At 44.8% G+C, this 48,911-nt stretch carries 44 protein-coding genes and 1 riboswitch; of the genes, 25 read left to right on the forward strand and 19 right to left on the reverse strand.

Annotated features, from left to right (window positions below):
• On the forward strand, positions 1 to 588 hold a 588-nt coding region (locus tag VF412_RS06700), incomplete at its 5' end, for an RDD family protein (RefSeq protein WP_331338448.1).
• On the opposite strand, the gene VF412_RS06705 is transcribed toward VF412_RS06700, so the two are convergent.
• From VF412_RS06705 to VF412_RS06715, 3 genes are read right to left on the reverse strand one after another with little or no spacing between them, the layout of a single operon-like run.
• Positions 585 to 1,967 carry an HD-GYP domain-containing protein gene (locus VF412_RS06705; RefSeq protein WP_331338449.1) on the reverse strand — a complete coding sequence of 461 codons (1,383 nt, stop codon included), beginning with the start codon at positions 1,965 to 1,967 and terminating at the stop codon, positions 585 to 587. The genes VF412_RS06700 and VF412_RS06705 overlap by 4 nt on opposite strands.
• Positions 1,967 to 2,467 (reverse strand): chemotaxis protein CheX, encoded by a 501-nt coding sequence (locus tag VF412_RS06710; RefSeq protein ID WP_331338450.1) that lies wholly within the window; start codon positions 2,465 to 2,467, stop codon positions 1,967 to 1,969. Before VF412_RS06710 ends, VF412_RS06705 begins: the two co-directional genes overlap by 1 nt.
• Positions 2,468 to 2,486: 19 nt before the next feature.
• Positions 2,487 to 2,912, reverse strand: coding sequence for a response regulator (locus tag VF412_RS06715; protein ID WP_331338451.1), 426 nt, complete (start codon positions 2,910 to 2,912; stop codon positions 2,487 to 2,489).
• A 205-nt stretch (positions 2,913 to 3,117) separates the two neighbouring features.
• On the opposite strand from VF412_RS06715, the gene VF412_RS06720 reads away from it, so the two are divergent.
• Both VF412_RS06720 and VF412_RS06725 read left to right on the forward strand, forming a co-directional pair.
• Positions 3,118 to 3,510 (forward strand): response regulator transcription factor, encoded by a 393-nt coding sequence (locus VF412_RS06720; RefSeq protein WP_331338452.1) that lies wholly within the window; start codon positions 3,118 to 3,120, stop codon positions 3,508 to 3,510.
• Between the two features lie 176 nt (positions 3,511 to 3,686).
• Complete coding sequence (locus VF412_RS06725) at positions 3,687 to 4,172, forward strand: acyl-CoA thioesterase (protein ID WP_331338453.1); 486 nt, start codon at positions 3,687 to 3,689, stop codon at positions 4,170 to 4,172.
• Between the two features lie 2 nt (positions 4,173 to 4,174).
• Here VF412_RS06725 and VF412_RS06730 read toward each other — a convergent pair whose 3' ends face one another.
• The 4 genes from VF412_RS06730 to VF412_RS06745 form a co-directional block, all read right to left on the reverse strand.
• Entirely contained in the window at positions 4,175 to 4,591 is a 417-nt protein-coding gene (locus tag VF412_RS06730) for a hypothetical protein (RefSeq protein ID WP_331338454.1), read from the reverse strand.
• Positions 4,576 to 5,724, reverse strand: a complete 1,149-nt coding sequence (locus tag VF412_RS06735) for a hypothetical protein (RefSeq protein WP_331338455.1) — start codon at positions 5,722 to 5,724, stop codon at positions 4,576 to 4,578. Before VF412_RS06735 ends, VF412_RS06730 begins: the two co-directional genes overlap by 16 nt.
• A gap of 139 nt (positions 5,725 to 5,863) precedes the next feature.
• Positions 5,864 to 7,129: a GTPase HflX gene (gene hflX / locus VF412_RS06740; RefSeq protein ID WP_331338456.1), complete on the reverse strand. Its 1,266-nt coding sequence runs from the start codon at positions 7,127 to 7,129 to the stop codon at positions 5,864 to 5,866.
• A 177-nt stretch (positions 7,130 to 7,306) separates the two neighbouring features.
• Positions 7,307 to 9,634 (reverse strand): NADP-dependent malic enzyme, encoded by a 2,328-nt coding sequence (locus VF412_RS06745; RefSeq protein ID WP_331338457.1) that lies wholly within the window; start codon positions 9,632 to 9,634, stop codon positions 7,307 to 7,309.
• A gap of 328 nt (positions 9,635 to 9,962) precedes the next feature.
• Between VF412_RS06745 and VF412_RS06750 the strand changes: the two genes are divergently transcribed.
• The 3 genes from VF412_RS06750 (at position 9,963) to VF412_RS06760 (ending at position 15,104) form a co-directional block, all read left to right on the forward strand.
• Positions 9,963 to 11,144, forward strand: coding sequence for a trypsin-like serine peptidase (locus VF412_RS06750; protein WP_331338458.1), 1,182 nt, complete (start codon positions 9,963 to 9,965; stop codon positions 11,142 to 11,144).
• A 262-nt stretch (positions 11,145 to 11,406) separates the two neighbouring features.
• Positions 11,407 to 12,750, forward strand: a complete 1,344-nt coding sequence (locus tag VF412_RS06755; protein ID WP_331338459.1) for a thiolase family protein — start codon at positions 11,407 to 11,409, stop codon at positions 12,748 to 12,750.
• Positions 12,751 to 12,953: 203 nt separating this feature from the next.
• Positions 12,954 to 15,104 (forward strand): 3-hydroxyacyl-CoA dehydrogenase NAD-binding domain-containing protein, encoded by a 2,151-nt coding sequence (locus tag VF412_RS06760; protein WP_331338460.1) that lies wholly within the window; start codon positions 12,954 to 12,956, stop codon positions 15,102 to 15,104.
• Between the two features lie 105 nt (positions 15,105 to 15,209).
• Here the strand turns inward: VF412_RS06760 and VF412_RS06765 are convergent, their stop codons facing one another.
• The 4 genes from VF412_RS06765 to VF412_RS06780 form a co-directional block, all read right to left on the reverse strand.
• Positions 15,210 to 15,650 carry a hypothetical protein gene (locus VF412_RS06765; protein WP_331338461.1) on the reverse strand — a complete coding sequence of 147 codons (441 nt, stop codon included), beginning with the start codon at positions 15,648 to 15,650 and terminating at the stop codon, positions 15,210 to 15,212.
• A 118-nt stretch (positions 15,651 to 15,768) separates the two neighbouring features.
• Positions 15,769 to 16,938, reverse strand: a complete 1,170-nt coding sequence (locus VF412_RS06770; RefSeq protein ID WP_331338462.1) for an FAD-binding oxidoreductase — start codon at positions 16,936 to 16,938, stop codon at positions 15,769 to 15,771.
• 8 nt (positions 16,939 to 16,946) lie between these two features.
• A complete protein-coding gene (locus tag VF412_RS06775; RefSeq protein WP_331338463.1) occupies positions 16,947 to 17,498 on the reverse strand; it encodes a GNAT family N-acetyltransferase in 552 nt (183 codons plus the stop codon).
• Positions 17,499 to 17,503: 5 nt separating this feature from the next.
• Entirely contained in the window at positions 17,504 to 18,883 is a 1,380-nt protein-coding gene (locus VF412_RS06780) for a peptide MFS transporter (RefSeq protein WP_331338464.1), read from the reverse strand.
• Positions 18,884 to 18,994: 111 nt separating this feature from the next.
• Between VF412_RS06780 and VF412_RS06785 the strand changes: the two genes are divergently transcribed.
• The 5 genes from VF412_RS06785 (at position 18,995) to VF412_RS06805 (ending at position 24,777) form a co-directional block, all read left to right on the forward strand.
• Positions 18,995 to 21,652, forward strand: coding sequence for a zinc-dependent metalloprotease (locus tag VF412_RS06785; protein ID WP_331338465.1), 2,658 nt, complete (start codon positions 18,995 to 18,997; stop codon positions 21,650 to 21,652).
• A 292-nt stretch (positions 21,653 to 21,944) separates the two neighbouring features.
• Positions 21,945 to 22,574: a hypothetical protein gene (locus VF412_RS06790; RefSeq protein ID WP_331338466.1), complete on the forward strand. Its 630-nt coding sequence runs from the start codon at positions 21,945 to 21,947 to the stop codon at positions 22,572 to 22,574.
• A gap of 46 nt (positions 22,575 to 22,620) precedes the next feature.
• Positions 22,621 to 23,712, forward strand: coding sequence for a TIGR04552 family protein (locus VF412_RS06795; protein WP_331338467.1), 1,092 nt, complete (start codon positions 22,621 to 22,623; stop codon positions 23,710 to 23,712).
• Positions 23,713 to 23,721: 9 nt separating this feature from the next.
• Positions 23,722 to 24,456: a lysophospholipid acyltransferase family protein gene (locus VF412_RS06800; protein WP_331338468.1), complete on the forward strand. Its 735-nt coding sequence runs from the start codon at positions 23,722 to 23,724 to the stop codon at positions 24,454 to 24,456.
• A 27-nt stretch (positions 24,457 to 24,483) separates the two neighbouring features.
• On the forward strand, positions 24,484 to 24,777 hold the full coding sequence (locus VF412_RS06805; protein ID WP_331338469.1) for a DUF962 domain-containing protein: 294 nt from the start codon (positions 24,484 to 24,486) through the stop codon (positions 24,775 to 24,777).
• A gap of 15 nt (positions 24,778 to 24,792) precedes the next feature.
• Here VF412_RS06805 and VF412_RS06810 read toward each other — a convergent pair whose 3' ends face one another.
• On the reverse strand, positions 24,793 to 26,160 hold the full coding sequence (locus VF412_RS06810; protein ID WP_331338470.1) for a hypothetical protein: 1,368 nt from the start codon (positions 26,158 to 26,160) through the stop codon (positions 24,793 to 24,795).
• Positions 26,161 to 26,279: 119 nt separating this feature from the next.
• Between VF412_RS06810 and VF412_RS06815 the strand changes: the two genes are divergently transcribed.
• From VF412_RS06815 to VF412_RS06835, 5 genes are all read left to right on the forward strand, one after another.
• Positions 26,280 to 27,140: a 3-hydroxybutyryl-CoA dehydrogenase gene (locus VF412_RS06815; RefSeq protein ID WP_331338471.1), complete on the forward strand. Its 861-nt coding sequence runs from the start codon at positions 26,280 to 26,282 to the stop codon at positions 27,138 to 27,140.
• Between the two features lie 15 nt (positions 27,141 to 27,155).
• A complete protein-coding gene (locus tag VF412_RS06820) occupies positions 27,156 to 27,731 on the forward strand; it encodes an outer membrane beta-barrel protein (RefSeq protein ID WP_331338472.1) in 576 nt (191 codons plus the stop codon).
• A 64-nt stretch (positions 27,732 to 27,795) separates the two neighbouring features.
• A complete protein-coding gene (locus tag VF412_RS06825; RefSeq protein ID WP_331338473.1) occupies positions 27,796 to 28,593 on the forward strand; it encodes an enoyl-CoA hydratase/isomerase family protein in 798 nt (265 codons plus the stop codon).
• 14 nt (positions 28,594 to 28,607) lie between these two features.
• Positions 28,608 to 31,847, forward strand: a complete 3,240-nt coding sequence (gene icmF / locus VF412_RS06830; protein WP_331338474.1) for a fused isobutyryl-CoA mutase/GTPase IcmF — start codon at positions 28,608 to 28,610, stop codon at positions 31,845 to 31,847.
• 104 nt (positions 31,848 to 31,951) lie between these two features.
• Positions 31,952 to 32,194, forward strand: a complete 243-nt coding sequence (locus VF412_RS06835) for a GlsB/YeaQ/YmgE family stress response membrane protein (RefSeq protein WP_331338475.1) — start codon at positions 31,952 to 31,954, stop codon at positions 32,192 to 32,194.
• Position 32,195: 1 nt separating this feature from the next.
• On the opposite strand, the gene VF412_RS06840 is transcribed toward VF412_RS06835, so the two are convergent.
• Positions 32,196 to 33,323, reverse strand: coding sequence for a hypothetical protein (locus tag VF412_RS06840; protein WP_331338476.1), 1,128 nt, complete (start codon positions 33,321 to 33,323; stop codon positions 32,196 to 32,198).
• Positions 33,324 to 33,369: 46 nt separating this feature from the next.
• Positions 33,370 to 33,963: a fused DSP-PTPase phosphatase/NAD kinase-like protein gene (locus VF412_RS06845; RefSeq protein WP_331338477.1), complete on the reverse strand. Its 594-nt coding sequence runs from the start codon at positions 33,961 to 33,963 to the stop codon at positions 33,370 to 33,372.
• A gap of 163 nt (positions 33,964 to 34,126) precedes the next feature.
• On the opposite strand from VF412_RS06845, the gene VF412_RS06850 reads away from it, so the two are divergent.
• The 4 genes from VF412_RS06850 to VF412_RS06865 all read left to right on the forward strand — a co-directional run bounded on the left by VF412_RS06850 (position 34,127) and on the right by VF412_RS06865 (position 37,682).
• Positions 34,127 to 34,801, forward strand: coding sequence for a response regulator transcription factor (locus VF412_RS06850; RefSeq protein ID WP_331338478.1), 675 nt, complete (start codon positions 34,127 to 34,129; stop codon positions 34,799 to 34,801).
• 85 nt (positions 34,802 to 34,886) lie between these two features.
• Positions 34,887 to 36,200 carry a HAMP domain-containing sensor histidine kinase gene (locus tag VF412_RS06855; RefSeq protein ID WP_331338479.1) on the forward strand — a complete coding sequence of 438 codons (1,314 nt, stop codon included), beginning with the start codon at positions 34,887 to 34,889 and terminating at the stop codon, positions 36,198 to 36,200.
• 57 nt (positions 36,201 to 36,257) lie between these two features.
• Positions 36,258 to 36,353: riboswitch (purine riboswitch) on the forward strand.
• Positions 36,349 to 36,795 (forward strand): DUF3465 domain-containing protein, encoded by a 447-nt coding sequence (locus VF412_RS06860; protein WP_331338480.1) that lies wholly within the window; start codon positions 36,349 to 36,351, stop codon positions 36,793 to 36,795. It overlaps the preceding riboswitch by 5 nt.
• A gap of 35 nt (positions 36,796 to 36,830) precedes the next feature.
• The gene (locus VF412_RS06865) at positions 36,831 to 37,682 is read left to right on the forward strand and encodes a DNA/RNA non-specific endonuclease (protein ID WP_331338481.1); all 852 of its coding nucleotides are present in this window, start codon (positions 36,831 to 36,833) and stop codon (positions 37,680 to 37,682) included.
• 17 nt (positions 37,683 to 37,699) lie between these two features.
• On the opposite strand, the gene VF412_RS06870 is transcribed toward VF412_RS06865, so the two are convergent.
• From VF412_RS06870 to VF412_RS06880, 3 genes are all read right to left on the reverse strand, one after another.
• Positions 37,700 to 40,738 (reverse strand): efflux RND transporter permease subunit, encoded by a 3,039-nt coding sequence (locus VF412_RS06870; RefSeq protein WP_331338482.1) that lies wholly within the window; start codon positions 40,736 to 40,738, stop codon positions 37,700 to 37,702.
• Positions 40,731 to 42,017, reverse strand: a complete 1,287-nt coding sequence (locus VF412_RS06875) for a TolC family protein (protein ID WP_331338483.1) — start codon at positions 42,015 to 42,017, stop codon at positions 40,731 to 40,733. The genes VF412_RS06870 and VF412_RS06875 overlap by 8 nt, the downstream gene beginning before the upstream one ends.
• Before the next feature lie 105 nt (positions 42,018 to 42,122).
• Complete coding sequence (locus tag VF412_RS06880; protein WP_331338484.1) at positions 42,123 to 42,917, reverse strand: M15 family metallopeptidase; 795 nt, start codon at positions 42,915 to 42,917, stop codon at positions 42,123 to 42,125.
• A 179-nt stretch (positions 42,918 to 43,096) separates the two neighbouring features.
• On the opposite strand from VF412_RS06880, the gene VF412_RS06885 reads away from it, so the two are divergent.
• Together VF412_RS06885 and VF412_RS06890 are read left to right on the forward strand one after the other, a co-directional pair.
• Positions 43,097 to 44,089 (forward strand): metallophosphoesterase, encoded by a 993-nt coding sequence (locus tag VF412_RS06885; RefSeq protein WP_331338485.1) that lies wholly within the window; start codon positions 43,097 to 43,099, stop codon positions 44,087 to 44,089.
• 18 nt (positions 44,090 to 44,107) lie between these two features.
• Complete coding sequence (locus tag VF412_RS06890; RefSeq protein WP_331338486.1) at positions 44,108 to 45,112, forward strand: hypothetical protein; 1,005 nt, start codon at positions 44,108 to 44,110, stop codon at positions 45,110 to 45,112.
• A 35-nt stretch (positions 45,113 to 45,147) separates the two neighbouring features.
• Here VF412_RS06890 and VF412_RS06895 read toward each other — a convergent pair whose 3' ends face one another.
• A complete protein-coding gene (locus VF412_RS06895) occupies positions 45,148 to 46,692 on the reverse strand; it encodes an NAD(P)/FAD-dependent oxidoreductase (protein ID WP_331338487.1) in 1,545 nt (514 codons plus the stop codon).
• Between the two features lie 152 nt (positions 46,693 to 46,844).
• On the opposite strand from VF412_RS06895, the gene asd reads away from it, so the two are divergent.
• Together asd and VF412_RS06905 are read left to right on the forward strand one after the other, a co-directional pair.
• On the forward strand, positions 46,845 to 47,672 hold the full coding sequence (asd, locus tag VF412_RS06900; protein ID WP_331338488.1) for an archaetidylserine decarboxylase: 828 nt from the start codon (positions 46,845 to 46,847) through the stop codon (positions 47,670 to 47,672).
• Between the two features lie 107 nt (positions 47,673 to 47,779).
• Positions 47,780 to 48,259, forward strand: a complete 480-nt coding sequence (locus VF412_RS06905; RefSeq protein ID WP_331338489.1) for a hypothetical protein — start codon at positions 47,780 to 47,782, stop codon at positions 48,257 to 48,259.
• Between the two features lie 51 nt (positions 48,260 to 48,310).
• On the opposite strand, the gene queD is transcribed toward VF412_RS06905, so the two are convergent.
• Positions 48,311 to 48,670, reverse strand: coding sequence for a 6-carboxytetrahydropterin synthase QueD (gene queD / locus VF412_RS06910; protein ID WP_331338490.1), 360 nt, complete (start codon positions 48,668 to 48,670; stop codon positions 48,311 to 48,313).
• A 28-nt stretch (positions 48,671 to 48,698) separates the two neighbouring features.
• Between queD and VF412_RS06915 the strand changes: the two genes are divergently transcribed.
• Positions 48,699 to 48,911, forward strand: a 213-nt coding sequence (locus VF412_RS06915; protein ID WP_331338491.1) for a 6-pyruvoyl trahydropterin synthase family protein, incomplete at its 3' end; no start/stop codon positions are given.

The following is a 48,911-nucleotide window of genomic DNA, read 5'->3' on the forward strand; positions in this document are numbered from 1 at the left end:
TGGAGAAGAATTTTTGCATTTCTGATTGATCAAGTCTTCATCCTATTTTTCTATTTGCCATTCGCGAAGACATTTTTAGATGTGTTTTTTTCAGATGAAGAAGTGATGATCTCTTTGCCAAAATTACTTGTATTGTTCTTAGTTCCAGCGTTGTACGAGTTTGTGTTCTTGATGATCCTGCAAGCAACACCGGGGAAATGGCTTTTAAACATGAAAGTGGTTCCCTCAAACAACCCTTATCAAGAGTTGCCAGTTTCATCTTGTATTCTTCGTCCGTTAGTGGGGCGTCTGACGTTCTTTTTTAGTTGGGCAATTTATGCGTTGGCATTCTTCCGATATGATCGCACGCACTTGGCTGACTGGGTTGCTGAAACGCGCTTGATTCAGTTTATTCCAAGGGATTCACGGCCTAAAATTCGTTGGATCTTGGGAAGTTTTCTTATCGTCTGCTATGTTTATGAAGGGCTGGATTATTCGACGGTGATTTTGCAAAGCATTGATTGGTCGAAAAAACAGGTTGAGCTTCGTTCTTTGATGGAAGTTTCCAATATGGCGGATATTCAGTTCGAAGGGGATGAGGATCTTTAAGCTTTAAAGCGCTTAAACAGGGTTGTCATCATCACAAGATCCACATCGGCTTCGCCAGCCAAGGCGTTGTCGCGAAGATGTTCAATAGCAACCTTGGGCATGACGGCCGCACGACTGTCTTGTAAGGCAGTTGCCTCGTGGAATTGATAGGCGATAGCCAAAAGTTTTCCTGCTGGAGTCAAATCGGCCGCGACCAAGCCCTTTGGAAACCCTTTGCCGCGTAAATTTTCACGATGTTGACCAATGGCATCCGAGATCTCTTGCGAGATGGGAACTTTCTTGGCTTTTACCATCACGATCGAACGATCGGGATAGCGTTTGTATTCAATCAGCTCTTCGGGGTTTAAATCTTTGAAATGTTTTGCCCCGGCAGAAACGGGAAGTTGAGCCAAGCCAATGTTGTGAAGCAGTCCTGCGACGGCCATGGCTTCGCGCTTTTCTGCGGGCCAATCAAGCAATTGCGCAAAGTAAGCCGCATAAGCCGCGACACAAATGCAATCATGATAATAGCTGCGGGTGTTGCCGGCATAACGGCAGACCTCATCATAGATTGCGGTCGGTTCTAATGTCTTATTTAGTTCGAGGTCTGTGATAATGGATTTACACTTTTCGTAAATCACTTTGCCTTCAGAATAATCTGTCGAGGCTCCATTTAGGAACTGTCCCATGAATTCATAGATCGTTTTCATCGAACGATGAAACTTTTCAGTCATGGAAATTGGAAATGGAACATTGCGCATACTCATCACCGTGCGTGCGTACTCGAAGAATTCCTTCATTTGGGTTTTCTTCACGTACATTTGCTGGCGCAGGTTTTTGAACTTTTCAACTTGGCGTTGATCGATCACATCACCGGCGCGACGTAAAACCACCGAACGATGGTTGGCGGGCAGGTGTACATAGACATCAAAATTAATATTGATATCAGCTTCAATGTCGCGCAGATCTACCGGCATTAAAGCCGTGATAGGGATGTTGTCACCTTCCATCTCGATGGGTGCTAATTGTAGAACCATGTCCGAGATGAACTCGCGGTCGAAGTTGATGTGCATGACTTCATCAGCACCATTTTTTTTGACGACACTAAAATCCAAGGGCGTTTCGGAAGAATGCAGTACGATCACAGGGCAATCAGGATAGTTCATCTTGGTAGACTGAACCCACTCATTGGTTTTCTGTGTGCCATCAAGACCGTCAATAAGAGCCAGGATAGGTTTAAAATCGCCGTTGGAAGTGTTTTCGATGATCGCGTCGGCAGAAGAAAAAAACTGAAGTTTATATGGGTAATAGCCCTTCAGGATCAACTTGATGGTTTCAAGGAAGCTCTCTCGAGAGCTTCCGATGATCACATCAACAGTCTTTCCTGAAGTCGATGACATTATTGCACCGTGATCTCCACATAAAAGGTGGAGCTATTCGGCAAATTAAAAGGAATCACCAGAGTGGCGCCTTTATCTGCCTGAGTGATCTTGAAATCCCCGGCGATGACAGTCGGGATAGCCATTTCAAAGTTATAACCAAGCTGATTTAACGTCGTCTTTGCAGAGCCGTAAATCATATTAGTCATTTCTCCGACGGCATCAGACACTTCACCGTTAATCTCGGTGTATTTTTCGCCCAGCATATTTTCCAGAATATGGAAGATGCTGTCTTTACCATAAGAGATCAAAAGAGTGCCTTTAAGAGGTGGCGCAACCATACCAACCATACCCGCGATTTCACCTTTTAATACGAACTGAGGTTCGATGAAGGGTTTGCCCGGAGTGGCGTCAGTTTGAGCCATTGTTTTTAAGGTCTTAATAACCCCATCTACGAAGGCGTTAATCAAACGCTTGTCGAATAGGGGATTGAGTGCTTCCACTTTGGGTGCAGCTGACATTGTCTTCTCCTAAGAATTATTAAGACGCTTTAGATTGTGCCGATGGATTGTGCTTAGCCCATACGCGTTCCATCTTGCCTTTCAATGTTGGGGAGTTGAATGGCTTTACCACGTAGTCAGAAACGCCAGCTTTTGCCGCTTCTAAAATGTGTTTTTGCTCAGATTCAGCTGTCACCAACATGAATGGAGTGGATTTAAAGCGAGGGTCTGCCTTGCAGGCCTTTAGAAGGTCGATACCTTGCATGCCCGGCATATTCCAGTCAGAGATGATAAATTCGTAAGGCTTACCTGCGTCATGAGCGGCTTGGATCATTGGTAAAGCTGTTTTACCGTCATCCGCCTCTTCTACGTTAGTATAGCCTAGCTCATTTAGGACTTTTTTAATGATCTTTCGCATAGTTGCGAAGTCATCCACTACTAAAAACTTCGTTGTATTTGGAAACATAATATCTCCTGAAAAGTTATCGATATGTAAAATCCTCATGCTTATCGGTCTAGTTTTTTAAAACTAGAGTCCAAAGCTATTGCGAAATGCGGAAATTATGTCAGACTTTATTACAGGTGGTCGTGCTACTTTTGGACATGAGTCCTGGGTAGCAGTGAAGGTTTAGGATAAAAAACTAAAAACATTTTAGCGGGAGGGAGCAAGGATGCTCAGAGATGTCCTCATTCAAAAAGGTCTTTCAAATAGAGAGGCAGAAGTTGCTGAACTTGTGTCTAAAGGCTTGTCCAACAAGGAAGTTGCGAACCAGCTTTTTGTAACTGAGAAAACAGTTAAATTTCACCTCACTAATATCTACAAAAAAATGAATGTGAAGTCGCGTGCACAATTGATCGTATGGTGCTTGCCTCACCTTGGTTTCGTTGAAAGCGAAATTCGCGCTGAAAACAACAACCAAAGTGCAGCTGCTACGACTGCATTCAATAACAATGCAACTCAGACAATCCCAGCGGGATCTGCGACAGTTGCAGGCGCAACAACTCTTCCAGGTGGCGGTATGAACCGTAATGGTAACTCCGACATCGGTATGGGTGGTATCTAAGTCCGCCTCTGCTCTGACGAAGTCAGAGTGTAGACAGGTTGACTGGATCTCCTCATAAGGGGTTTAATGAAGGCACAGTTGAAAGACTGTGCCTTTACTTTTTGCACTTCGACTTCGTCGGAGTATTGAAGTCTATCTGGTGTTTTTAGTTATAGACAAATGAATGGGACCGCTGAATGGCAACTAAGATTTCAAAACCTGTTTCTGCATCTCAAGTTGTTATGACTGAATTGGTGCTTCCCTCCCACACGAACGCCTTGGGGTCTGTCTTCGGCGGAACGATCATGTCATGGATCGATATCGCTGCTGCCATCGCTGCTCAACGCCACTCGAACAAAGAGGTGGTCACGGCCAGTATTGATCGCCTGGATTTCGTGGCTCCGGTCTACAAGGGCTGGGTTGTGAATCTTCATGCCAGTGTTAATTTCGTCTCTAAAACATCGATGGAAGTCGGTGTTCGCGTCGATGCGGAAAATCCAAAAACAGGGGAGACATTCCACACTGCTTCCGCCTACACAACTTTCGTTGCGTTGGGTTCTAATGGCAAGCCGACTGAAATTCCTGGTTTACTCTTAGAAACTGAGGATGAGAAGCGTCGTTATGAAGAAGCGCAAGTGCGCCGCGCGGGTCGTTTGAAGAATCGCAATAAGCCAACAACTTAATTTTATTCTTTAAGTGTAGGGCAGATGTTTTCGAGCCACTTCATGGCAACATCAGCTTGTTTTGTCAGGGAGCTGCCTTCGGGGCGCCCCATGCTATCACTCGTTTTTATTTCTTGTCGTACTTTTGCGCAATTTTCAGTGGTGATTTTTTTATCATGGGAAAGTTTGAAAACCGGTTCTAACGTATAGTACAGAACCGTCACTTCGTGCTCGGCTTTTCCGCCTTGAAGAGGATCCTGTTTTTCGTATTGATCCATAGTGGACTTCAAGGATTTCTCGAGGTCTTGAATTGCTGAAGTTTTTTTTGAGTTTAAAAGCGTTTCTGATTCGGTATAAAAATCATCCACTGTCTTTAACTTCGCCGCGTAGATCATTGGTGAAATTGAGAGAATAAGGGTAAGAATTAATGACTTACGCATAAATCACCTCGTAAGTCATTGGCTGTGGCAGGCTTAGGACGATTTAGCTTTTGTAGCAGTTCGCTCATTTTCGTGTTCGTTTGACCCACATAGTTGCTGCTGTTGGAAATCTGTTGAATGGCTTTGGCCGGATTTGTATTGTTGTTCAGACGAAGAATTTTAATCAAAGTCTTTGCTTGAACCGGTCCGCCGGGGCCGTAAGCCACCAATGTCAGAGTATTGACCAACTCTTTATTTTTCATAAGTTGTTCTGCGTTGCGATCTTTTAAAGTGTCTTTGATAAAATGATCGCGGGCATAGATATAATAGCCTAAACCATAAACTAAACTTCGCGCGACGCCGTCACCAACAGACACCCAAGAGCAATAGTTTTTGCGAGAGCCTGGTGCTGGTGGGGGTTCTTTCAACTCTTTCTCGATCACTTTTTTGAAGGGTGCACAGGCAGGATTTGTGCTTGTCATAAGGTTGTCCAAAATATAGTGGGCATTGCCTTGATTGTAGGTATATCTAACTCGGCCATTTTTAAACTTTGTGGTCTCAGTCCAACCTGCAATTTCATTCACTGGGTCCGACGTAAGCTGGCCAATGCCCACGCCGCCGATATAGCCCAGGTAAAAGTTAAAGCCTGTTTCATTATTGATTTTTTTTAGAATGAAACGCGGATCAATAGGATCTTCCGGAGGCGACATGCAGCTCATGGCTTGGTTCACTGCAAACTGAATAAAACCAAAAGTTTTTTCGTTGATACAAGCAGCGCCATCTTTAGAATTATCAAACGGCACAGGTTTGCCTTTGGGGCATGTATAGCCCGTGCTTCCGACCTCACGTTGAAGTGATGCTTTGATGCACTCCGGTTTGATTTTGGAAATAGCTAAGACGTTGTTGGTGACCTTTGAAAGATCTGCGGCTGTCTTCTTAGAGTTATCAACAGGTGGGCAGCCATTCTTTCCCAGGGACGCAAGGTAAGCCTTGGTTAATGGATCGTGAGCCATGAGCAGGGCATTATTGATCCCTTGGTTTTGAGCAATGCCTCGAGATCCATCCGGATCATTCACGCAAGCCACCTGAGCAAAGCTAGGATTTGCAAAAAGGATGGCTAAAACAATATAAGACAAAAACGCGAAGATCTGCATCAAGAGGCCTATCGGTCTCTTGGTCGAGCTTCTTAAAAAGTTAGGATGGATTTTAGATAAAGGTCCAGCTGCTTTGTGTTCCATAAAGCAGCTTCGTTTCTTTGTGAGTCAAATCGACTTCGCAAAAGTGAAAACCGATCTATTTAACAAGATAATCTTTCCACCGAGTCAACAGCGATGGAGTCATCTGCGTGTAACAAACGGTTCCCTCGGTGGCTGTTTCTTTACGAATGATTTGCGCTTCACGACCCAAATCAAAGATTTTGTATTCTTCAGCACGTGGAAAGTACAGTTGTACATCGGTTTGCATTTCGCTCACGATCTGCGCCATCAAACGTTTGAGTTGTTCGATGCCTTGACCAGTCAATGCGCTGACAAATACACGAGGATACTGTTTCACTCTAAATTGTCTTTCTAAAGGTGCGATATCGCTCTTGTTAAAGACATGGATGATTTTCTTATCTTGCCAGTTGAATTCGCGAATCAGCTCTTCAACGACTTCAATTTGTCGTTCCATATTTGGTGAAGACAAATCAACTACGTGAAGAAGGACATCGGCTTCCGCTGACTCTTCAAGTGTTGCTTTAAAGGCTTCAATCAATTGAGTCGGCAATTTTCTGATGAATCCAACCGTATCTGTTACAACGGCAGGTGGTCCGTCGGGCAAAAAGATTTTACGAGTAGTAGGATCCAAGGTTGCAAAGACTTGGTTCTTCGCCATGACTTGGGCGCCAGTGAGTTTATTTAAAAGCGAACTTTTTCCAGAGTTCGTATAACCAATCAGAGCAAACGATGGGATTTCGTGACGGCGACGGGATTGTCTATGTTGCGCGCGGTTTTTGCGAACACCTTCAAGTTTTTCTTTAATCAAGGCCACGCGTTCACGGATTCGACGACGGTCATTCTCGAGGGCTGTTTCGCCAGGACCTCTGGTGCCGATACCACCACCTTGACGGGATAAGGATTCAAGCCAAGCGCCAACCATGCGGGGCATTTGATCTAGAAGTTGTGCAAGTTCCACTTGAAGTTTTCCCTCAAATGTTTGCGCACGTTGAGCGAAGATATCTAAAATCAGCTGATTGCGATCGATCACACGAGCTTTCACAATTTGCTGTAAGTTTCTTTGTTGAACGCCGGAAAGTTGGTGATCCATGATGACTAAGTTTGCACCGCTATCACGAACCATCTCGGCCACTTCCTCCACTTTTCCAGAACCGATCAAGGTCGCCGGATTCCAGGTGGGAAGAACTTGAATAATAGAACCGACAACTTCTCCGCCAGCGGCAGACACAAGTTCTTCAAGTTCCAACAAGTTTTCTTTGATTTCAGTAAGAGGCTCGGTCTTCAGACCAACACCGATGACAATGGTTCTATCGTGGGCTTTAACTTGGGCTTGATTAGTCAAATCTAGCAACCCTCCATTAGTCTTATTGTAGCACCGTCGTAGGGGCGGTCAAAGGCTTTTCTGCACCCTGTTCCGTCAGAGTAGGCTATCTCTGTTATTTTTCTGCAAAGATATAGGGACGCATGCAGATTGCTTTAGAAGCAGGCCCCTGTGAAGGACCTGCTGCTTGCATACCGATTATTTCTTTTGTCGTGCTTTTAAAACACTGGAAATGAATTGTGCTTCCAAAGCCGTAAATACGACTGAATTCACAATGCCATCGACGGTGGTTGTGCGTTGTAAAACATTCGACGATCTGCGAACCCCTGTTAGGAAGGGTCCGATAACTTCGACTTTGCCCACTTGTTGGATCAACTTATAGCAGATGTTGGCCGCTTCCAAATTCGGGAAGATCAAAACGTTTGCACCGCCTTTAAGATCAGAGAACGGGAACAAGCGCTCCATGATTTCCGGATTTACAGCCGTGTCTGCCTGCATGTCACCATCAACCATCAAACCAGGACGAAGTTTGCGCACAAGCTCGGCCGCTTTCTTCATTTTGCATGGAGTACCTTCAGAGCCGCTGAAGTTTGAGTAACTTAACATTGCAACTTTTGGTTCGATACCGAAGTACTCGACAATCTTTGATGCTTGCAAAGCGATTTGCGCGCATTGTTCAGCTGTCGGGTTGAAGTTCACTGTGGTATCAGCAAGAACCAAGAACTTATCTTCAAGCAAGATGAAGTTTAAACCCGCAGGAACTCCGCCTTGATAAACACCCACAGTTTGTAAAATAGGACGAACGGCATCGGCGTAATTGATAGAGGCGCCATTTACAACCCCATCGGCATCACCCATCATCACCATCATGGCAGCAAAATAGCTTGGATCTGCCATCAGGCGCTCGGCCTCGCGCATGTTCACGCCCTTGCGTTGACGAAGGGAATAAAGCTTCTCAACATAAGAGAAATATTTTGGATACGCGGATGGATGAATCACTGGCACATCTTTCAGTGATGGAATATCCAAGGCCGCGATTTTTTCTTTTACGCGCTCAGGGTAACCAAGCAAGATCGGTTGGCAGATTTTCTCGTCCACCAAAGTCGCCAAGGCTTTTAAAACCTTTGTGCTTGTTCCTTCCGGGAACACGATGCGCGGAAGAATTCCGCCGGGAGCTTGTGCATTTGAATGAACGCGGTTGATTGCAGAACGAATGAAAACTTTTGAAGGTCCTTGTAGAGCTTCCAAGCTTTCGCGATACAAGTGCCAATCTTCGATAGGGCGAGTGGCAACGCCGGTTTCCATCGCAGCTTTGGCAACTGCTGGAGCCACCCATAAAAGAACGCGCGTATCGAATGGTTTAGGAATCAAATATTCGCGACCGAATTTAAAGCTTTTGCCACCATAGGTGTCAGAAACTTTATCCGGAACATCTTCACGAGCAAGTTTTGCCAGCGCGTGAACTGCCGCCAATTTCATTTCTTCATTGATCTGAGTAGAACGTGTATCTAAAGCTCCGCGGAAAATAGAAGGGAAACCTAGAACGTTATTCACTTGGTTTGGATAGTCAGAGCGGCCTGTCGCGATAATCGCATCGGGACGTGCCGCGCGCGCTTTATCTGGAAGGATTTCTGGCTCTGGATTAGCCATGGCAAAAATAATAGGATCTTTTGCCATATCTTTTAGCATTTCCGGAGTCAGTGCACCCGCAACAGAAAGACCCACGAACACATCAGCACCACGCAAAGCTTCAGACAATGTCCGAGCTTCTGTATCAGCTGCGAAGTGTTCTTTGTATTTGTTCATGCCCGCAGTGCGACCTTTATAGATCACACCTTGAGAGTCACACATAATGATGTTTTCACGACGAGCACCTAAAGAGATGAAAATCTTCGCACACGAATTTGCAGAAGCACCAGCACCATTCACAACGATGCGGATGTCCTGCATTTTGCGATTGGTGATAGAAACAGCATTCATCAAAGCCGCTCCAGATACGATCGCTGTTCCGTGTTGGTCATCGTGGAAAACAGGGATCTTCATTTCCTTTTTTAGGCGCTCTTCAATTTCAAAACACTCTGGCGCTTTGATGTCTTCTAAATTGATACCACCGAATGTTGGTTCCAAGGTGCGAACAGCATTGCAGAAAGTGTCTACGTCGTTCGCAGCCACTTCGATGTCGAAAACATCGATGCCGGCGAATTGCTTGAACAGAATTCCCTTACCTTCCATCACAGGTTTTGAAGCGTGAGGACCGATATTTCCCAGCCCTAAAACGGCCGTGCCGTTAGAGATAACGGCAACTAAATTTCCCTTCGCAGTGTAGTCGTATATTTTCGAAGCGTCTTTAGCGATCTCTTTACATGGAGCTGCCACCCCTGGTGAGTACGCAAGGGAGAGATCTTTTTCAGAGTTACAAGGCTTTGAAGAGATGACTTCAATCTTACCGGGCTTGCCGCGTTGGTGATAGGCCAAGGCCTCTTGATCTAGATTGTTGCCGGCTTTAGTTTCGGTTTTTGATTCCAAAAAAACTCCTTTTAAATTCTTGCATTCCGGTTCCTGTGGATGTGGGGACGAGACCCCGATCCTATGGAATGCCCTGGTTTTTACTGCGGCGTCTTTTTCGAAATTTATTCAAACCTTTTACGGGGTTAAGACCTCAGAAAAAACCAGTGCTCTAACTCTACCGGAGGCCCTTTTTAGGGGTCAATAAAAGGTCCATTGGCGCGCAGAGCAATGCTGATTGGCGTCTAAATTGTGTACATGCGGGAAACTTTTGGAACCCCTTGTGCCCAACCTTTAAAGAGCTTTCAAGACCCCTTATAACTACTCTGTGATTTTCCGCGGAGTACCTATGAAACCTCTTAAAATTCTGAGTCTTCTGGTCCTAGCCATCTCCTTTCAATCGAGTGCTTTTGCGGCTTCACTTGAGACAAAGTCTTTCCATGGAACCATGGGAAGTTTTTCTGTGGTACCGACGGACTCGCAGGCGCTTCCTGGAAAATATTTACGCAAACAAATCACTGATTCTTCAGCTTTTGCAAATCGGGTGGTGGGGCGGTTGGTCTCTACCCAGAGTGATTCCTTGGGAACATGTACTGCGACTTTGATTGGGAATCGATATCTTCTGACCGCAGCTCATTGTGTTTACAACATCGAAAAAAAATCGTGGCCTAACGATTTTAGATTTATCCCAGGGCAGACAAAAGATAAACAGATGCCCTTTGGAATTGCCAGTTGGGACAAGGTCTACATTCATCGCGCCTATTTCGAAAGCACGGCCGCTTCGAATTCATCTCGGTCGTATGAACATGATTACGCAGTTATAGTTTTAAAGGACAAAATCGGTGATCGATTAGGTTGGATGGGTGTGGCTTCAGTCACGGATTCTAGTCTTGCCGTTTCAGGAGGCATGTCAGGATATCCGTCGGATAAAGAGCGTGCCACTTTATGGAGTGTTGCATGTCCTATGGTCGTGCAGGGGAATCAATGGATGTTTCAGTGTGACGCCTTTCAAGGAATGTCGGGAAGTGCTTTGCACGCTGCGAACGCCAATGGTGAGGAAAAAATTCTGGGCGTTTTTGACTGGGTTCAAGAGAACAAGGATGGTGTCAATGGTGGTGTTGTCATTGATGATGCCATCTTAGCGCAGATCAAATCATGGATAGCTGACGCTCCTGACGCAGACACAGTGACTTATCAAAACAACAATGTTCAAGCTGTTGAAGTCTACATTCGTAACCAGTGTGTGAACTCGGAGAGTGTGAGTGTGGCGTTCTCGTACTTGTCCTTGGATATGCAATGGGTGACATCGAGTCAGTGGGTGAACATTCCCAAAGGGGAGACGCGTAAAATTCTTACGACCTTTACGCAGTCTGAAAGCTTTCACCTATTGGGTTCAAGTAAAGAAGGTTTCACCTGGGGTGGAGATTTTGGGATCTACTTCATGGGGCGTGTAGCGAAATTCAAAACGGTTCCTCTCGACGACGCTTCTCGTGCGAAGGGGATTATGATTTATTCTCTGTCTTGTCCCTAGAGAAATGCTCTTCTGCGACGTAATATTACGTAGGACTCCTTAGCGCGAATATCCCTCATAAATAGAGCTCTATTTCTAATTCACTCAAATACACATAAAATTTTAATGAGATAGAAAACCTAGACCATAGTGATGCCGAAAACACTGCGGGCTAGGTTCTCATTTTCCTCTCTCATTTAATTTGTGAACCTGCCGAAAAGTGCTACGATTTTCAGTGTTTACACAACTTTGCATTTTAGCATTATTGAAGACAGGAGAGTTTATGAAATCACCACGTGACGTCGTTCTCGTCGAAGGCGTGCGCACCCCATTTGCAAAATCAGGAACAAAACTTAAAAAAGTTCATCCTGCTGATTTGGGTAAAGTTGCTCTGAAGCAGTTGATTGCTCAGACAAATTTGGATGTGAATGCCGTTGATGAAGTGATCATCGGTAACACGGGAAATCCTGTCGACTCTGTTAACATCTCTCGTGTTGTGGCTTTGAATGCGGGTATCCCGTTGAAAACATCTGCTTACACAGTTCACAGAAACTGTGCTTCAGCGATGGAATCTATTTCGAACGGTTTTGAAAAAATCAAATCGGGCACGATGGATGTTGTTTTGGCGGGTGGTACAGAAAGCATGTCGCAAATGCCGACGCTTCAACCTAAGAAATTTCAGGATATCTACGAAAAACTTTTCGCAGCGAAAGGTCCGAAACAGGCATTGCCTTTGTTGTGGGCTCTTTTCAAAGCAGACATGAATCAAATCAAAGCTCTTCTTCAAGGCAATATGCGTGATGAATACTTCCCGCAAATCGCCGTGATGCTAGGTCTGACAGATCCTTTTGTTGGAATCAACATGGGGCAAACGGCAGAGATCTTGGCGAAAGAGTGGGGTTTGACTCGCGAGATGCAAGATAAGTTTTCTCTTCGTTCGCATTTGCTTGCAGCAAAAGCCACTAAAGAAGGCCGCATGCGTGAAGAGATGACTCCAGTTTATCTTGCACCTGAATACAAAGAAGTTATTTCTGAAGATATCGGCCCCCGTGAAGGTCAAACAATTGAAGCTCTTGCGAAATTGAAACCGTTCTTTGATAAAGCAACCGGTTCTATCACTGCAGGGAATTCATGCCCGATCACAGACGGGGCGGCGATGGTGCTTTTGATGTCTCGTGAAAAAGCGGAAGCACAAGGTTACAAACCACTTGCGACAATTCGTTCATACGGTTTCGCGGGTCTTGAGCCAGAGCGCATGGGACTTGGCCCAGCATACGCAACTCCGTTGGCATTAAAACGTGCGGGTCTGTCTTTGAAGGACATCGGCTTGGTGGAGTTGAACGAAGCATTTGCGGCACAAGTTATGGCCTGCCAAAAAGCTATGGATTCTGACAAATTCGCTCAAGAAAAACTCGGTCTTTCTTCCAAAGTGGGTGAGATCCATGATGATATCTTGAATGTTAACGGTGGCGCGATTGCTCTTGGACATCCAGTGGGTGCCACAGGCACTCGCATCGTTCTCACTTTGGCTAAAGAGATGAAACGTAGAAATACGCAATTCGGTTTGGCTACTTTGTGCATCGGCGGCGGTCAAGGCGGCGCGATGATTCTCGAAAACGAAGCTTAGAACCGATGAAAATGGCCCGATCGACGGCGTTGTCGGGTCATCTCCTCGCTCCGACGTGCTAATAGCACGCCTGCGCTGCGGGGATAACCCTCCGCCTTGCGCTCGAACCATTTTGATCGGTTCGAGTTGCCCGAGGGATGTAGTACGAATTTTATTTTGTAGTTTTGAAGTTTTAGTTATTTGCAGCTTAGGAGTTTCAGAAGATGTCTATTCAAGAAAGTATTAAGATTGTACCTCAAGGTGATGTTGCAGTAGTTGAGTTTGATCTTGTCGGAGAGAAAGTTAATAAATTTTCAACTCCAGTGATGATGAGATTCAAAGAAGTTTTGGAAGATTTGAAAAAGTCTTCTTACAAAGCGGTGATTTTCAAATCAAATAAGCCAAAGATTTTTATCGCGGGCGCTGATATCGAAGAAATCAAAAGCATGACGACAAAAGATCAATTCGACGCAGCCGTAAAAGGCGGGCAGGACATCATGAATATGGTGGAAGATCTTCCAATGCCAACGTTTGCAGCTGTGAACGGCGCCTGCATGGGCGGTGGTTGTGAGTTCATCATGTCATGTGACTACCGTATCGCTTCTGAAGATTCTTCTACTAAAATTGGTCTTCCAGAAATTCAATTGGGTATCTTGCCGGGGTTCGGCGGAACTCAACGTATGCCTCGTATCATTGGTTTGCAAGCAGCCTTGGATATTATCCTTGCTGGTAAAGCGGTGAACGCAAAAAAGGCTTTGAAAATCGGTCTTGTTGATAAAGTTGTTCATCCAAATCTTTTGGACGATCAAGCAATGAAGTGGGCGAAGGAAGTCATCGCTGCTGGCGGTAAAAAACGTCGCAAAAAATTCCAGCCAAAAGGCGCTGTGAATGTGATTCTTGAAGGTATCGCAAAAGGTATCGTATTCAAGAAAGCCCGTGAGGGCGTGATGAAAGCAACAAAAGGTTTCTATCCAGCGCCTCTTGAAGCTTTATCTGTGATCGAAAAGACATACGGGATGAGCGATCGTGAAGCAGGTCTTCGCATCGAGCGTGAAGGTTTCTGCAAACTTGGTGTGACTGACATTTCGAAAAACCTGATTCACGTTTTCTATTTGACTGAAATGGTCAAAAAACAAAATGGTGTGTCTGGTGTAAATGTGAAACCTAAAGATGTTCAAGCTATGGGTATCCTTGGTGCAGGAACGATGGGTGGCGGTATTGCTTACGTAGCTGCTGACAAAGGTATCCAAGTTCGCATGAAGGACTTGAATACAGATGCTTTGGGCAAAGGTTTGAAACACGCCAGCGACCTATGGATGAAGTTGGTAAAACGTAAATCTATCGATAAATACCAATTTCAACAAAAAATGGACCGCGTATCAGTTTCAACTGACTACTCGGGTTTCAAAAATTTGGATGTGGTTGTAGAGGCCATCGTCGAAGACATGGGCATCAAACAGAAAGTTATCGGTGAGTGCGCAGGTCAAATGCGCTCTGATGCGATCATCGCAACGAATACAAGTTCATTGTCTGTGACAGAGATGTCTAAAGGTCATCCTCGCCCAGAGTATTTCGCCGGTATGCACTTCTTCAATCCAGTGAATAAAATGCCATTGGTTGAAGTTATTCGCGGTGAAAAAACATCGGACGAAACAATTGCGACAATCTACGAATTGACGAAAAAAATGGGCAAAATGCCTGTTGTCGTTAAAGACGGTCCTGGTTTCTTGGTAAACCGTTTGCTTCTTCCCTACATGGCTGAAGCGGCGTTCTTGCTTCAAGAAGGCATGGATATCGCAGTTGTAGATAAAGCCTATGTCAAAGAGTTCGGTATGCCAATGGGCCCATTCGAGTTGATGGACGAAGTCGGTCTTGATGTGTGTTTGAAGGTTCTAAAAATCTTCAAAAAAGCGTTCGGCGATCGTATTGAGCTGGCTCCGTGCATGGAAGCTCTTGGTAATAGCGGTCGTTTGGGTAAAAAGAATGGCAAAGGTTTTTATACTTACACTGAAGACGGCAAGAGGGGTGAGGTGGATCAAACTGTTTACGCCGCACTTGGTTTGGGTGGAAGAACAAATCCCTATGATTCTAAAGAGTGCATCGAACGTGGGGTGTTCGCCATGGTGAACGAATGTTCTTTGGCGTTGCTTGAAGATCATATCGTGGAAATTCCTCAAGAAGTGGATTTGGCGATGATTATGGGAACCGGTTTCCCTCCATTCCGCGGTGGTTTGCTGAAGTATGCAGACTCTCTTGGAACTCAGTACATCGCTGATCAGTTGGCGACATACGCAGCCAGCAGAAAAGCAGCTCGTCTGAAACCAGCAACGCCGCTTACAAATTTGGCAAAAAACAACAGCAAGTTCTATAAGTAACGCGGAAGTGCGCCGCCTGGCGTGTCGGCTGAAGCAGCTTCCCTAGTAACTTAAAAAAAGCCAGAGTGACCCTCTGGCTTTTTTATTTTCATCAGTTGTTTTGCCTTAATGCTTAAGTCTCTGACAAGTCATCATCACTCGCTGCCCACTGGCATACCTCATGGATGTCGTAAAGCTTTCCATCGCAGGATCACGAACCGTGTTTTGATCTAAAACGATAGTGAATGGATTCTCTAAGGTCTTAAAATAAAGGTCGTAATTAAGCGCCATAATTTCACGATTTCCGATCAAGGTGACCTTTGACTTCGACTCGATCATATCAAGGGCATAGAAATGCTCTGAGGGGCCCTTAAATTGCGCCACTACGGTTTCGTTAACTTTGTGAACGTAAAAATCCACGGATGTTGTTCTATCTTCGTTAAGAAGACAGGTTGCAACATTCTCTGATTGATTTAACAGATCATCGATGGCTTGAGGTGCGGCTTTCGCAGTCCATGAAAAGCCAAGTACCGAAACAAGCGGCGCAAGTATAAATGCGATACGCATAGAGTCCTCTTTCCTTGAGATTGATGATTCAGCCTTCGGCCCTGCTGGGCCAAAAGATCTGCCGGCTGCTGCCGTAGGAGATTTACTCTAATTGCGAAGTGCTACGAACTAAAGAATTTTAAAATTTTATTCTGGCAATGCTCAAGTGATCTGGAACCTTTGTGCCATAGACGGAATCAACCAAAGTTTTCGCCGCATGAAAACTCAGTCCCATTCCATGGCCCGAACATCCTGCAATCACATGGATATTTTTGCGCTCAGGAACCTCGCCAATTATCATTTGTCCATCGGGGGAGTAACCCATAATTCCTGACCATTGATAAGCAACACGGGCTTCTTTTCCTAAACGGAAATGAGAACGCACAAAATTCAACAAAGCCTCTTGAATGACAGGAGTTGTATTGTCGGCGTAAGTTTCTTCTTGCTGGGTCGCCAGATTTCTAAATCCACCGATCAACAAATGTCCCGTTGGAAGTTGGCGGAAATAGCAAAGATGTTTAGTCAGATAACAAGGGCCTTTCACGAAAAAAGGCAAAGGTTCGGTCACAAGAATTTGTCCGCGACCGGGGACCACAACGCCTTGGAATTTTTTGAGCACCAACGGAAGATACGCATTCACAGTGACAAGTAATTTTCCTGCAGTGAATGTATCGCGATCTGTTCTGATTTTTACTTGTGAACTCGAATCATCAATATCGAAAACTTCTTGCCCCTCGATAAAATCAACCTTCAATTTTGAACGAAGACGTTGCAAAAGTTTGAAAGGATGAATGTAGCCGTCCCCTGTGTATTGAATGCCACCGATAAAACCTGTGATTCCGTAGTCAGCTTCCATCTCTGCAGGGCTGACTTCATGAACATCGATACCTTGTTCGCGCATAAGCTTGGCAGTGGTTTTGTATTTTTCCCAGTGCTGTTCGCTTGGGGCTACCGTGCAAGAGCCGGTGTGGCGGAAATCCAGTTCGTCGGCAGCATCTTCAATGACATGTTCTAAAAGCAAGTGACGATTGATCTCAGAAAATCTCCAGATATTTGTGGCTTTCTCTGTACCGTAGGTTTCATTTAATTTGATGTAGTGTTCAGTGGATCCCGCCGTTACAAACCCGGCGTTTCTTCCAGAGGCGCCAAAACCTACGCGGTGTTTTTCGATGATGGCGATTTTCAGCGTTGGATCTTTTTTCTGAAGCCAGAAAGCTGTGGAAAGTCCTGCGATGCCTCCTCCAACAATAACGAAGTCATAGTTTTTGGAAGCAGACGAAGATTGATCAAGCCAGAACGAAATACTCATAACTCACCTTAGATATACAAAATCATTTCTTCAGCCGTACAACGGCAGGGGTTTCCGTCACGCACACATTCATAATCCACATCGATCCAATATTCAGGATGAGTCGCAACGCTTTGAAAACCAAGTTTAGATAAATAACGAATGGAGGAATTATTCGGAGATTCTTTCCACGCATGGGTCACAATTCCGCGGGCGCCCACTTTGCGGAAAGCCTCGATGGATTTTTCAGACAAGCGAGGCCCCCAGCCCTGACCTTGAACTTTGTTAGACAAAAACAGGCTTTGAAAGTAAGCCGTTTTTTCCAAAGGAATATTCCAAAGATCCTCACGCAGGCGCGAACCTTTACCTTTATTCCATTTGCCAGGTGGGTAAGCCAGGCGAAGTCCTAAGATTTCGCCATCATCGGCAACTAAAACAAACGAGCACAGAACATCGTTGGAGATTGATTTCTGATGGCATTCGCGAAGTTCATCTTCGGAATAATAGTTCAAACCAATAGCTTCATCGGTGAACTTCTTAACCGCAGTGATGTCTTTCAATTCGAACTCGCGAATGATCATAAAAATTAAGCGTCCTTGGCCAGGTGTTTGGTCAAAACTTTAGAACCGAATAAGAACAACAGTCCAGGGATAATTGAAAGAACTGTCAGCACCAAGAAAAACTGCTGCTTCGTGATGACCTCGTAATAAGAACCCACATAACCTGCAAGATAGTTCCCGAAGAAGGTTGCCAAGAACCAAACACCCATCATCATCGAAACAATTTTCGCCGGAGACACCTTCGTCACCAAAGAAAGACCAATCGGAGAAATATAAAGCTCGGCAATAGTGAGCATGAAAGTAGATCCCAACAGCCAAAGCACAGAGCCTTTGCCTGGTCCCACAATTCTCGCAGCGTAGGACATTGTGAATAAAGCGATCGCCGCAAGGAAGCAGCCAATGGCCATTTTCATCGCAGTGGAAGGCTCGCTGCTACGACGGGACTGCCAGGCCCAGAAACGATCCAGCAATGGAGCAAAAATAAAGATCACCATGGGATTGAAGCTTTGATACCAAGTGGAAGGCATGTTCCATCCGAAGAAATTCCAATCTGTGCTCTGATCAGCCCACAGCTGCAAAGTATTTCCCTGTTGCTCGTAGACAGCCCAGAAGAAGATCGTCACCAAGCAAAGGAACGTTAAAGCCCACGTGCGAGTCCAATCGGATTTTGACAAAGGTTGATGGGCCTTCGCTTCGATCTCTTGAATGCTTTCCTTATGCACAGCTTGTGGAAGGTTTCTTCCTCCAAAGTGATAAGTGATCAGGCCGATCACCATACCGACACCAGCAGCGCCAAAGCCCCAGTGCCATCCTACTTTTTGTCCTAGGGTTCCGCATACGAGTGGCGAGAAGAAGGCCCCCAGGTTGATGCCCATGTAAAACAAAGTATAGGCACGGTCGCGGCGCTCGTCACCTTGTGGATACAATCCCCCCACTTGGGTAGAGATATTGGGCTTAAAGAATCCATTTCCAAGAATAAGCAAAATCAAAGCGGGGAAGAAGGCACTTTCGATGGCCATGACGAAGTGACCGATAGCCATCAAAACCGCGCCCACATAGACAGAACGTCGTTGTCCCCAGAACCTATCGGCGATGATTCCACCAAAGAAAGGTGTAAAATATGCAAAGCCAGTATAGAGACCGTAAATTTGTGAAGACATGGCCTGCGTGCTCAGTGTGCCGAAGAAGTACTCCAAAACACCTTTAAATGCAGAATAACCCCAGATCTCTTTGCCATGGGAAACTTCGATGAACAAATATTGAGTCATATAAAGCACCAAAAGTGCTCTCATGCCGTAATACGAGAATCTTTCCCACATCTCCGTCAGAAACAACGTAAAGAGGGCTCGGGGGTGTCCAAAGAAGGTTTTCTCTGTTGGCTTCGTCTGTTTCGCCGCTTCTGCCATGGGGCTCCTGTTCAGTATCTTTATAGTAATTAACTAATTTTCACGGGCCTTTAGATCTTGGCCAAAATTTGGCATAAATGCACCTGAAAAATCGCACCGGAGGGTCTTCTCGTGGCATTTGAAAAGAACGTACTTGTTATTAGCGCCTTGGCCTCAGCACTGCTTTTCTCTGGCTGCACAGTCAAAGAAAACAAAGTTCAGGAGAAGCAAGCTCCCGCACAGATGACGAAAGTCTTCTCGAAAGCGGATCCACAAACCTGTGCAGAAGTTTCCTGCATCACAATTCAAAAAGACTCTTTAGGTAAAATATTTTTGCTTATCGCGTCGGGAAAAACCGGCGGATCGACGCCGCAGTGGTACGATTTAAAGCCGCAGGTTGTTAGCTTTGAACGTTCTGGCGATCGCATTGCGATTCTAGGGCAAAACTACAACAGCATCTATAAAGAGATTCAATCTGTTAATCTGATTCAAACGTTCTCGATCGTTTCTGAAGACGATAAGACGATCACTTTCAATTGGGGACGCGGTCTTCGCAGCTTCATCGCGCAAAATGCTTACGACACAGATGGACCATCAGGCGATCTGACAGAGAGCTCTTACACATCCATCCCGGTTGTGGACTCTTTTGTTCGCAATATCAAATTCGACGATAAGAATATCGAGCTTGAGCAAGTTTCTAAAGTTCCAAGTTCAAATATCAAACAAGGTTCTGACAAAAATGCTCTGACAGTTGAAAACCGCGAAGAGACTTTGGTGATGAATGTGCAGATCCGTTCCTACAACTTGGACTCTGCATTTAAACCAAAAGCTTACGATGCCACTCGTCGAGTTGGTTTCTTCGTTAATAAAGTTAAGCAAGATGGTTATAGCAATAATGTTGTGAATTTGATCTCACACTGGGATTTGAATCCAGAGCGGGGCCCTATTAAAATCAGAATTTCTGCGACAGTTCCGGCAGATTATGTCCAATCCGTGATCGAGGGCGCGCAGTACTGGAATATCGTATTCGGTCGCAATGTGATTGAAATCGAAACAGGTGTAAAACCTGAGGATGCAAGCCCTCAAGATCGCAGTATCATGATCCGTTGGATTGACTGGTTGGATGCGGGCGCTGCTTATGCAATCAGCCAATCAGATCCATTGACAGGCGAAATCTTGCGCGGACAAGTGTTTTTACCTTCCGTATTTACTAAAGTGGGTTCCGCTGACTTGACGGACTTGAATGGCAAAGCTCCAGTGATCGTCAATGGTGCGATTGCTTGTGACGTAACTAAAAATTTAAAAGAACTTGCTAAGATCGCTCGTGAGGCTTCGAGCTCTCAGCGTTTGCGTTTGGCTCAAGATAGTGTTCGCTCTACGGTAGCCCACGAATTGGGACATGCCTTTGGCCTTCGCCATAACTTCGCAGGTTCCTACTCTGCCAAGGTCTCTGTTGATGACATCAACAATGCGGCAAAAACATATTTGAAAGATTTGAAGCATCCAGGCCTTGAAACCTCGACAAGTATCATGGACTACGTAAGTGGTATCGATAATATCTTGATGTCGGCGCGTATTAAGGTCGCTGCGTTGTCTTATGATAAAATGGCTATGACTTGGGCGTATGCGGATGGCGATGCAGCTCTTGATGATTCTATTTCGAAATACTGCACTGACGAAGACATTGCTTTGGCGAACAGCCAGGGTTTGAATATTTATGGTTGTGAGCGTTTTGATAACGGTAACAATCCATTGCAAAGAAAATTCTTGGATGCAAAAGATGAAAAGGGCAACCTTGTAAACGTTCTTTTTGCGTCTATCATCGGTCGTATGTATCCAGGGGATCAACCAGACGTCGTAGTGAACCTAGATCAAGTTCTTAAAGATACTTTGAAATGGGCGAAGGCCGACCTGTCTCCACTTGGATTTGTAGGGCAGGTGTTATTTGATTCCACAAAAGACGGAACTCCTGCGGGCAGCTTCGCATCTTTGGATTACGTTAAAGGTGGAAAAGTCCTTTATGCTAAATTTGGTCAAGACCAGGTGTTTCAAGCGACTCGTCAAAAAGACCTGGCTGCCATTGGTGGTTACGTTGGTATCTTGAATGGTCTTCTGCGAGATTCAGGTGGCAATATCGAGATGAACTGGTTTGATAAAGAAGTTGATGCTCTGGTTGCAAGTGGATACTTGGATCATGGTAAAACTCTTTCTGGTCGTGACTATCAATTGACGACAGAACAACAAAATAAAATCATCGCGTTTTATCGTGCGATTGCTAAGTACAACAAAAAAATCGTTTATACGAACATCTCGGCTCTTCTGCCGAAAATCAATGAAGACGTGCAAGCAGATGATGGCACGACTTCCAAAGTGACTTCAGTTTTAGCTTACGGTCTTGTGGATCAAGCTCAAGGTGAGGCTTTGGGACAACTGTCTTTGGATCTGATGTCAGCTAGCGACAGCCAAGTGACTGGCAAAGTCAATGGTGTGTCCGTCACATTGCCAGCCCGTTTCCTTACAGTTGAAGAGCGCACGATGATGCTGAAACTTCTTTCGACTCAGGGTTTGAGCTTTTCACAAGAAGTGAATAAGGCGAAAGTGAAAGCGGCTTTGATGACGAGTGTGAATTCAATTCTTGCTCCATTGAATATTGATGTGAGTGTTTTGACTGCAGATCAAAGAACGAACGCAACGGCAGATCTTTTGAACAAAGGTTTGATTGATGCCAGCGCTAAAACATGGCTTGATTCCGAGATAGCGATCATCAACGTTTTGGATGCAGTTAAGTAGGCCGGTCATGGTCTTGCCTTATAGGGCGTCTCAATTTGAGAAGGATAAAAGCCTCTGAGAAATCAGGGGCTTTTTTATTGTTCTTGATTGCGGGTGGAGTTCACACGGCAATCACCTCACCAGCTAAAGCAACCTCGCAGTCTTGAAATGTCTGACTTGTGAGCACTCGCGCACCGGAATTGTCACTTCTGGGAACTGTGTTTCAGGGCGAAACATATTGAGTGTGCCAAGTCCGCTATATTGATTCTTTGTTGGTCTAAGCCTTGCCTTAGTACATTGGCAGGAGGCTACCATGAAACAATCAATCCTTTCAAAAATGCTCTTCGGCTCGCTAGTGGCGGCATCAGTGATGATGACTGCTTGTGCGAAGCAGGATGGGTCATCAGTGCGTGTGGCAAATCGTGGTGGCGCCATCGTTTCGGGTAGCGGCAGCAGCCTTCCTGATAACACAGCTACTTGCTCTAACGGCCAAACAGGCACGGGCACTTTAAGTGCGACAACAAATGCAGTTTTGGCTCTTGTATCTGCGACCATCAGTCCGCAAAGTTTTGGCAATATCTGTAAGGTCAACTTCAGTGCGGTTCTTCAATATGATAGCGCGGGCAATATCGTTGCTTCAGGCTCCACAGTATTGATTCAAATCGTAGATGACTGGGTTGGGCAAGTTCTTAATGGTAAGACCATTGCTCCGTATGAAATTGAGTTTACGAATGCTTCCAGCGGTGTCTACAACCGCGCATCAGGTGCATTCCAAGCAACTTTCGCGGATGCTTACGGCAGCTTTATCTTAACTGGGACAGTGAGTGGTGCAACAGCATCAGGCAGCGTTTACTTCCAAAATACAGTAGCAGTTGATGGATATTCTCCTGTTGGTGGTCAATTGGGTACATTCACAATCCCTACGTCGACATTGATGAAGTAAGGCGCCGCGTCTTGCTTCAGCCCCTGTCGAGTTTGAAGATAGGGGCATGCCTCAACGTTTCATTTTCGATTCTTCTATTCTGAGTTCAGTTGTTGGTGGCCGTTCGGCCATTGATATTCCAAAACTCTCTATTCATTCCCTTGAGGCTGCCAGTTCTTTTCTTCTTTCCTATGGCTTCGATACACAGTCTCAATCAGAAGTTGAAAAACTAGGCTACTATCATCGCCGCGCATTGGTTTTGATGGTGGAAAAGTTGGGCTTTAAAGAAGAGGAAATCCCGGAAGTCTTCCGTGATTTGCGACAGCTCGGGGACGTTCGCAAACTTTTAATTTACGCAAGTTCTTCGGACCCAGATCAATTGGAAATGCAACGCTGGGCCTGTGCGATTCTTCGTTGTATGCACGTTTTCGTGCATGCCGAGAACGATTTGTTTAGTTCATTCTCGGAAGAGATTCAGTCGCAGATTCTAACTCCATTTCAAGATTGCATTCTTCACGACGGCAACACTCATAGAACATTTCTTAAGCACGAAACCAGTGGTCTTGAACCTGTCGAGCTTTTGGGTTTTGAGGTGAAGCCTTTCAAGACTTCTTCTAGTACTGTGATCAAACTTCTGGCGAAGCCAGACGCGCTAGCGATGAAGATTTTTGATAAATTGGGCGTGCGTTTTGTGACTCGCAATTTATTTGATACGTTTCAAGTCGTTAGGTTTTTGATTCGCGAAAACGTGATCAGCTTTCCGCACATTATGCCGGATCAAAGTTCGAACAATCTTTATCCTGTCGACGTTTTTATACAGGTCTGTGATGATTTGGCTCATCGTTTGGATATTTTGGATGAAAAAACCATTCAAGAGGCTTTTGACCAAAAGCTCATCGAGCTTGGTGATAAAGTTCAGTACCTTCGCAAAGAGAATTTTTTCTCGGGTGAGGATTATCGTTTTATTAAATTTATTTCCCGCAAATTGATCCATATTAAACCTCAGGGTGGCAAAGAGGCGTTTAGCTTTTTCTATCCTTACGAAGTGCAGATTATGGATCAGGCCGCTCATCAAAGAATTCTTTCGGGCCCGTCCCAACACCAGGCCTATAAAGAAAGACAGAGAGCTGCGGCCCGCAAGCGTCTTTTTCCTGAATAGAGTTCAACCATGTTTTTAAAGTTATTATCTTATCCACGTTCTTTGATTGGTGTGATTCTTTTGCCGATCCATACATGCCTTTGCGCAACGGCGATGATTTTAGTGAATTTAATTTTTAACAATCGCAAGTGGGAAGACCACATTGTTGAATTTTGGACTCGTAACTGCTGTCGTATGTTCGGTGTGAAGGTCCAAGTGAAGGGCTTGGAAAATCGTCCTGCGGGTGGTTTTTTGTATGTGTTTAATCACACAAGCTTCTTCGATATCTTCGCTATGAACGGCTGGTTGGGAAGCTTCCGTTTTGGTGCGAAGATTGAGCTTTTCAAAATTCCTGTTTTCGGTGCCGGCATGAGACGGGCAGGGATTTTGCCCATTGCTCGCGATCGCCGCGAAGAGGTCTTTAAGGTCTACCAGGCAGCGGAGGCGCGCATCAAAGCGGGGGAGCGATTCGCCCTTGCCCCCGAGGGAACTCGTCAAAAGACAGAGCGTTTAGGTTCGTTTAAATCGGGACCATTTATTTTTGCTATCAACGCCAAGGCCCCCATTGTTCCGGTGATTGTTAAAGGGGCTGCGGCAATTATGCCGAAAGGCTACTGGATTCCAAACTGGGGCGTCTGGAGTCGCACAATTACACTGGAAGTATTGCCTGCTGTGCAGACAGAAGGATATGCTATAGAGAGTAGACCACAGCTTCAAGAGAGGGTCCGCAATATGATGGCGCCTTATTTCCAAGAGCCGGTCTGATCGCTGACGTAGGAAAGGAATTTGACCATGAAAACATTCGCAGAATTTTGGCCATTTTATCTTTCAGAGCATTCTAATCCGATAAATCGTCGCTTGCATTTCTGCGGAACCTTATTGGTTCATCTTATCGTGGTCTATTTACTTATGACTCAGCAATGGTTTCTCGCATGGGCCTTGCCAATCGTGGGGTATGGTTTTGCCTGGGTGGGCCATTTTATCATTGAAAAAAATCGTCCAGCGACCTTCAAACACCCTTTATGGAGTTTGATCGGCGACTTCAAAATGTTTTATCTGATGTTGCAGGGAAAACTCTGGCGTTAATTCGCGGTTTGCCGATTAGTTTTTGATAACGCTCCAAGAGCCGCCTTCGAGCGAGCTTCTGAGTTTCACTTTTGAAATTCCAGTGTCGACATAAATCTGAACTTGCGAGTTTGGCAAAGCTTCGATTTGTGTCAAACGTAACAGGCGTGAATTGCGGTGATAAGCGCCTTCGATAGCGCTTGCGATTTGATCCCAGCGAATGAAGGGATCGAAGCTTTTACCTTCGTTATTAGACTTGTAAGAGCCCACGAACCAGGTCCCATTCGGATGAATGTTCACTGGATAATTTTTCTTTCCAAATTGCGGAATCAGCGTCCAGGTCAAACCATCTTCCGTGCGATAAACCCCTTCGGAAGAAACCAGACCGCGCAATGAGTTTTTATTCTCGAATGCCAGGGAATAGATTTCGCGTTTCATGAGTTCATCAGTGGTGATGGTCGTCGCGGATTTTGGTTCTTCTTCGACTAAAAGATTGCTTTTTTTCCACCACACCTCGCCGTGACCATCAAGGCGGCTGATAGCCCAGACATTGGCTTCCGGCTTGATGATTTCGACTCGTGAGTGGATCTGTGGTCCCGTGGCACGAGAAGTTCTGATGACGATGCCGCGATGTTGGTTGGGGGCAAAGCCTAAAATATCTTTCAGTGGAATTTGTTGTCCTGTCGTGGTGACAAGCATGTCTCCGTTACGATAGTTGACCGTGATCCAATTGCTTTTCACCGAGTATGCAAGGTTCGCAAAGTCAGCACGAGATACAAAGTTATTGATATCCGCGTATCCAATTTGATTTTCGAATTGGATTTTTAAAAATCCTTTTTCAATAGCAAGAGGAATCACACGTCGTAGGCGAGGGAGGGTGGTCACAATGCCAGACGGAATTTCGGGGCGCTTGCGCAGATAAGTATCGATGACATTTACGAACACGCCCGTATCTTCGTGACGAGCCTGCAGAAGGTGAAGAGGAACCCACCCCTGAGCTTTGCCGTTTTTTTCTTTGACACGAGCCCAGTAAGAATCCGTTTCAAGAATTTCCAAAGTGGACTTTGGCGATAAAGACTTTACGGATTTAGCATCACGGCGGTTGTCGGCTAAGATTTCGCAGGCAGTTTTGGTGTCGACAAAACGGGCCGTTTGAATGTCGCGAAGGATTTGATCGCTTTCCAGATTGTAGGTTTTGCGATCCCAATTCACTTGGTACGAGAATTCGATTTCTGTGTGTACCATCTTGCTTTCAAGCTCAGTTCGACTCGCCTGGCCAGAAGGGAAAAGGGACTGCTTGGAACGAAAAAACGACAGCGCAGAGCTGGCATCGGTGCCCAAAGCCGCGTGGCCCAGGGGGCTCAGAAGTAAAAGAGTCGAAACACCCAAAAACAAAGAACGCATTTCTCTATTTTGAGGGCTTCGCCAAGGTGCTCTCAAGACCAGAACTTTTGACCTCAGGCCTAAAGTTAGATACGACTCTAGAGCTAATAATTTAAAACACGCATGACACGGAGGGTAAAGTGGATATCAAACTAATCGGCATCGTTGGCGCAGGTCAAATGGGTAACGGCATCGCTCAAGTAGCGGCTAATTTCGGTTTCAACGTTATCATGATGGACGTAAACGGCACTGCTCTTGAAAAAGGCATGGCGACAATCTCTGGAAGTTGCGATCGCATTATTAAAAAAAATGGAATGACAGAGGCTGATAAGGCCGCTCTTCTCGGTCGTATTAAAACGGCTCAAGAGGCAGCCGCGTTGAAAGATTGCGATATCGTGATCGAAGCTGCCACCGAGAACATCGATCTGAAATTGAAAATCTTCAAAGATCTAGATGCGAACGTGAAACCAGGTGCTTTGTTGGTATCTAACACGTCTTCAATCTCGATCACTAAAATCGCCGCTGTGACGAAACGTCCAGATAAAGTAGCTGGCATGCACTTCATGAATCCAGTTCCTTTGATGAAACTTGTGGAAGGTATCCGCGGTTTGCAAACTTCAGATGAAACTTTCAAAGCGGTAAAAGCGTTGGCAGAAAAAATGGACAAAGTTTTCGTAGAGTCTGTGAAAGACATGCCAGGCTTTATTGTAAACCGCATCTTGATGCCAATGATCAACGAAGCTGTGTACACTCTTCATGAAGGTATCGCTTCAGTAGAGTCTATCGACAGCGCGATGAAATTGGGAACAAACCAACCTATGGGACCATTGACGTTGGCGGACTTCATCGGTCTTGATACATGCCTTGCGATCATGAACGTGCTTCATGATGGTTTGGGTGATTCTAAATACCGTCCATGTCCATTGCTTGTGAAATACGTTGAAGCAGGCTGGTTGGGTCGTAAATCAGGTCGTGGTTTCTACGACTATTCTCAAAAATAATTTTAGAGGACTGATATGAAGAATCTCTTTTTTGCTTTTTTGATGCTTCTTGGTCTTTCAGCCCACGCGCAGGAAACTGCGCCTGAAGCGAATCCATCTCGCTGGCATTTTCTGGAAGTGGCTTTGGGCGTGGGAAGTACTCGCCACTCGGGTTATCTTTCAGATAAAAGAACATCTGGAGATTTCGATTTGTCTCTGCATTATTACACTCCAGGGGATCGCGGTTTCTGGGAGATTTTTATCGCAGGAACTAAGACGGAAGCGGGTTCTGATTTCTCGTTGCCAGAAGGTAAAGACATCAAAATCGGCATCGTGGGGATTGGTCCAAATATTTTGTTCCATCCATCGGATGCATGGAATATTGGTATCGGTGTTGGTTTTGCCAACGTCAGCGTGAACGGAGATGATCCATCTGATAACTCTCGCACGTTTGGGACATTTTATTGGAGCGGCCAAGTTCATTACGTGTTGAATGATCATTGGAAGCTTTTCTATTTAACTCGTTGGATGAATACGACAGAGAAATACAACGGCTCTACAACGTTCTGGGAAATGTGGACGAACAATCTTGGTGTGTCTTATAGATTTTAGATCGGCAGCGACTGATAAAGCTGAAACGCTGGAAGGTGTTTGAGCTGAAACAAAGGATATTGAAATGAATCTTTCTTTTAAAACTCTTCTTCTTGAACAAAAAGCCGGTGGTGTGTGGGTTTTAACCATCAACCGTCCTGAGGCTTTGAATGCGTTGAATTCGACTGTGTTGAACGAGATGGCGGATGCCCTTCGTCAGATTGGCGAAATGGCCTATGCAGATGCTCGGGCACTAGTTATCACAGGCGCCGGTGAAAAGGCTTTTGTTGCTGGCGCTGATATCAAAGAAATTCACGATCTAGATGAAGAAAAGGCATTTACGTTCGCACAACGTGGCCAAAGTATTTTCCATGAACTTTCATTGCTTAAAATTCCAGTAATTGCCGCCGTAAACGGTTTCGCGTTGGGTGGCGGATGTGAGTTGGCTTTAGGTTGTGACTTTATTTATGCTTCTGAAAACGCAAAATTCGGTTTGCCTGAAGTAAGTCTAGGTCTAATTCCTGGCTTCGGTGGAACGGTTCGCATGTCACGTGCGGTGGGGCAGCGCAAGGCTCGCGAATTGACGTACACGGGTGGTATGATCACTGCGGCAGAAGCTCTGGATGCGGGACTTGTGAATAAAGTCGTCCCTGCGGCAGAGTTGATGGCTGCTGTTATGAAGACAGTTGAAGCGATTTTGTCCAAAGCTCCATTAGCTGTGACCTCTTCAAAAGTATCTATCAACCAGGCATGGGATATGGATGTTGAAGAAGCGCAAAAGAACGAAGCAAAAATCTTTGCGGAACTATTCAACTCTGAAGATGTCAAAGAAGGCACTGGTGCCTTTATTGAAAAACGCAAAGCGAACTTTAAAGGCGAATAGGCCTCGGTATTTTTATGGCATATACACCAAAGCATCCCGTTAGAATTGTAACTGCAGCAGCTCTTTTTGATGGCCACGACGCTGCAATTAATATCATGCGCCGAATTCTTCAAGATATGGGCGCGGAAGTTATTCACCTTGGTCACAATCGCTCTGTAAGTGATGTTGTGAAAGCGGCTTTGCAAGAAGGCGCTCAAGGTATTTGCATCAGCTCATATCAAGGCGGTCATATGGAGTACTTCAAGTACATGCATGACCTTTTGAAAGAAGCGGGCGCTGGCTATGTAAAAATCTACGGCGGTGGCGGTGGTGTCATCGTTCATGATGAAAAGCGTGAACTTGAAGCCTATGGTATTGCACAAATTTTCCATCCCGACGACGGCCGTCGTTTGGGTTTGGAAGGCATGATTGAAATGGTTGTGCGCGGTTGCGATTTCGACGTTCTTGAAAAACAAAAAGAATTTAAGACAAAAGCAAACATCTTCAAAGGTGACACAGTTCCTTCCGTGGAGTTGGGTGTCGCGTTGACAGCCATTGAAAATGGTCACAAAGATGTCTCTTTGAACGCCTTCGGTCTGGAGTCTTTCAAAGCGAAAAATCAACCTCTGGTTTTGGGTATTACTGGAACGGGTGGGGCCGGTAAGTCCTCTTTGATTGACGAGATGGTTCAACGTTATTTGAACGCGTATCCAACGAAAAAAATCGCCGTCGTCTGCGTAGATCCATCAAAGCGCAAAACCGGCGGATCGCTTCTAGGCGATCGTATTCGTATGAACTCGTTGTCACGCAATCGTGTCTACATGCGTTCGGTGGCGTCTCGTGGTTCAGGTCGCGAAATCGCGTCCTCCCTGCCTGAAATCTTGAAATTCGTAAAACAACTGGATTTTGATTTGATCATCGCTGAAACATCGGGGATCGGTCAGGGCAATATGGCGATCACGGAAGTCAGTGATTTGTCTATGTATGTGATGACATCGGACTTCGGTGCTCAATCACAGCTTGAGAAAATCGACATGATCGATTTCGCGGATTTGATTGCTGTGAATAAAGCAGACCGTCGCGGTGCTTTGGACGCTCTTCGTGACGTCACGAAACAGTACAAACGCTCTCGTAAGATCTTTGACGAGAAAGTTGAAGTGCCTGTTTATTTGACTCAAGCGTCTCAATTCAACGATGGCGGCGTGAACAGATTGTTCTTTAAGCTTGCCGACATTTTAGAAGAAAAGCAGAAAGGCCACTGGATTGTGGATGCGGCTCACAAGGCAAACATCTTGTCGGCGGAAGAGCACGGAATTATCCCAGCGGATCGTCAAAACTATTTGGCAGAAATCGTTTCCACGATTCATAAATACAAAAAACGCACCGAAGTTTTGGCTGAAGAGGCTTCAAAATTGGGTGGCCTACATAAAGTAGCGCCGATGCTTGGAACATCTCCGGAACAGGTGAAGAAAATTCAAGCTCAATTGGAATCTGAATTCACAGCTGAAGAACTTGAATCACTTAAGAACTACGATGATCTTGTAAAAAGATATTCTGGTGACGAGCTTGTGTTCCAAGTTCGTGATAAAGAACTTCGTCAGCCATTGACTCGTGAATCTCTAAGCGGAACCAAGATCCGCCGCGTGGTCGTTCCAAAGATGAAAGACTGGGGCGATCGCTTCAGATACTTGAAGCTTGAAAACGTTCCAGGTGAATTCCCGTTTACGGCGGGTGTATTCCCGTTGAAGCGCGCCGATGAAGATCCTAAGCGTATGTTTGCGGGCGAGGGAACACCGGAGCGTACAAATCGTCGCTTCCATTATCTTACAAAAGGCGAAACAGCACATCGCTTGTCGACAGCTTTTGACTCTGTAACTTTGTATGGTCAAGACCCTGATCAGCGTCCAGATATCTTCGGTAAAGTGGGCGAGTCGGGCGTTAGCATCTGTACCTTGGATGACATGAAAAAGCTTTATGCGGGCTTTGATTTGGTAAATCCAAATACATCTGTCAGTATGACAATCAACGGGCCGGCTCCGATGATCCTGGCCTTCTATTTCAATACAGCTATCGATCAGCAAGTTGGCAAGAAAGAAGCAGAGCTAGGTCGAAAATTGACTGAAGAAGAATGGACAGATGTTGCGATCTGGACTCTTCAGCAAGTGCGCGGAACAGTTCAAGCGGATATCTTGAAGGAAGACCAAGGACAGAATACTTGCATCTTCTCTATTAATTTTGCATTGAAAATGATGGGTGATATTGCGGAATTCTTTGTGAAGCAAAAAATCCGTAACTTCTATTCCGTTTCAATTTCTGGCTACCACATTGCGGAAGCGGGTGCGAATCCGATTTCTCAATTAGCATTTACGTTGTCGAATGGTTTCACGTTCGTAGAATACTATCTATCACGTGGCTTGAAAGTGGACGATTTTGCTCCGAACTTGAGCTTCTTCTTCAGTAACGGTCTAGACCCTGAGTACTCAGTCCTAGGACGTGTGGCTCGTCGTATCTGGGCTGTGGCGATGCGCGATCTTTATAAAGCAAACGATCGCTCGCAAAAGCTGAAATACCACATTCAAACATCAGGTCGCTCATTGCATGCTCAAGAAATTGATTTCAATGACATCCGCACCACTTTGCAGGCATTGATTGCACTTTATGATAACTGCAACAGCTTGCACACGAACGCGTATGACGAAGCGATCACGACTCCGACAGAAGAATCTGTTCGTCGTGCTATGGCGATTCAGCTGATTATTAACCGCGAATTCGGTATGACCATGAATGAAAACCCAATGCAGGGATCTTACTTCATGGATGAGCTGACAGACTTGGTTGAAGAAGCCGTTTTGAATGAATTTAAAAAAATCAACGAGCGCGGCGGTGTTCTTGGCGCGATGGAAACTCAATATCAAAGATCTAAAATCCAGGAAGAATCTTTGTATTATGAACGCCTCAAGCATGACGGCACTTTGCCAATCATTGGTGTGAATACATTCATCGATCCGAAAACAATGGCGGCGGACTATGTGCCTCCGAAAATTGAGTTGGCTCGCGCCTCTTACGAAGAGAAAAACCAGCAACTTGATAATGTTCATAAGTTCCAGGAAAACCATCACACAGATGGCGAACGCGAACTGAAAAAGTTGAAAGATACAGTTTTAAACGGCGGCAACATCTTCGCAGCTCTGATGAGCGCAGCAAGACACTGCAGCCTGTATCAAATGACCCAAGCCCTCTACGAAGTAGGCGGCCAGTACCGCCGAAATCTATAAAAGGTACGCCGTACCTTTTTGCGATGCTTGATGTTAAATGGTGATAAAAGACAAAGGGACCGTCGGGGTCCTTTTGTTTAGGATAATCTTTCAGGGAGGCTGTAGTGCATTTGTTGTGGACTCTTCTTATCGGTTTTATCGTGGGTGTGGTTGCGAAATTTTTTATGCCTGGTAAAAATGGCGGCGGCATTATCATCACCACTCTTCTTGGAATCATCGGCGCTTTTGTAGGAACTTATATCGGTCAGTGGCTCGGTTGGTATCAGCCAGGCGAGACAGCAGGATTTATCGCCTCTGTTTTCGGAGCCATGATCGTTTTGCTATTTGCAAAGATGCTAGCTCGCTAACCTAATTTAAAGCAGGGTCGTTTAGAAGCATTTGAATTCGTTGTTCTGCCCAAGAGATTTCCTCGAGAGCCTTCGTTTTTATTTGCGTACGAATATTGCCATCAGCATCCAGGCCTGACAGAGCGAGCGATGCTTTCGAATAAGCAGCTTGCTTTACTTTGTATGTAATCTTGAAAGTTCCATCGAGGTCAAAGTTGGCCTTTTCAATTTCTTCTTTTTCTATAGATTCGCGAAGGTTCTTTAAAACAATCTGAGATTTTACCGCGAAGGACTTTAGGAACTGAACTTTCCATAGCAATTCTTTTTGACGATAGGATTCTAAAGCGGGTTTGCTCGTGCCAGCGGTTTCCAGAGTTTCGTTAAGGGTCTTCGTTGGATTTTGCATCAGACGGATTTCCCGCAGATAAGATTCTAGCTCATCCATGCTGGCAAAGTCAGAATAAGGCTCTTTATTCGTGGCCTCCGATTTCAACGTAAAGCGAGACAGAGAATGTTCGCCACCTAAGACCTTTTGATATTCAAACGCGTGCTGCATTTCATGGCGAAGGATATCGGACAAGCCTAAATAGCGAAAAGAAATTGCCGAATAACTGAAAGTGATCGAATTGTTGAGGGGATTGAAAAAACCTCCGGTTTGTCCTTGAGATAAATTCAGTAATGGATCGAAGATCAGGCGAACTTGCTTACGGGTTTTAAGTTCAAAACCTTTTAAGAGTTTCGCATTCGTATCGCGAGCTTGATCTACGGTGACAGTGTAGAGCGAATAGGTTGCCCCGTCCCAATGAGCTGAGTCTGGATTGGAGGGGACTTTTTTTTCTATTTTTACGTAAGTTATGCCAGCTTTGTCGAAATACTCGTCAGTGACGAGTTCCAGGTTTTGCAGACGTTGTTGAAGATCTCTTTTGCTGACAAGACGTGAGCGACCGGCAACATCCTGATAAAAGTCCAAATAGGCGTTATTGAACTTGCGAACAAGATTGTACATCTCCAGAGGGGTTGTTTCATTTTGAGAAAATACTTGCGAGCACTGAAGGGCGGCCTCTGCAGAAACAGAAAATGTCATCCCATTGAGTAAAAGCGCGACAGCCAGAAACCAAGTCGCGGCTTTAAATCGTTTTGAATAGGTCATGAGGAGAGCTATTTCAAAACTTATACCTGGTGTCGACTAATTAAACTTAGTAATTTTTTGTTTCATCCCAATAGAATTCATTCAGCTCGTGAGTGAAGATCGCATGGATCGTATCGTGGCCGAATTCTTCCATTTGCTCATAGGCGGCCTGTGGTGTCCAACCTTGGATAAAGACTTGATACAAAGCTACGACTAAACCTGTGCGATCAGCACCATGTTCGCAGTGAATATAAAGTGGCTGATTTTTCGGGTCTTGGATGAACTTCACAAGAAAGTTAATTTGTTGTGCTTCAAGCGTCGTGACGTCGCTTAGGGAGTCCAAAGGGACATTGATGAAGTTCATTCCCAGGTGTTCAACATTTTCTTTTTCTGCTTGAATCATTGCAGGCGCTTCACCTGGTTCCATGCGTGAGACAATCCAACGAAGAGAGGCGTTGTTAAGGTCTCCTCCTTGAAGATTGATAACGGTTTTTACGCCAAGATTTTTAAGGTAAGTCAGGCCCGCGGCATCTGGGCGAGCTCCGCGATAGAGTCCTTCACCGAATGTATGAAAATTTACGATGGGCGGAGTTTGAGTGGTTTGTGCGTAGGTCGGGAAGCTTAAAAAGAGAGACAATAAAGCGATAGCTAGAACGTCCATTAAACACCTCGTCCCACAGCGGGATGTGAGGCACTATACGGGTTTAGCATTACATAAGGATTACGCCACAATTAAATGCCCCTAAAATCGCAAAAAATTCATAAAATTAGATACTTGTGAGGGGTTTCATGCTATTCCTGGCAAAGCGGATCGGGAGCATTTCATGAAGATTCTTATTGTCGAAGACGATAAAAAGATTTCGGAATTTTTGGCGAAGGGCCTTAAAGAGGCTGGCTATCTGATCGAGCACGCCTCTGATGGCGAAGAGGGGTTAGCGAAAGCTGTGGGTCTTTCCTTTGACCTTGTTATTCTGGATTTGATGCTGCCAAAGTTATCCGGTCTAGATCTATTGCAAAAGATACGCTCGCAAAAAATCATGGCTCCGGTTTTGATCTTAAGTGCAAAGCACTCGGTGGATGATCGTGTCTCAGGATTGCAAAGTGGTGGTGATGATTACATGGTGAAGCCATTTGCTTTCACAGAGCTTCTCGCCCGTGTAGAAGCACTTCTAAGAAGATCACCTAAAAGTTTGGATGTTTCAAAACTTCAGTTTGAAGATTTGGTTTTGGATCTAAAAACCAAAGAGGTCACAAGAAGCAATAAGCGTATTGAACTTCACGCCAAAGAATTTTCATTGCTCGAGTACTTCCTAAGAAATCCCGGCCAGGTCTTATCTAAAACACAAATTCTTGAAAAAGTCTGGAGCTACGACTTCGATCCGCAGACCAATGTCGTCGATGTTTTAGTTTGCCGACTTCGCAATAAAATCGATAAAGACTTTGACGATAAGACCATTCATACGATCCGAGGCATGGGCTATGTCCTTAAAAAGGATTAATATCGCCTTTAAAAGTCTGAGTAGCAGACTTGCCTTTTCTTATTTGATTTTTTTCCTGATCAGTACGTCCCTTATTTTTGGAGTTTTGGTTTTTTTAACCGAAGACTTTCTTGAGCAAAAAGATCACGATATTATCGAGGCTCGCTTCCAACAATATCAACAATTGTACGAGCGGGACGGTCTTTCTGCCCTAAAAAAAATTAATACTGATACAACTTTAAGAACTCAGTCAGCACGCTTTTTAATCTATCTTAAAGATCCACAGGGGAAGCCGGTCTTTTTACATTTGCCTGAAGAGATCGAGAATTTCGTGGTCGCAGATTTAGAAAAGGCCCTCCGAGACAGGCCTCTACCTCAAAAACCGACTTGGTTTAATGTGGCATCAAAAGATGGGGATGAAGATGCCATGGAAGTTCGTGGTGCCAAGCTTGATAGTGGCTACTATCTTCATGTCGGTTCAAGAACGGACAGTCGTGACGAAGTCATTGAGCGCATTATTCAAATTCTTACATTGATGCTTTTGCCATTCCTGGGGCTTGCAATCTGGGGAGCCTTCTTTATTGCGAAGCGGTCACTCAGACCTGTGCGCAACTTAGTGGACACTGTGACAAAAATTAAAAATGGCGAACTGTCTTCCCGGGTCCCTCTGCATGAAGCAGAGGATGAGCTTTATGAGTTGGGTTCGCTCTTTAATGAAATGATCGAACGTCTTGAAGGCCTTGTGAATGCGATGAAGGATACTTTGGATAACGTGGCTCACGACTTAAAAACTCCGATCACACGTTTAAAGGCCTCCGGGGAGTTGGCGCTAAAAAGTAATAACCAAGCAGAGATCAAGAACGCCTTGGTTGAAGCCATTGAAAATTCAGAAGAGATTCAGAAACTAATTCGCACTATCATGGCCGTGTCGGAAATCAGCGCAAATACGGCCCGCTTACAAAAAGAACGTTTTGATTTGCAGCAAGTAATTGCAGAGGTGATCGAAGTTTATTTCTTTGTAGCCGAGAGTAAATCAATTTCTGTTCACTTTGCCGGCGTTGATTCTTTAATGTTTGAAGGAGATCGCGTTTTAATCAAACAGGCGATTGCCAATCTATTAGATAATGCTTTGAAGTATTCTTCGGAGGGCCGAGACGTTTCCATCACCCTTATGCACGAGGGAAAGAATGCGATCATAAAAATCAAAGATCAGGGAGTAGGAATCAGTGATTCCGACCTTCCACGTATCTGGGAGCGTCTGTACCGCGCGGATAAAAGCCGCCATGAGCCAGGGTTGGGATTAGGGCTTAGTCTGGTGAAGGCCATTATTGAAGCTCACCATGGTGCCATCGCCGTGGATTCTCACCTCAATGAGGGTTCTACGTTTGTAATTACGTTGCCATGCGCCATTACTGAATGATTGCACCACAATTAAATGTCCCGATCTGACCGAGTTCTGACGTGACAGACAACTTGCAAAAATGATCGTATGGCCCCGCGTATATGCTTCGAATAGGCGAAGCGTTTCTACCGGGCACCAGAATGCCCGTCTACGAAGAGGGGGAAGTATGAACTTCAAGTTCATGAGTATTGTGTTTCTAGTATTATCGGGAACAAGCTACAGCTTTGCGCAAACTACGGATCATCCAGGAAAGATCACTGATGATTCGGCATTGGTGGCAGCGGTACAAAGCCGTCATAACGTGTTCTATGTGGAAGCAGGAAATCTGACTGTAACGCAGATTCTTCCAGATGATACGACGGGGTTGCCGCATCAAAAGTGGGTCGCGCAGTTGTCAAATGGTTCGACAATTCAAGTTATTTATAATTCAGATATGGGCACGCGTGTTCCGGTTAAAGTTGGCGATAAGTTTGGTGTAGGTGGTCAGTATATTCAAACGGGAAGTACGGGTTTGATTCACTGGCTTCATGATGACCCTAGACATACACGCCCCGATGGTTATGTTTATTTGAACGGCGTTGTCTACGGCGACACGGATCACGAAGATAATTAAATAGTTTCATTTTAAGAATTCAAGAAGGAAGTCTTATGAAAAATGCGAAACTGTTTTTATTAAGTGCTTTAATTTTTGCTTCGGCCGGGATGGCAGAAGCAAAAATTGAAGCGGTGATTGGTCCGGTGGCTTTAAAAAGCAACTTGAATGTTGCGGGCTTCATTCCTGAGGTCAGTGACGACGAAGTTATTATCTCTCGTGATCAATATGTGATTTCTTATAATAAAACACGGCGCTCGCCCAACTGGGTCGAGTGGCAGTTGGAAGCAAAAGATATTGGTTCAACACCACGAACTGATATTTTTGCCGTGGATCCCGATTTGCAAAAATATTTGGTGGATTCAGGAAGTAAGGATACTCCTGTGGATCCGTCTGAGTATTTAGATAGTTGCTTTGATCGTGGGCATCAGATTCCGTCGAAAGATCGCTCTAGTAGTGCAAAAAATAACGCTCAAACATTCATGATGAGTAATATGCTGCCACAAACGGCGTATTTGAATCGGGTGATTTGGGAGCATCTTGAGCAATACACCAGAGATCTTGTACAGAAAAATAATAAGAAGGTTTTTGTCATCGCAGGGCCTGTTTATGACGAGGATTTCGGATTTATCGGACCTCATCACGACATACCAGTTCCTTCGAAAAACTTTAAAATCATCTTAGTCCTTGATGCAAATCAAACCGCTGCAGATATAAATCCACAGACGGAGTTGATTGCAGTGATGATGCCGAATGTGTTCCAGGATGGCAGTAAACCAGCCGCGGGGCATTGCTTAACTGAGACGCCGGCTCGCTCTTATAATACCAGTGACTGGGAAGTTTATAAAACTACGGTTGCTGAGATTCAAAAGGTGACAGGGATAAAGTTTACGGCTTCAATTCCTTGATTTTTAAAAGGCCCGCATTACGCGGGCCTTTTTTCTTTTTTTAAAACTGAATAGCATAAAGGCATCACCAAAATGGTGGTGTAGATTGCTCCGAAAAGTCCCGCGATAATTGCAATAGAAAATGGTCTTAAAATCTCGTCTCCGTTAGCAAGTCCAATGGCAATAGGAATAAATCCCGCCATGGCGGCAAGGTTTGTCATTAAGATAGGTCTGATTCTATGGCGCATTCCTTCAATCAGCGAATATCTAAAGTCATGGGTTTTATTCAATTCTTCAATGGCAGAGAGAGCCATAAAGCTATTTGCGACAGCAATTCCTGTCACAGATATAAGCCCCGAGAATGACGAAACGTCTAAAGGAATTTGCATCACCACAAGTCCCACAAGACCTACGGTCGGTGGGATGAGCGCACAGATAGTCAACGCAAGGGATGTACGCAAACTATTTGAGAAGAACAAGGACATCACAAAAATAATTCCAAGACCCGTCAGGAAAGCCAAAATTAGTTCATGAAAAGATCGCTGTTGATTCTGATATTCACCGGCAAGTTCGGCAGTGATGTCTTTGTTCGCAAGCTTTTTAAGAACCGTTTGAATGTCATTCACAACACTTCCCAAATCACGACCTGCAATTTCCGCAGTTAACACTTGGACCGGATTTCCATCAAGATGAGTGCTTTCCACTCGGGCCAGCGATTGTTCGACTTTGCCTAAAGTGCCTAATTTTTCAAGCCCCCCTTTGTTTGTATAAATCGGCAAATCCGCCAAATTATTTCTTTGATAGTCATCTTGAATGCGCAAGCGCACCGGAATGGATTGGGGGCCCATCTGAATTGTACTGGAATCAATCGAAAACAAAGCAAATCGGGCATCATTATTAATATCGGAAGGGTTCAGCTCAAGAAGACGGCTTTTTCGCTCGTCGATAGAGTAAATAAACTCCATGGATTTTTCAGGCTCTTCAATGCGAAGGGAATCAAGGCCTTTTATTCCCGATAAAGCTTCTTTATAGTCATCAGCCGCTTTTTGTAAGGCCTCTTCATCGTCACCATGCAAGTACAGAACGATAGGTTTTGAATTTCCGCTCAAGTCATTCAAACGATCAGGAAGAATTTGGAAGAGATCAAATTCGAAACCTTTAACAAGATTTCCTATTTGGCTATTTAGTTGATCACGCAAAGTGAAGACGTCTTTCTTTCTGTCTTTTTTTAGTTTTACGACAAACTCGCCAAGATAAGGGGGCTTGTTTGCTTCGCCGAGAGCCGTACCAATTTTGCGAATAAAGAAATCCACCTCGGGAACAGTATGGAGATAATCCTCGAGAGGTTTTAATTTTTGAATAGTCGCCTTTAGATTCATAGGCGATTCGGCGCGGAAGTCGATGACAAGATCTCCTTCATCCCATTCTGGCAAGAATCCCGATTTAGCCCATGGCAAAGTGACCAGGCCTAACAGAGGTGCCACAAGTAAGACGAGCGCAAACATTTTTGGCTTTTCGAGCAGACATTTTAAAAGTCGAGTATAACCTTCATAGCGGTTTGAGTCTGCGGCAAGAGTGTCTTGATACTTTAATTGATGGCGCGCTTTTCCGAACAGCAAAATGAGACCGGGTACAACCAGAATAGCTAGAATGATCGAAATGATCAATGAAGAGCCATGAACTGATGCCATGGGTTCAAAGAACATTCCTGAAACCCCTGACAGATATCCGATCGGGGTGAAGACAAAGGCAATCGTCAGGGTGCCAAAGATCATCGGTTTAATCACAGACTTTAAAACTGCAAGCAAGATATCTGAAGAGGAAAGCTCTGGATGTAAAGATTTGCGATGATGATACATCTCAAGAATGATGACGGTGTTATCAACCACTAAACCAATGGCGGCAGTTAAGCCGCCCAAGGTCATTAAGTTGATCGTGAGATGAAGTCCTTTCATTGCAAGGAAGGTGAATGTTGCAGCTAAGGGCATCACAATTAAGGCGAAGGCACTGTAACGTAAGTTTTTGAGGAAAATAAAAGTCACAAGTCCAATGATAACCATTCCGACAAGAAGGTCGATCAGGACAGCATTTGTTGCCGTGTCCGTAAAATCGTTCAAATCCCAACTGCGAAAAGTGTAGTCGCCCTTGTTTTCGTCGATAATGTTGGCGATCGAAGCTTTGATCGCTCGAGACGTCGTCTGTTGGTTGATATTGGTTTGATAAAATATATCAAGGGCTACGCATTCTTGTCCGCTCAGTGTGAGCTGTTGAGTTTTCCATGCGTCACGTAGCTCAATTTTAGAAAGATCGCGAAGAGTGACTTGTTTTCCTAAGTTCGAATCCACAACGATCGAAGAAAGATCATCGGTATTTTTTGCGAACTTCCCGCCAAAAGCTAAGACCTCAGATTCAGACCCTTGAACGGGCCCTAGGAAATCGACGTTATTTGAGTTCTTAAGGCGGTCGCTGATTTCCGTGACAGTGATGTTATGTGCTGCCATCTTTTTGGGATCCAGCATCACACTGTACTCTGGAGTATCACCTCCGATGACATTGACATTATAGATTCCGGGAATCACCAAGATTTGAGGCTTGACGGTGTACTCAACAAATTTGCGAAGATCTCGGGTGCTTTTTGTTTTTGAAGTAAAACAGTATTCCGCTGAAGGGAAGGCCGCTGCTGTGATGGGTCTGACGGAAATTTGTGCAGCCGCTGGGATTAAAGCTCGGGCCTCGGCGATTTTAGCATTCACTCTTTGCACAGCGCTTGTGATTTCTTGATCCTCATTTAAAAAGATATCAATGGTGGATAGACCGCGACTGCTTGTGGATTTAACTAAACGAACGCCGGGAACAGATCTAAGCTCTTTTTCTAAAATGGAAGTGATTCCCCATTCCATATTTTGCAAGGGCGTATAGCCCATATTCACTTCAACCACGACACGGGGATAGTTGACCTCGGGAAACAGACTGCGAGGCATGGTCAGAAATACTTTAATGCCAAGAATTCCAACGAAGATCGCAAGAACAAGTAGGGCCGTATGACGTTGGAGAATTTGTTTTAAAAAATTATTCATGGCTAGGGTTTCCGCTTAAATATTCGAGATCGGCTTCCGCATTCTGAATTAAAAGATGATTAGCAAGAACGGCACGACTTGATTGCAGATATTTTTGAAAGATGTCCAGAGTGCCCAGTGAATCAATGCGTTTTTGCGAATAAAGTTTGAAGGCTTTATCCATAAGTTTTTTAGATTGATCTTCTGTTGATAGAAGACCCTTTTCCTGGCTTTTTAAAAGAGTGCGATTTGTAATAGCGGTCTTCAACATCGTTTTATAATCTGCAATGCTTTTCTCCATCTGACTTTGTGCCTTAAGTGTTTTTGATTTCAATTGTGATTTAGTCTGGCCGCGAACTAGGAAATCTCCTAAGGGGATGGAAATCCCAACCTCATCCATTGTGTTAGGGCCATCTGAAGAAGGAAATGTGGGCCATTGACGTTGTTCGCGCACGAAAACTTGCGGAAGGGGAAAGCCGATAAAGCCGTCATATTCTAATTTTGCAGAGTTGTAGTCATGACTTAAACTATCTAGGATCGCCTTATCACTATAAGAATCCACGTCAGAGATCTGAGGAATGGAATTTAAATTTCCAGAGTCACTATCGGCTGTTGTCACTTGGTTTTTAAGAGTCTTTACATCCAACGTTGTCAGATTAGAGAGAGTCAAATAGAGGCCTTCCTCTTCAGCAACTCTTCCCTCCAGGTCTGAAGACAAAATATTTCTTTGAATATTGAATTGCTCCATTTCCAGAGAGTTATTTAGGCCCAAAGCTTTTTGTCGCTTTAAAATACCGTCTGTTTTATCAAACTGTGAGATCATTGCGTTGAGTTCCGTTTTCTCTTTTTCGATCTCTAAAATAGCAAAATAGGTTTTCTTGATATTGCGAATGATGTCTCTTTGTACAAGCTTCTTTTGAATTTTTGAGAAATAGAGACCTTCGGCCGCCAGGGCAGACTCGGGCCCAAAGACCTTTTGCAAATCATAGGTCAATGTTAAAGAAATATTTGGGTTATCGCCATTATTCGAAGTAGGACCGTTGATGCCAACGTAAGGCTGAGAGAATTTGAAATTCTGATAACTTGCGGCTAAATCCAACTGTGGCGTAAATTTTTGCACTCGGGCTAATGTGGCATTTTCTTTTTGCAAATCCTCTTCGGATTGGGAAACTTTGGTATCAGGCGATTTTTCCAAACCTGCTTCAATCAAACCGCGAAGGCCGGGCTTTAAAGTTTGTCCCAATGAAATCTGTGGAGCGGCAAATACCAAAAGCAATAGGGAAACGAGGGTGTGGTTCACAAAGGCCATCCTTCTGAAATTTCTCCCTCAGCCTATCAAACAGCTTTTTCTGAAATCTTACATGGACATTACATACCATGTAATGTTGTTGCCAATTTAGGCAATTCAATCTTTGTAGTCAGAAAACAAGGTCTGGCATTGACCGTCTGAATATAGAAGTTCAGGTCTGTATTCGAAATGCATCGTATCGAAGTGGTACCACTTTCCACCCCAAACAAATCCATGCTTTTCAAAAGTGGTTACAATATCTAATGGGATCCGGTTGCGATAGGCCCCGGGGCCACCGTCCCATAACCAATAGTCAGCGTAATTCAAATTAATATCGATGGCGATTCCAAAAGAGTGCATGCTCAAATTTTGTTCTTGGGAGATATGACGCCAGTTATAGGTTCCACCGAGTGGAGATTTCAGATATTTTCTATATTCGGGATGATCTTTCAAAAGCAGAACTAAATCTTTTACCACCAAGGACAGGGCTTTTGCGGCGCCATGATTTTTATTGAACTCGACATAACTGCCATCAACCCATTTTACAAAGACAAGATCTTTTTCAACAGAGGCCGGGGAGCTTCCGTAGAGTGCTTTAAAGAATCGACCATAACGACTGGAACGAAGACGTTCTTGTCTTCGCGGGATAGAATATTTTTTTCCTACAGGGTAAGGAATCAAAAACATTTGCTCGATAGAGGTTAGGTTGAGTGGATCAATTTTACTGATATCAGTGTTCCCATCAGAATAGGGAAGAATTTTTCCCGACGGGAAGACAATCTTTTGATGGTCTGCTGAAATCTTAAAGTTACGATAAGCCGACCAAAGACATTTCAGATGAGAGGGAACTTCCGCGCGAGCAGTGAAGGAAAGAAAAGTTGCCAAACCAATCGTTACAAGGTGCTTATTCATGATGTTCTCCTTAGCGGTCTGCAAGTTCTAACAGCAATTGATTGCCGAGGGATTACGTGCTCATTAAGCGAAATGAATTTTCGAAAAATACAATGAAGTCGATCAATAAAATAGTAAGATTGTAGCAATGGTCATGTAATGAAACCTTGATAGCGTCTGAGACATATCTGGGGGAAACCATGACGGTTACAAATCTAAAACGGACATTTGCGGCTACTATTGGTGTGCTTTTAGTGGCTACATTCGCAAGTGCGTTCTTTATCGCAAAAAAACAAAACCGATCACACAATCGTTTTGTGACGAGTGCTCAAGGTGTCAATGTGGTTTCTGACCCCGGCATCTTTAAAAAAGTTTATGTCATCAGTGACGTTCATGGCATGTATGACAATCTTCTGGCGTTGCTCAAGGCCGCGCAGATTGTTGATGGCAATGGGGATTGGATTGCCGCAAACTCTTTACTGGTTATTGCGGGTGACTCTATCGATAAGGGTCCTCAAAGTATCGAGGTTTTAAGTCTTTGGGTTAAACTTCAAGGGCAAGCCCGTCTCGCGCAAGGAGACTTGATTCATACTTTGGGCAATCACGAAGCAGAGTTTTTGGCGGATCCTGCCGATGATAAAAAAGCACAGGCTCTTTTGAATGAAATGAAAAGTAAAGGCCTGCCGCTGACAGATTTAACAGGACGCACATCAGATCGTGGAACGTTTATTCACGATGAACCTGTTGCATTGATCGTGGGGCGTTGGTTGTTTTCGCACTCAGGATTCTATCCGCAAATGTCATGGAGTGATTTCTCAATCAAAGCAAGTGACGTTATCGCAAGAGGAGCCTATTCGGACCCTTTACTTATTGGAGACGACTCGATTTTAGAAGCAAAGGACTGGGAGAAATCTCCGGACACGTTGCAAGTGCTCCTGTCTCGCCTGGACAGTCTAGCCCTTTACGGAGAAGTTTTTGGGCATCAGCCGGGGGCCTTCGGGATTCAGGGTCGCTCTGCTGCGAAGGCGGAAGGACGCCTGATTAAAATCGATAATGGTATGGCCCCAGAGGCGGGCAGCCACCCTGGCTCTGTCTTGGTATTTGCAAATCCAAAAGAAATGAATGCAAATAGTTACCCAACAGTTCAAGTAATTCTTCCCGATGGTTCTATCAGTCCTTTGAATCCTGAATAATTCTACGAGGAAACAGCAATGAACAAGATTATTTTTGCAACAATAGTCCTGATGGGGCTTCACAGTTCCGCAGCCAATAAAAGCACTTACAAGCGCGCCCCCGATATTAAGATCGGAGGTCAGGGTGGCTGGGATTACATTACCATCGATGAGGACGGCGAAAGACTTTTTATGAGTCATGCCGAAAAAGTCGATGTGGTAGACCTGAACACACACAAGATCATCGGCATGATTCCGGATACGAAAGGTGTTCATGGAATTGCGATAGCAGATGATTTAAAAAAGGGTTTTACCAGCAACGGACAAGACAATTCTGTCACCGTTTTTGAATTAAAAACGTTGACGCCCATTTCGAAAATTTCTGTGGGAAAAAATCCTGATGCTATTTTATATGTGAAGGATGTTGCGAAGGTGTTTGTCTTTAATGGAAAATCGAATTCGATGTCAGTGATAGATGCCAAGACGTTGACTGTGTCTGCACCTATCGAGCTTCCCGGAAAGCCAGAATTTTCGGTTTACGATCCGCAACTGAAAGCGGTTTTTGTTAATATTGAGGATAGGAACCTATTGGTAAAAATCGACGCGAAATCAAACAAAGTTCTTTCGCAATATCCGCTGAAGGGCTGCGAATCGCCATCGGGCTTGGCCATCAATAAAGCAAAAAGCGAACTTTTCAGTGTGTGTGAAAACAATGTGATGGTTATGACCAGTGGTCGCGATGGAAAAATCTTATCGACGGTGCACATCGGTTCAGGACCAGACGGAGTTGTATTTGATGCCAATCGCAACTTAGCAATCAGTGCTAACGGAGAAGGAACATTGACCGTCGCCCAGGTAGAAAAGAATTCTATGAAAGTGATCTCGACAGTTCCTTCGGAAGTAGGTGCCAGAACGATTGCTTTGAATACAAAGACCCAACGCTTGTATTTGCCAACAGCACAGTTAGAGCCACTTAAAAAAGGGGAGCATCGTCCTAGACCTGTTGCGGGTACTTACAAGCTGTTGGTTTTTGAACAAGAGTAAATCGGGGATGCGGTTGACGCCTGAGTCACGAAGCCTTAAGAAAGCTTCGTGATGATTTTTTCTGCGATTCGAATCCCATCGCAAGCGGCGGAAGTGATACCACCGGCATATCCAGCACCTTCACCTGCCGGATAAAGTCCCGCATGAGAAATGCTTTCTAGAGATTCATTGTCACGGGTCACACGAACGGGGCAGCTTGTGCGCGACTCAATTCCGTAAAGTTGTGCGTCTTCGATCACAAAGCCTTTCATACTGCGATTGAAGTTTTGCAAGCCATCACGAATTCTCGTTGTCATATGTTTCGGAAGAAGCTCATCCAAGCGGATATTCAACGCCCCCGATGGCGATGAACCAGGACGCAAGGCGCGAGGTCCTTTTTTAGAAGTCCCACCGATGAAGTCCATCAGGTTCTGCGCAGGTAATTCTTTGGTGCCACCAGCAGCTTGTACTGCCTTGTAAGCAGACGTTTCAAGTTCTCTGCGAAGTTTCATGCCACCAAAAACGTCATTTCCGAAAAGTTTGTTGTGATCAATACTGACAACAATTGCAGCATTGGCATAAGGCGAGTTGCGATTGTAGTTACTCATCCCGTTACAAACGATACCATCTGCCTCCGTCCCAGCAGATAGAACGTATCCTCCTGGACACATACAGAACGAATAAACACCGATACCGGTTTTATCGTCATGATCTGCCAGTTTATAGTTCGCAGCGCCTAATTTTGGATGCTCTGAGAATTGACGATATTGGATTTTATTAATCTCTGCTTGGGAATGTTCAATACGTAAACCCATGGCAAAAGACTTTCCATCCAGATGAACACCTATGTCATTCAAATGATTGATCATGTCTTCAGCGGAATGGCCCGTCGCCAAGATCACATACGGAGATTTAAATTCATCACCACGTTCTGTGCGAAGGCCCACGGTTTGTTTGCCCTCCATTAAAATTTCAGTGACTTGGGTATTGAAATGAATCTCGCAACCGTTGGCTTTTAAAAATTCACGCAGTTTCGGAATCACACGTCGAATGCGATCTGATCCCACATGAGGATTCGAGAGCCATTGAATTTCTTCAGGAGCACCAAACTTCACTAAGCGATTCATCACATAAGGAATGTGTGGAGATTTAATGCGTGTGATCAGTTTTCCGTCCGAGTAAAGCCCCGCACCACCTTCACCGAAGCAAACATTATTGCGAGTATCGAGTTTGCCATAACGCCAGTATTGATTGATACCTTTCATTCGTTCGCCGCTGTCTGAGCCGCGCTCGAACAAAACACAGGGAACTCCGCGCTCGACAAAACGAAGAGCTGCGAAAAGACCCGCAGGTCCCGTTCCCACAATCAGCGGTTTTTCTTTTGGATTCGAAATTTTCTCTAAATCAAATTGAGGCAGGCTTAAAGTTTCACCTTTTTCAGCGACCTCGATGGAATAAACGAAATGAGGGGAGTGTGCTCTTCTTGCATCAACACTTTGACGAAGAATGCGATAAGGGCCATGCTCTGGAACAAGCCATTGAAGTTTCTCTTCCAGATCCTGATCAATAGGAATCTCGATATTATTAAATATCTTTGCCATAATTTCTCCCTGGGCACTTGTTAGGTGCCAATGCGCGGTAGAGCGCAGAGCCGCAGCGACGGCAGTCGCGTAGGTTGAAGCAGTTCCGCGCCGATTTTATATACTAATTCACAACCCGTGACAAAGCCCGAACCCTCAGGTAAGTAAATAATATGTCTGCAATTACAAGAATTCTTCCAAAACGTCGCCTGAGCCGCTTGGCCGGGAAAATTATGCATTACCGTGGGCCTCAGTGGTGGGCGCACTTTTCAGTAAAAACCTTCGCCTCTTTCTATAAGATCAATTTGGAAGAGTCAGAAAAGCCTTACACCGAATATCCCTCTATTGGGGAGTTCTTTGTTCGTCGCCTCAAACCGGGCATCCGTCCCATTGGGGAGACATGGGCTGTGCACCCCGCAGACAGTGTGATCACTCAAGCAGCACCGATTGACGATGGCACCTTGATTCAAGCCAAAGGGCACACCTATAAACTCAGCGAGTTCACTCAGGACCCTGATTGCGATAAGAAATGGGCAGGCGGTTTCTTCCTGACTTATTATCTTTGTCCTACGGATTATCATCGTGTGCACTCTCCAGTGGACGGTGAAATCGTGTCGTCTCGTTATATGCCAGGTCAACTGTGGCCCGTGAACGAGTGGAGTACCACAAATATTCCAAATCTATTCTCGATCAACGAGCGCATGCTTGTGGAGATTGAAACAGATTTAGGCCCGGTGGGCGTTGTCTTTGTTGGTGCCACGAACGTTGGACATATTTGCCTCAGCTTTGACGAGAAGATGCAAGGCAACCAAAAAGGGCCGCATATCTTTGAACACAAAATCTATTCCCCAGAGATTCCTACCCACAAGGGGAGTGAACTTGGTATGTTCCGTATGGGGTCTACAGTGGTGGTCATTTATCCGCCTATGTTCCGTCAGAAGTTCGAAGGGCATATGAACTTAGGCCCCAATGTCCGCGTGAATGCTCCGCTACTCAAATAGCGTCGTATTAATATTCAATCTATGCATGATTAGTTTAAAAACATGCACTGCTCATTTTTCGGGAATCTGCCTATAAGCATCTCCATCAAACTTAAAGGAGATTCCCGATGAAAGCACTTATCGCTTCCGTGTTTCTGGTTTTGGCAGCTTCTTCTGCGTTCGCAGTTGTTCACGAACCAGAATTCTGCAAAATGGGTTTCATCACTACAGACCAAAACTTCGCTCAAAAAAACTTCGATATTGTTCGAATCGATGTCGTTCAGGCAAAATCAATCACGGCGCAAGAGTTGGCTCTTGTGAATGATTATTTAATTTATAACCAGATGACTTCGAAGGCCCTGTCCCTTGCAGAGATCCAAGATCTATTTGGACCACAAGGTCAAGAAAGTCATAACGAGCTTTATCTTGAGTACCGCACTTCTAAAGTCTCAGGAGAGAAGCACGTTGAAGTCTATAGCTACCCAGGCGACAACGCTGTAGGCACAGTTTACAACCCAATCTCAGGGAAAGTAATGGGCTACAACGGCGACGGTTCGTATTCTTATTTTGTTCATGGAAAAGAAACTTACTGCTCTTCAGGTCAATAGTGATTTCAGCTGGTAGTTCTAACGGACCACCAGCTTTGTCGACGTCCGTCGTTATGCGGGATAGGAACACTCTGTCGAGGGAGTTTCTGCCACAGACACTCGTGTGAGCATTGGAAGGTTTTTGCTTGCGCGATCAAAGATCCACTTTGCAAGAAGTTCGGAAGTGGGATTTTCAAGGCCTTCCACCTCGTTTAAAACTCTGTGATCAATCTTTTCAATCAGCGGCTTCATGTGGGCCTGGATATCGTTATAGTCGATAACCCAACCAATTTTTGGATCCAGGTCGCCCACCAGAGTCAGAATAATTTTAAAGCTGTGACCATGCATTCTTGAGCAAGGGTGGCTTGCTGGCAAGTGAGGTAGGAAACGGGCGGATTCAATTTGAAAATGCTGCTTCAGTTCGAATTTCATGCTACAGATATAACCACTAGGGGTGAGTATGTCCATGACCACATTGCATTTGGCGAAGCAAAATTTCAAATTTTCGGCAGCCCATTTCCTCATTTTTGATGAAAAGCATGCGGAGCGCCTGCATGGTCATAACTACCAAGTGAAAGTCGATATCGTGGCTCCTACGGAAGAAGAGCTTCACTCTGGCGGCTACTTTATGGACTTTAATGTTTTCAAGAAATACATCAAAGCCCGCCTGGAT

This window comes from Bdellovibrio sp., assembly GCF_036384735.1.
Lineage (GTDB): Bacteria > Bdellovibrionota > Bdellovibrionia > Bdellovibrionales > Bdellovibrionaceae > Bdellovibrio.

Coding starts and splice junctions, on each gene's coding strand:
- VF412_RS06705 (WP_331338449.1), bottom strand. CDS start 1,967: ATGTCATCGACTTCAGGAAAGACTGTTGATGTGATCATCGGAAGCTCT.
- VF412_RS06710 (WP_331338450.1), bottom strand. CDS start 2,467: ATGTCAGCTGCACCCAAAGTGGAAGCACTCAATCCCCTATTCGACAAG.
- VF412_RS06715 (WP_331338451.1), bottom strand. CDS start 2,912: ATGTTTCCAAATACAACGAAGTTTTTAGTAGTGGATGACTTCGCAACT.
- VF412_RS06720 (WP_331338452.1), top strand. CDS start 3,118: ATGCTCAGAGATGTCCTCATTCAAAAAGGTCTTTCAAATAGAGAGGCA.
- VF412_RS06725 (WP_331338453.1), top strand. CDS start 3,687: ATGGCAACTAAGATTTCAAAACCTGTTTCTGCATCTCAAGTTGTTATG.
- VF412_RS06730 (WP_331338454.1), bottom strand. CDS start 4,591: ATGCGTAAGTCATTAATTCTTACCCTTATTCTCTCAATTTCACCAATG.
- VF412_RS06735 (WP_331338455.1), bottom strand. CDS start 5,724: ATGCAGATCTTCGCGTTTTTGTCTTATATTGTTTTAGCCATCCTTTTT.
- VF412_RS06750 (WP_331338458.1), top strand. CDS start 9,963: ATGAAACCTCTTAAAATTCTGAGTCTTCTGGTCCTAGCCATCTCCTTT.
- VF412_RS06755 (WP_331338459.1), top strand. CDS start 11,407: ATGAAATCACCACGTGACGTCGTTCTCGTCGAAGGCGTGCGCACCCCA.
- VF412_RS06760 (WP_331338460.1), top strand. CDS start 12,954: ATGTCTATTCAAGAAAGTATTAAGATTGTACCTCAAGGTGATGTTGCA.
- VF412_RS06765 (WP_331338461.1), bottom strand. CDS start 15,650: ATGCGTATCGCATTTATACTTGCGCCGCTTGTTTCGGTACTTGGCTTT.
- VF412_RS06770 (WP_331338462.1), bottom strand. CDS start 16,938: ATGAGTATTTCGTTCTGGCTTGATCAATCTTCGTCTGCTTCCAAAAAC.
- VF412_RS06775 (WP_331338463.1), bottom strand. CDS start 17,498: ATGATCATTCGCGAGTTCGAATTGAAAGACATCACTGCGGTTAAGAAG.
- VF412_RS06780 (WP_331338464.1), bottom strand. CDS start 18,883: ATGGCAGAAGCGGCGAAACAGACGAAGCCAACAGAGAAAACCTTCTTT.
- VF412_RS06790 (WP_331338466.1), top strand. CDS start 21,945: ATGAAACAATCAATCCTTTCAAAAATGCTCTTCGGCTCGCTAGTGGCG.
- VF412_RS06795 (WP_331338467.1), top strand. CDS start 22,621: ATGCCTCAACGTTTCATTTTCGATTCTTCTATTCTGAGTTCAGTTGTT.
- VF412_RS06800 (WP_331338468.1), top strand. CDS start 23,722: ATGTTTTTAAAGTTATTATCTTATCCACGTTCTTTGATTGGTGTGATT.
- VF412_RS06805 (WP_331338469.1), top strand. CDS start 24,484: ATGAAAACATTCGCAGAATTTTGGCCATTTTATCTTTCAGAGCATTCT.
- VF412_RS06810 (WP_331338470.1), bottom strand. CDS start 26,160: ATGCGTTCTTTGTTTTTGGGTGTTTCGACTCTTTTACTTCTGAGCCCC.
- VF412_RS06820 (WP_331338472.1), top strand. CDS start 27,156: ATGAAGAATCTCTTTTTTGCTTTTTTGATGCTTCTTGGTCTTTCAGCC.
- VF412_RS06825 (WP_331338473.1), top strand. CDS start 27,796: ATGAATCTTTCTTTTAAAACTCTTCTTCTTGAACAAAAAGCCGGTGGT.
- icmF (WP_331338474.1), top strand. CDS start 28,608: ATGGCATATACACCAAAGCATCCCGTTAGAATTGTAACTGCAGCAGCT.
- VF412_RS06840 (WP_331338476.1), bottom strand. CDS start 33,323: ATGACCTATTCAAAACGATTTAAAGCCGCGACTTGGTTTCTGGCTGTC.
- VF412_RS06845 (WP_331338477.1), bottom strand. CDS start 33,963: ATGGACGTTCTAGCTATCGCTTTATTGTCTCTCTTTTTAAGCTTCCCG.
- VF412_RS06850 (WP_331338478.1), top strand. CDS start 34,127: ATGAAGATTCTTATTGTCGAAGACGATAAAAAGATTTCGGAATTTTTG.
- VF412_RS06860 (WP_331338480.1), top strand. CDS start 36,349: ATGAACTTCAAGTTCATGAGTATTGTGTTTCTAGTATTATCGGGAACA.
- VF412_RS06865 (WP_331338481.1), top strand. CDS start 36,831: ATGAAAAATGCGAAACTGTTTTTATTAAGTGCTTTAATTTTTGCTTCG.
- VF412_RS06870 (WP_331338482.1), bottom strand. CDS start 40,738: ATGAATAATTTTTTAAAACAAATTCTCCAACGTCATACGGCCCTACTT.
- VF412_RS06880 (WP_331338484.1), bottom strand. CDS start 42,917: ATGAATAAGCACCTTGTAACGATTGGTTTGGCAACTTTTCTTTCCTTC.
- VF412_RS06885 (WP_331338485.1), top strand. CDS start 43,097: ATGACGGTTACAAATCTAAAACGGACATTTGCGGCTACTATTGGTGTG.
- VF412_RS06890 (WP_331338486.1), top strand. CDS start 44,108: ATGAACAAGATTATTTTTGCAACAATAGTCCTGATGGGGCTTCACAGT.
- VF412_RS06895 (WP_331338487.1), bottom strand. CDS start 46,692: ATGGCAAAGATATTTAATAATATCGAGATTCCTATTGATCAGGATCTG.
- asd (WP_331338488.1), top strand. CDS start 46,845: ATGTCTGCAATTACAAGAATTCTTCCAAAACGTCGCCTGAGCCGCTTG.
- VF412_RS06905 (WP_331338489.1), top strand. CDS start 47,780: ATGAAAGCACTTATCGCTTCCGTGTTTCTGGTTTTGGCAGCTTCTTCT.
- queD (WP_331338490.1), bottom strand. CDS start 48,670: ATGAAATTCGAACTGAAGCAGCATTTTCAAATTGAATCCGCCCGTTTC.